This window comes from uncultured Methylovirgula sp. (assembly GCF_947646745.1).
Taxonomy (GTDB): Bacteria; Pseudomonadota; Alphaproteobacteria; order Rhizobiales; family Beijerinckiaceae; genus Methylovirgula.
The window spans coordinates 1-56,906 of the sequence record NZ_CANSHK010000012.1; the positions used below are offsets into that span (position 1 = coordinate 1).

General features: G+C 63.1%; 51 protein-coding genes, 3 tRNA genes, 1 pseudogene and 2 riboswitches (1 of these 57 running past the window's edge). Of the genes and pseudogenes, 41 read left to right on the forward strand and 14 right to left on the reverse strand.

Annotation, left to right across the window (positions count from 1 at the left end; translation table 11 throughout):
• On the forward strand, nt 1-736 hold a 736-nt coding region (locus Q0025_RS05060), incomplete at its 5' end, for an ADP/ATP-dependent (S)-NAD(P)H-hydrate dehydratase (protein WP_297296655.1).
• Here Q0025_RS05060 and Q0025_RS05065 read toward each other — a convergent pair.
• A complete protein-coding gene (locus Q0025_RS05065) occupies nt 733-2,055 on the reverse strand; it encodes a multicopper oxidase family protein (RefSeq protein ID WP_297296657.1) in 1,323 nt (440 codons plus the stop codon). The two genes, Q0025_RS05060 and Q0025_RS05065, sit on opposite strands and share 4 nt — an antisense overlap.
• A 358-nt stretch (nt 2,056-2,413) precedes the next feature.
• Between Q0025_RS05065 and Q0025_RS05070 the strand changes: the two genes are divergently transcribed.
• From Q0025_RS05070 to Q0025_RS05105, 8 genes are all read left to right on the forward strand, one after another.
• A tRNA-Leu gene (locus Q0025_RS05070) sits at nt 2,414-2,498 on the forward strand.
• A 99-nt stretch (nt 2,499-2,597) separates the two neighbouring features.
• Nucleotides 2,598-4,007, forward strand: coding sequence for a trigger factor (gene tig, locus Q0025_RS05075; protein ID WP_297296659.1), 1,410 nt, complete (start codon nt 2,598-2,600; stop codon nt 4,005-4,007).
• 90 nt (nt 4,008-4,097) lie between these two features.
• Nucleotides 4,098-4,745 (forward strand): ATP-dependent Clp protease proteolytic subunit, encoded by a 648-nt coding sequence (locus Q0025_RS05080; RefSeq protein WP_297296661.1) that lies wholly within the window; start codon nt 4,098-4,100, stop codon nt 4,743-4,745.
• A 396-nt stretch (nt 4,746-5,141) separates the two neighbouring features.
• Nucleotides 5,142-6,407, forward strand: coding sequence for an ATP-dependent Clp protease ATP-binding subunit ClpX (gene clpX, locus Q0025_RS05085; RefSeq protein ID WP_297296663.1), 1,266 nt, complete (start codon nt 5,142-5,144; stop codon nt 6,405-6,407).
• A gap of 340 nt (nt 6,408-6,747) precedes the next feature.
• The gene (gene lon / locus Q0025_RS05090; RefSeq protein ID WP_297296664.1) at nt 6,748-9,174 is read left to right on the forward strand and encodes an endopeptidase La; all 2,427 of its coding nucleotides are present in this window, start codon (nt 6,748-6,750) and stop codon (nt 9,172-9,174) included.
• 143 nt (nt 9,175-9,317) lie between these two features.
• Nucleotides 9,318-9,393 (forward strand) — tRNA-Val (locus Q0025_RS05095).
• A 156-nt stretch (nt 9,394-9,549) separates the two neighbouring features.
• Nucleotides 9,550-10,230, forward strand: a complete 681-nt coding sequence (locus Q0025_RS05100; protein ID WP_297296666.1) for a hypothetical protein — start codon at nt 9,550-9,552, stop codon at nt 10,228-10,230.
• An 87-nt stretch (nt 10,231-10,317) separates the two neighbouring features.
• A tRNA-Asp gene (locus Q0025_RS05105) sits at nt 10,318-10,394 on the forward strand.
• 92 nt (nt 10,395-10,486) lie between these two features.
• Here Q0025_RS05105 and Q0025_RS05110 read toward each other — a convergent pair.
• Both Q0025_RS05110 and Q0025_RS05115 read right to left on the reverse strand, forming a co-directional pair.
• Complete coding sequence (locus tag Q0025_RS05110; RefSeq protein WP_297296668.1) at nt 10,487-10,918, reverse strand: hypothetical protein; 432 nt, start codon at nt 10,916-10,918, stop codon at nt 10,487-10,489.
• 132 nt (nt 10,919-11,050) lie between these two features.
• Nucleotides 11,051-11,407, reverse strand: coding sequence for a hypothetical protein (locus Q0025_RS05115; protein WP_297296670.1), 357 nt, complete (start codon nt 11,405-11,407; stop codon nt 11,051-11,053).
• 431 nt (nt 11,408-11,838) lie between these two features.
• On the opposite strand from Q0025_RS05115, the gene Q0025_RS05120 reads away from it, so the two are divergent.
• The 4 genes from Q0025_RS05120 to cbiB all read left to right on the forward strand — a co-directional run bounded on the left by Q0025_RS05120 (nt 11,839) and on the right by cbiB (nt 18,101).
• Nucleotides 11,839-14,745 carry a hypothetical protein gene (locus Q0025_RS05120; RefSeq protein WP_297296672.1) on the forward strand — a complete coding sequence of 969 codons (2,907 nt, stop codon included), beginning with the start codon at nt 11,839-11,841 and terminating at the stop codon, nt 14,743-14,745.
• Between the two features lie 19 nt (nt 14,746-14,764).
• Nucleotides 14,765-15,622 (forward strand): DsbA family protein, encoded by an 858-nt coding sequence (locus Q0025_RS05125; RefSeq protein ID WP_297296674.1) that lies wholly within the window; start codon nt 14,765-14,767, stop codon nt 15,620-15,622.
• 77 nt (nt 15,623-15,699) lie between these two features.
• A riboswitch (cobalamin riboswitch) is annotated at nt 15,700-15,892 on the forward strand.
• 66 nt (nt 15,893-15,958) lie between these two features.
• A complete protein-coding gene (locus tag Q0025_RS05130; RefSeq protein WP_297296676.1) occupies nt 15,959-17,056 on the forward strand; it encodes a HoxN/HupN/NixA family nickel/cobalt transporter in 1,098 nt (365 codons plus the stop codon).
• Between the two features lie 70 nt (nt 17,057-17,126).
• Entirely contained in the window at nt 17,127-18,101 is a 975-nt protein-coding gene (gene cbiB, locus Q0025_RS05135; RefSeq protein WP_297296678.1) for an adenosylcobinamide-phosphate synthase CbiB, read from the forward strand.
• Here cbiB and Q0025_RS05140 read toward each other — a convergent pair.
• On the reverse strand, nt 18,085-19,545 hold the full coding sequence (locus Q0025_RS05140; RefSeq protein ID WP_297296681.1) for a cobyric acid synthase: 1,461 nt from the start codon (nt 19,543-19,545) through the stop codon (nt 18,085-18,087). The genes cbiB and Q0025_RS05140 overlap by 17 nt on opposite strands.
• Nucleotides 19,545-20,168 carry a cob(I)yrinic acid a,c-diamide adenosyltransferase gene (gene cobO / locus Q0025_RS05145; protein WP_297296683.1) on the reverse strand — a complete coding sequence of 208 codons (624 nt, stop codon included), beginning with the start codon at nt 20,166-20,168 and terminating at the stop codon, nt 19,545-19,547. Before cobO ends, Q0025_RS05140 begins: the two co-directional genes overlap by 1 nt.
• Nucleotides 20,169-20,224: 56 nt before the next feature.
• Nucleotides 20,225-20,429: riboswitch (cobalamin riboswitch) on the forward strand.
• Nucleotides 20,430-20,533: 104 nt separating this feature from the next.
• Here cobO and cobW point away from each other — a divergent pair.
• From cobW to cobJ, 6 genes are read left to right on the forward strand one after another with little or no spacing between them, the layout of a single operon-like run.
• Nucleotides 20,534-21,571 (forward strand): cobalamin biosynthesis protein CobW, encoded by a 1,038-nt coding sequence (gene cobW, locus Q0025_RS05150; protein ID WP_297296685.1) that lies wholly within the window; start codon nt 20,534-20,536, stop codon nt 21,569-21,571.
• A 5-nt stretch (nt 21,572-21,576) separates the two neighbouring features.
• Nucleotides 21,577-24,906 (forward strand): cobaltochelatase subunit CobN, encoded by a 3,330-nt coding sequence (gene cobN / locus Q0025_RS05155; protein WP_297296687.1) that lies wholly within the window; start codon nt 21,577-21,579, stop codon nt 24,904-24,906.
• Entirely contained in the window at nt 24,903-26,153 is a 1,251-nt protein-coding gene (gene cobG / locus Q0025_RS05160; protein WP_297296689.1) for a precorrin-3B synthase, read from the forward strand. The genes cobN and cobG overlap by 4 nt, the downstream gene beginning before the upstream one ends.
• On the forward strand, nt 26,150-26,776 hold the full coding sequence (locus tag Q0025_RS05165) for a precorrin-8X methylmutase (RefSeq protein WP_297296691.1): 627 nt from the start codon (nt 26,150-26,152) through the stop codon (nt 26,774-26,776). Before cobG ends, Q0025_RS05165 begins: the two co-directional genes overlap by 4 nt.
• Nucleotides 26,773-27,501, forward strand: coding sequence for a precorrin-2 C(20)-methyltransferase (locus Q0025_RS05170; RefSeq protein WP_297296693.1), 729 nt, complete (start codon nt 26,773-26,775; stop codon nt 27,499-27,501). Before Q0025_RS05165 ends, Q0025_RS05170 begins: the two co-directional genes overlap by 4 nt.
• Nucleotides 27,498-28,262, forward strand: a complete 765-nt coding sequence (gene cobJ / locus Q0025_RS05175) for a precorrin-3B C(17)-methyltransferase (RefSeq protein WP_297296695.1) — start codon at nt 27,498-27,500, stop codon at nt 28,260-28,262. Before Q0025_RS05170 ends, cobJ begins: the two co-directional genes overlap by 4 nt.
• On the opposite strand, the gene Q0025_RS05180 is transcribed toward cobJ, so the two are convergent.
• The gene (locus Q0025_RS05180) at nt 28,244-29,020 is read right to left on the reverse strand and encodes a cobalt-precorrin-6A reductase (protein WP_297296697.1); all 777 of its coding nucleotides are present in this window, start codon (nt 29,018-29,020) and stop codon (nt 28,244-28,246) included. The genes cobJ and Q0025_RS05180 overlap by 19 nt on opposite strands.
• Between Q0025_RS05180 and cbiE the strand changes: the two genes are divergently transcribed.
• From cbiE to Q0025_RS05205, 5 genes are read left to right on the forward strand one after another with little or no spacing between them, the layout of a single operon-like run.
• Complete coding sequence (gene cbiE / locus Q0025_RS05185) at nt 29,019-30,248, forward strand: precorrin-6y C5,15-methyltransferase (decarboxylating) subunit CbiE (RefSeq protein WP_297296699.1); 1,230 nt, start codon at nt 29,019-29,021, stop codon at nt 30,246-30,248. The genes Q0025_RS05180 and cbiE overlap by 2 nt on opposite strands.
• Nucleotides 30,245-30,625, forward strand: a complete 381-nt coding sequence (locus tag Q0025_RS05190; RefSeq protein ID WP_297296762.1) for a cobalamin biosynthesis protein — start codon at nt 30,245-30,247, stop codon at nt 30,623-30,625. Before cbiE ends, Q0025_RS05190 begins: the two co-directional genes overlap by 4 nt.
• Nucleotides 30,622-31,380, forward strand: coding sequence for a precorrin-4 C(11)-methyltransferase (gene cobM / locus Q0025_RS05195; protein WP_297296701.1), 759 nt, complete (start codon nt 30,622-30,624; stop codon nt 31,378-31,380). Before Q0025_RS05190 ends, cobM begins: the two co-directional genes overlap by 4 nt.
• Before the next feature lie 12 nt (nt 31,381-31,392).
• Nucleotides 31,393-32,169 (forward strand): uroporphyrinogen-III C-methyltransferase, encoded by a 777-nt coding sequence (gene cobA / locus Q0025_RS05200; RefSeq protein ID WP_297296703.1) that lies wholly within the window; start codon nt 31,393-31,395, stop codon nt 32,167-32,169.
• A complete protein-coding gene (locus tag Q0025_RS05205) occupies nt 32,166-33,479 on the forward strand; it encodes a cobyrinate a,c-diamide synthase (RefSeq protein ID WP_297296705.1) in 1,314 nt (437 codons plus the stop codon). The genes cobA and Q0025_RS05205 overlap by 4 nt, the downstream gene beginning before the upstream one ends.
• Here Q0025_RS05205 and cobD read toward each other — a convergent pair.
• From cobD to serB, 4 genes are all read right to left on the reverse strand, one after another.
• Entirely contained in the window at nt 33,458-34,534 is a 1,077-nt protein-coding gene (gene cobD / locus Q0025_RS05210; RefSeq protein ID WP_297296707.1) for a threonine-phosphate decarboxylase CobD, read from the reverse strand. The genes Q0025_RS05205 and cobD overlap by 22 nt on opposite strands.
• A complete protein-coding gene (gene cobF / locus Q0025_RS05215; protein ID WP_297296709.1) occupies nt 34,535-35,293 on the reverse strand; it encodes a precorrin-6A synthase (deacetylating) in 759 nt (252 codons plus the stop codon). It abuts the gene before it with no gap.
• Between the two features lie 70 nt (nt 35,294-35,363).
• Nucleotides 35,364-35,789 (reverse strand): hypothetical protein, encoded by a 426-nt coding sequence (locus Q0025_RS05220; protein ID WP_297296711.1) that lies wholly within the window; start codon nt 35,787-35,789, stop codon nt 35,364-35,366.
• 85 nt (nt 35,790-35,874) lie between these two features.
• The gene (serB, locus tag Q0025_RS05225) at nt 35,875-36,762 is read right to left on the reverse strand and encodes a phosphoserine phosphatase SerB (RefSeq protein ID WP_297296713.1); all 888 of its coding nucleotides are present in this window, start codon (nt 36,760-36,762) and stop codon (nt 35,875-35,877) included.
• Nucleotides 36,763-36,920: 158 nt separating this feature from the next.
• On the opposite strand from serB, the gene Q0025_RS05230 reads away from it, so the two are divergent.
• Both Q0025_RS05230 and Q0025_RS05235 read left to right on the forward strand, forming a co-directional pair.
• Entirely contained in the window at nt 36,921-39,035 is a 2,115-nt protein-coding gene (locus Q0025_RS05230) for a hypothetical protein (RefSeq protein WP_297296715.1), read from the forward strand.
• 51 nt (nt 39,036-39,086) lie between these two features.
• Complete coding sequence (locus Q0025_RS05235) at nt 39,087-39,401, forward strand: hypothetical protein (protein WP_297296716.1); 315 nt, start codon at nt 39,087-39,089, stop codon at nt 39,399-39,401.
• Here the strand turns inward: Q0025_RS05235 and Q0025_RS05240 are convergent.
• From Q0025_RS05240 to Q0025_RS05250, 3 genes are all read right to left on the reverse strand, one after another.
• Nucleotides 39,385-40,185: a DNA-binding domain-containing protein gene (locus tag Q0025_RS05240; RefSeq protein ID WP_297296718.1), complete on the reverse strand. Its 801-nt coding sequence runs from the start codon at nt 40,183-40,185 to the stop codon at nt 39,385-39,387. The two genes, Q0025_RS05235 and Q0025_RS05240, sit on opposite strands and share 17 nt — an antisense overlap.
• Complete coding sequence (locus tag Q0025_RS05245; protein ID WP_297296720.1) at nt 40,182-41,021, reverse strand: DUF692 domain-containing protein; 840 nt, start codon at nt 41,019-41,021, stop codon at nt 40,182-40,184. Before Q0025_RS05245 ends, Q0025_RS05240 begins: the two co-directional genes overlap by 4 nt.
• A 62-nt stretch (nt 41,022-41,083) precedes the next feature.
• Nucleotides 41,084-41,341: a hypothetical protein gene (locus Q0025_RS05250; protein WP_297296722.1), complete on the reverse strand. Its 258-nt coding sequence runs from the start codon at nt 41,339-41,341 to the stop codon at nt 41,084-41,086.
• A gap of 549 nt (nt 41,342-41,890) precedes the next feature.
• On the opposite strand from Q0025_RS05250, the gene Q0025_RS05255 reads away from it, so the two are divergent.
• Nucleotides 41,891-43,102 carry an aminotransferase class V-fold PLP-dependent enzyme gene (locus tag Q0025_RS05255; RefSeq protein ID WP_297296724.1) on the forward strand — a complete coding sequence of 404 codons (1,212 nt, stop codon included), beginning with the start codon at nt 41,891-41,893 and terminating at the stop codon, nt 43,100-43,102.
• Between the two features lie 72 nt (nt 43,103-43,174).
• Entirely contained in the window at nt 43,175-44,728 is a 1,554-nt protein-coding gene (locus tag Q0025_RS05260) for a bifunctional aminoglycoside phosphotransferase/ATP-binding protein (RefSeq protein WP_297296726.1), read from the forward strand.
• On the opposite strand, the gene Q0025_RS05265 is transcribed toward Q0025_RS05260, so the two are convergent.
• Nucleotides 44,706-45,701 carry a zinc-dependent alcohol dehydrogenase family protein gene (locus tag Q0025_RS05265; protein ID WP_297296764.1) on the reverse strand — a complete coding sequence of 332 codons (996 nt, stop codon included), beginning with the start codon at nt 45,699-45,701 and terminating at the stop codon, nt 44,706-44,708. The genes Q0025_RS05260 and Q0025_RS05265 overlap by 23 nt on opposite strands.
• A 232-nt stretch (nt 45,702-45,933) precedes the next feature.
• Between Q0025_RS05265 and Q0025_RS05270 the strand changes: the two genes are divergently transcribed.
• The 13 genes and pseudogenes from Q0025_RS05270 to nuoL form a co-directional block, all read left to right on the forward strand.
• The gene (locus tag Q0025_RS05270; protein ID WP_297296728.1) at nt 45,934-46,245 is read left to right on the forward strand and encodes a phasin family protein; all 312 of its coding nucleotides are present in this window, start codon (nt 45,934-45,936) and stop codon (nt 46,243-46,245) included.
• A 366-nt stretch (nt 46,246-46,611) separates the two neighbouring features.
• Nucleotides 46,612-46,977 (forward strand): NADH-quinone oxidoreductase subunit A, encoded by a 366-nt coding sequence (locus Q0025_RS05275; RefSeq protein ID WP_297296730.1) that lies wholly within the window; start codon nt 46,612-46,614, stop codon nt 46,975-46,977.
• On the forward strand, nt 46,968-47,537 hold the full coding sequence (locus tag Q0025_RS05280) for an NADH-quinone oxidoreductase subunit B family protein (protein WP_297296732.1): 570 nt from the start codon (nt 46,968-46,970) through the stop codon (nt 47,535-47,537). Before Q0025_RS05275 ends, Q0025_RS05280 begins: the two co-directional genes overlap by 10 nt.
• Nucleotides 47,538-47,549: 12 nt before the next feature.
• Entirely contained in the window at nt 47,550-48,191 is a 642-nt protein-coding gene (locus Q0025_RS05285) for an NADH-quinone oxidoreductase subunit C (RefSeq protein WP_297296734.1), read from the forward strand.
• Nucleotides 48,188-49,375 carry an NADH-quinone oxidoreductase subunit D gene (locus Q0025_RS05290; RefSeq protein WP_297296736.1) on the forward strand — a complete coding sequence of 396 codons (1,188 nt, stop codon included), beginning with the start codon at nt 48,188-48,190 and terminating at the stop codon, nt 49,373-49,375. Before Q0025_RS05285 ends, Q0025_RS05290 begins: the two co-directional genes overlap by 4 nt.
• Nucleotides 49,372-49,959 (forward strand): annotated as a pseudogene (nuoE, locus tag Q0025_RS05295) (NADH-quinone oxidoreductase subunit NuoE); the annotation flags it as partial. The gene Q0025_RS05290 and the pseudogene nuoE, both read left to right, overlap by 4 nt.
• A 233-nt stretch (nt 49,960-50,192) precedes the next feature.
• Nucleotides 50,193-51,503: an NADH-quinone oxidoreductase subunit NuoF gene (gene nuoF / locus Q0025_RS05300; protein ID WP_297296738.1), complete on the forward strand. Its 1,311-nt coding sequence runs from the start codon at nt 50,193-50,195 to the stop codon at nt 51,501-51,503.
• A gap of 4 nt (nt 51,504-51,507) precedes the next feature.
• Nucleotides 51,508-53,589 (forward strand): NADH-quinone oxidoreductase subunit NuoG, encoded by a 2,082-nt coding sequence (gene nuoG, locus Q0025_RS05305; protein ID WP_297296740.1) that lies wholly within the window; start codon nt 51,508-51,510, stop codon nt 53,587-53,589.
• A gap of 8 nt (nt 53,590-53,597) precedes the next feature.
• On the forward strand, nt 53,598-54,614 hold the full coding sequence (gene nuoH, locus Q0025_RS05310; RefSeq protein ID WP_297296742.1) for an NADH-quinone oxidoreductase subunit NuoH: 1,017 nt from the start codon (nt 53,598-53,600) through the stop codon (nt 54,612-54,614).
• Nucleotides 54,615-54,623: 9 nt separating this feature from the next.
• Nucleotides 54,624-55,112, forward strand: coding sequence for an NADH-quinone oxidoreductase subunit NuoI (nuoI, locus tag Q0025_RS05315; RefSeq protein ID WP_297296744.1), 489 nt, complete (start codon nt 54,624-54,626; stop codon nt 55,110-55,112).
• Between the two features lie 54 nt (nt 55,113-55,166).
• Nucleotides 55,167-55,775, forward strand: coding sequence for an NADH-quinone oxidoreductase subunit J (locus tag Q0025_RS05320; protein ID WP_297296746.1), 609 nt, complete (start codon nt 55,167-55,169; stop codon nt 55,773-55,775).
• Nucleotides 55,776-55,777: 2 nt separating this feature from the next.
• Nucleotides 55,778-56,086: an NADH-quinone oxidoreductase subunit NuoK gene (nuoK, locus tag Q0025_RS05325; protein ID WP_297296748.1), complete on the forward strand. Its 309-nt coding sequence runs from the start codon at nt 55,778-55,780 to the stop codon at nt 56,084-56,086.
• Between the two features lie 7 nt (nt 56,087-56,093).
• Nucleotides 56,094-56,906, forward strand: partial view of an NADH-quinone oxidoreductase subunit L gene (nuoL, locus tag Q0025_RS05330; RefSeq protein WP_297296750.1) — the 5' portion only. 1,245 nt of this gene lie beyond the right edge of the window; the window shows 813 of its 2,058 coding nt (coding positions 1-813); its start codon is at nt 56,094-56,096; the stop codon falls past the right edge of the window.

Below are 56,906 nucleotides of genomic sequence, written 5' to 3' on the forward strand. Positions count from 1 at the left end.
CGTCACGGTCGCGACGCCGACCGATGCGCTGCCGATCCACGCCGCGGCTCTCACGGCGATCATGACGCGTGTCTGCGACAGTGCTGAAAATCTTACCGAGATTCTTGCCGACAAGCGCAAGAATGTCGTCGTGATGGGGCCGGGGCTCGGCGTCGGCGAGGCGACGCGGCAACTGGTATTCACCGCTCTAGCGCAGCCGAGCCATCCGGATGAGCCGCGCGCGATCGTTCTCGATGCCGATGCGCTGACGAGCTTCGCCGGCGAGGCGGTGAAGCTCGCCGATGCGATCAAAGCCTCGGGCAAGGCCGTCGTGCTGACGCCGCACGACGGCGAATTCGCGCAATTGTTCGCTTCGAAAGAGGGTGAACTGCGCGACCATCCGCAGATCGAACTGCTTGCCTCGCCCTCGAAGCTCGATCGCACGCGCGCCGGCGCCGCTTTGATGGGCGCCGTGCTGCTGTTGAAAGGCGCCGACACCGTCGTCGCCGATCCCAACGGCCGCGCCTCGATCAATCACGGCGCGCCGCCCTGGCTTGCAACGGCTGGATCCGGCGATGTGCTGTCGGGGATCATCGGCGGCCTTCTGGCGCAAGCGATGCCGGCCTTCGAAGCGGCGAGCGCGGCGGCCTGGCTGCATGCGGCGGCAGCGCGCGACTTCGGCCCCGGCCTCATTGCCGAGGATATTCCCGAACATCTGCCGCCCGTGCTGCGCCGCCTGCTTGAGGGCGATCTCTAGCTCACCTCAAACCACGCCACCATCTCGCCCATCGGGGCATCGAGCGGCAGGAACTCGATCGCCCATTTGCCGCGATTGTCGGCGACGAAGGCGATATGTTTGGTATGTCCCGGCGGAACGATGACGGCATCGCGCCAGAAGGGATCCCAGCCATCGTCGAGATCGTGCAGAATCCGCAGCGCATGGCCATGCACACGCATCTGCTGCGCGGCCGTGCTTTTGTTGACGAGGCTGATCGTCGCCGGCGCATCGTGCTTGACTGCAAAGAGTGGCTCTTTGGCGAAGTCTTTCGCCGTGGCGCCGTTCAGGCTGAAGGGCGTTTTGCCGCCGCCGGCGACGGTGACTTGTACGTTCTTGGCATCCTGGAGCCGGATCTTCGTCGGCAGCCGCGGATTTTGCGGCAGCGATGCGATCGCCGGCATGCCTGTCCAAGCGGTGCCCTTGGTTTTGAAGATAATGAGCGGGCGATCCGACGCGCCGGGCTCGCGCAAAAGCAATCGCGCCCCGCCGGAAGCCGGCAGGTCGAACATCACATCGAATCGGGCGCCGGGCGCGACCGGCAGCAGATTGCCGCCCGGCGCGAAGGCCTCGCAAGGCTGACCGTCGACCGCCAGCACATGCGGGACCAGATTTTCGAAAACGACGAAAAAGAGACGCGCCGCGGCGGCGTTCAGCAGGCGCAGACGGACCCGGCTGCCGGGATTATGCGTCTCCTCGAGGGCCAGAACTTTGGAATCGATCGTCGCCAGCGACATGCCGGGTTGCGGCGGATCGGGGATTTGGCCCTTGGCGTCGAACTGCCAATCGGCAAGGATCGCGACAATGTCCTGGTCTGCCGGCGGCGGTGCCGCCTCGTCGACGATGAGGGCCCCGTAAAGACCGTGGCGGAGCAGATTGCCGGCATCCGGCGCGACGAAAGAGCGATAGCCGAAAAGCCCCGCATCGGGCGGCGTAAACCGATAATCCAAGCTCTGGCCGGGCAGGACCGGCTTCTGCGTCAGCGGCGCGACACCGTCCAAGGCGTTGGGCAGGCGTAGGCCCCAATTGGCGAGCGTCAGCGGCCGGTCGGTCTGGTTGACCAGCCGAATCGCCAGGTCGTCGCCGATCCTGCAGCGCAGCAACGGCCCCGGCGTCGTGCCGTCAAAACTGAGGATTTGGGTTTCGGCGCCCGGCGCCGGCAAGAGCCGCATCGCCGTCTTGCGCGCCGTGATCGCGCGCGGCGGCGCCAAAGGCAGCGCCGTCTCACCGGCACTCGCCGTTTCATGGGCAATCAGGGTTACAAGGGTCGTGCCGAGGAGCTGGCGGCGGGTGAGGATCATGCGAGGTCGGGCACCGGTGCGGCTTCTTGCTAGAGCGGGACGCGAAAAAGTGTCAGCGGTTTTTCGCAAAAATCCCGCTCTAAACTTTTAGAATCGATCACGTTTATGATTTCGGGTCGGTTCGATCCGAAATCATCGTGATCTAGAGCATCGGACCGAAAAGGGCGACGCGGTTTTTGGTCATTCGGGCGCGATTGGAAGATTTGGCCGCGCCGGCGGTCTCTAAGCGACGATCCGTTCCCCCGGGGGATCGGGCCGCGGGATCGGCCGCCAACACCTCACTTTTTTGCTGCGGCGGTTTTTGGGCATGCTATAGACGCGGCCCGAGCGGTGGGGACGCGGCGCGATTCAAGCGCGCGCGGGCGTGGCGGAACTGGTAGACGCGCCGGATTTAGGTTCCGGTGGTGAAAGCCGTGGGGGTTCGAGTCCCTCCGCCCGCACCAGCCGCACAATTTCTCGCGCCCTGTCCGAAGCTTAACGGCGCCGGCCGGCGGCGTTTTATTTTTAAGGCGGCGGCCGAAACGAAGAAGGTGGATGAGCCGATGCAAGTGACGGAAACACGCTCCGAGGGCCTGAAGCGCGAATATAAGGTCGTGCTGCCGGCGGACGACCTCGCCTCGCGGGTCGAGAGCCAGCTCAACGAAATCAAGGCCAAGGCGCGTATCAAAGGTTTCCGCCCCGGCAAGGTGCCGGTCGCGCATCTGCGCCGCCTTTATGGCCGCTCGATCATGGCCGAGGTGATGCAGGAGGCGGTCAACGACGCCAACCGCAAGATCGTCGAGGACAATGCGCTGCGGCTCGCCGGCGCACCGAAGATCGACCTGCCGAAGGATCAGGACGAACTGGAAAAAGCCTTCGAATCCAAGGCCGATCTTTCTTATGTTGTGGCGCTTGAAGTTTTGCCGAAAGTTGAAGTCGGCAGTTTCGACGACGTCGAGATCGAGCGTCTCGTCGCCGATATTCCCGAATCCGAGATCGACGCTGCGATCAAGACCATTGCCGAGCGAAACCGCCCGTTTACGCCGAAGGACGGCGAAGCCGTCGCCGAGACGGGCGACAAGGTGACGGTCGATTTCGTCGGCAAGGTTGGCGGCGAGGAATTCCAAGGCGGCAGCGCGCAGGATATCGACATCGTCCTTGGCTCCGGCTCCTTCATTCCCGGTTTCGAAGACCAGATCATCGGCATGAAGATCGGCGAGGAACGCACGGTCAATGTCACCTTCCCGGAGGCCTATTCGGAACCGACGCTCGCCGGCAAGCCGGCGGAATTCGCCGTGACGCTCAAAGCTGTCGCGGCGCCGGGCACGCTGGACATCAACGACGAGTTCGCCAAGGGGCTCGGCTTCGACGATTTGGAGAAGCTGCGCCAATCGATGCGGGCCTCGCTCGAACGCGAGGCGAGCCTCGTGTCGCGGCGCAAATGGAAGCGCGAGCTGCTCGACGCGCTCGACAGGAAATATTCGTTCGACCTGCCGGACGAGCTGGTCGAACAGGAGTTCAGCGCCATCTGGAGGCAGGCGGAGGCGGAACTGAAGGCCTCCGGCCGCACGCTCGCCGACGAAGGCACGACTGAGGAACAGGAGCGTGCCACTTATCGCCGGATCGCCGAGCGCCGGGTTCGCCTCGGCTTGGCCTTGGCCGAGATCGGTGACGTTGCCGGGGTTAAAGTGTCGGACGAGGAGGTCGCTCAAGCGCTTTTTGAGCGGGCGCGGCAATATCCCGGCATGGAAAAGCAATTCATCGAGTTCTATCGCAACAATGCCGAGCGGCTCGCTGAAATCCGTGGGCCCCTGTTCGAGGAAAAGGTGATCGACCACGTCCTGAGCCAATCCAAGGTGACCGACCGCCATGTCGGCAAGGATGAGCTTTTGACAGAGGTCGAGGCGGCCGAGAAGGCTGCCGAGGACGAAGCGCAGAAGGGCCTGGGGACAGCCCCGGCGGCTGCCGGTTAGCACCGCCCCTTGCCGTTGCGAAAGCGGCGGAAGCGATTATCTTCACAGCAAGGCCAGGAGCCGTGCTCAAGGCACAGAAAAGGTTGCACGATGCGCGATCGCGATCCCCTCGAGATTTACGACAACTACCTGATTCCTCAGGTCATCGAGAACACGAGCCGCGGCGAGCGCGGTTTCGACATCTATTCGCGCCTGCTGCGTGAGCGGATCATCTTTTTGACCGGCCCGGTCGAGGATCACATGGCCTCGGTCATCGTGGCGCAATTGCTGTTCCTCGAGGCGGAGAACCCGAAAAAAGAAATCTCGATGTATATCAATTCGCCGGGCGGCGTCGTGACCTCGGGGCTCGCCATCTACGATACGATGCAGTTCATCCGGCCGAAGGTTTCGACGCTTTGTATCGGCCAGGCGGCTTCGATGGGCTCGCTGTTGCTCGCCGGCGGCGAGGCGGGCATGCGCTATGCGCTGCCGAACGCCCGGATCATGGTCCATCAGCCCTCGGGCGGCTTCCAAGGCCAAGCATCGGACATCGTCCGCCACGCCGAGGACATCATGAAGGTGAAGCGCCGGCTGAACGAGATTTACGTCAGGCACACCGGCCGCGACTACGATACGATCGAGGCCACGCTGGACCGCGACCATTTCATGTCCGGCGAGGAGGCGAAGTCCTTCGGGATCGTCGACCAGGTGATCGAGAAGCGTCCGGACGAGACGTCAGCCGGCAAGGCGGCGGCTTAAGCGCGCCCTAGACCAAGGTCGGATCGACCGTTTCTGAAGCGGTGCGGGGGGCCGGCGTGGCCCTTTCGCCTGGCGGTTCAAACCTTGGCAACTTGGCCTTTGGCACATAGATTGCTGTTTGGTGACAAACCCGCCCATTTAACTGAATAAACGCAAATTGATGACACTATAAAGTCAGGTTGGCGCGCCTATGTGGCATAAAAGACTCGGTTAGCGCGTCAAATCTGGCCCGGGGCTTGATCCCGGGGCCTCGCCATGATGCACTTGCGTTTACCAAAACGACGCAGAAGGCGAGGGGCTTGGGGTCAAAAGGCAGGTTAGAGGTTCGCATTCGAGCTTTTGCCTGACGCCAGAAAACAGGGTCCGGCTTTGGTCTGGCCCATAAGGAGATAGGCCATGACGAAGGTCGGCGGCAGCGACTCGAAGAACACGCTCTACTGCTCTTTCTGCGGCAAGAGCCAGCACGAAGTCCGCAAGCTGATCGCAGGTCCGACGGTATTCATTTGCGATGAATGCGTCGAGCTGTGCATGGATATCATCCGCGAGGAAAACAAGTCCGCGCTGGTGAAGAGCCGCGACGGCATCCCGACGCCGAAGGAAATCTGCAAGGTCCTCGACGATTACGTCATCGGCCAGGCGCAGGCCAAGCGCGTGCTCTCGGTCGCGGTCCACAATCATTACAAGCGCTTGAACCACGCGACGAAGCACAATGACGTCGAGCTGGCGAAGTCGAACATCCTGCTGATCGGCCCGACCGGTTCCGGCAAGACGCTGCTGGCGCAGACGCTGGCGCGCATCCTCGACGTGCCGTTCACCATGGCCGATGCGACGACGCTCACCGAGGCCGGCTACGTCGGCGAGGACGTCGAGAACATCATCCTGAAGCTGCTGCAGGCCTCCGATTACAATGTCGAGCGGGCGCAGCGCGGCATCGTCTATATCGACGAGATCGACAAGATCTCGCGGAAGTCCGACAATCCGTCGATCACCCGCGACGTGTCCGGCGAAGGCGTCCAGCAGGCGCTTTTGAAGATCATGGAGGGCACCGTCGCGTCGGTGCCGCCGCAGGGCGGCCGCAAGCATCCGCAGCAGGAATTCCTGCAGGTGGACACGACCAACATCCTGTTCATCTGCGGCGGCGCTTTTGCTGGCCTCGAGAAGATCATCTCCGCGCGGGGTACGCAGACCTCGATCGGCTTCGGCGCGACGGTTCAGTCGCCGGATGAGCGCCGCACGGGCGACATCCTGCGCAAGGTCGAGCCGGAGGATCTGCTGAAATTCGGCCTTATCCCCGAATTCGTCGGCCGCCTGCCGGTTTTGGCGACGCTCGAGGATCTGGATGAGGAAGCGCTGAAGCGCATCCTGGTCGAACCGAAGAACGCGCTGGTCAAGCAATACCAGCGGCTGTTCGAGATGGAGAACACCGAGCTCACCTTCCAGGAAGAGGCGCTGAACGTCGTTGCCAAGAAGGCGATCGAACGGAAAACCGGCGCACGCGGTCTGCGCTCGATCATGGAATCGATCCTGCTCGATACCATGTTCGATCTGCCCGGCCTCGATAGCGTCGAGCAGGTGGTCATCGGAGCCGATGTGGTCGAGGGCAAGTCGCGCCCGCTCTATATCCACGCCGAGCGTACCGAGAAGAGTGCCACCAGCGCTTAAGCCTGACAATTGGGGTTGCGCGCGAGGACGATGCCGGGCGGCGTCGTCCTCGCATTGCGTCTTGTCGACGGTTTTTCCGTTGCGTTTGTTTTGCCTCAAGGCCGGAACAGGGCTTGTGCGGCAGGTTACGCGGTGCAGGTCTGATGCACCGTACCGCTTGAAAGCCGGGCAGTCTCACGCCATTTTGGAACCACGAAAGCCCTAAGGGGCGCTTCAGAATTGCGGAGTGTAGAACTGCGGGGTTGACTTGTACCAGCGCTGTAAAGGGCGCAAAATCGGGTTACGCGGGGATATGTCTCGAGTTCTGGCTTTGAACGAAAGTTCGGATAGGATTTAAGCGATGACCAACAAAAAGCGCGAGCCGGTGCCGCCCGGAAAGATCGAAACATATCCGGTCCTGCCGTTGCGTGACATCGTCGTTTTCCCGCATATGATCGTGCCGCTCTTCGTCGGCCGCGAAAAATCCATTCGCGCACTCGAAGAGGTGATGAAGGCTGACAAGCTCATCCTGCTTGCGACGCAGATCAATGCCTCTGACGACGATCCCAATCCCGATGCGATTTTCAAGACCGGGACGCTCGCGTCCGTCCTGCAATTGTTGAAACTGCCCGACGGCACGGTGAAGGTGCTGGTCGAGGGGCAGGTGCGGGCGCGCGTGCATGGCTATACCCGCACGGCCGATTATTACGAGGCCGAGGCCGAGGTGCTGGTCGACGATCCCACCGACAAGGTGGAGGTCGAAGCCTTGGCGCGTTCGGTGATGACAGAGTTCGAGTCCTATGTGAAGCTCAACAAGAAGGTCTCGCCGGAGGTGATCGCTGCGGTCAACCAGATCGACGACTTCTCCAAGCTCGCCGATACGGTCGCGTCGCATCTTGCGGTCAAGATTCTCGACAAGCAGGCGGTGCTGGAGACGAGCTCCGTCGCCAAGCGGCTGGAGAAATGCCTTGGCCTGATGGAAAGCGAAATCTCGATCCTGCAGGTCGAGAAGCGTATCCGCACGCGTGTCAAGCGCCAGATGGAGAAGACGCAGCGCGAATACTATCTCAACGAGCAGATGAAGGCGATCCAGAAGGAGCTCGGCGACGAGGACGGCAAGGACGACCTCTCCGAGATCGAGGAGCGCATCAAAGCGACGCGTCTCTCGAAGGAAGCGCGCGACAAGGCGACCGCCGAGCTGAAGAAGCTGCGGCAGATGTCGCCGATGTCGGCGGAGGCCACGGTCGTTCGCAATTACCTCGACTGGCTCTTGTCCATTCCGTGGAACAAGCGCAGCAAGGTGAAGAAGGACCTGACCGTCGCGGAAGAGATTCTCGACAGCGAGCACTTCGGCCTGGAGAAGGTCAAGGAGCGCATCGTCGAATATCTCGCCGTGCAGAGCCGCGCGAACAAGCTGACAGGTCCGATCCTGTGCCTCGTCGGGCCCCCCGGCGTCGGCAAGACCTCGCTCGGCAAGTCGATCGCCAAGGCGACCGGACGCGAATTCGTCCGCATGTCGCTCGGCGGCGTGCGCGATGAAGCGGAGATCCGCGGGCATCGGCGCACCTATATCGGCTCGATGCCCGGCAAGATCATCCAGTCGATGCGCAAGGCCAAGACGTCCAACCCGCTCTTCCTGCTCGACGAGATCGACAAGATGGGCATGGACTTCCGCGGCGATCCGTCCTCGGCTTTGCTTGAGGTGCTGGATCCTGAGCAGAACGCGACGTTCAACGATCATTACCTCGAGGTCGACTACGACCTGTCGAACGTGATGTTCGTGACGACGGCGAATACGCTCAACATTCCGGCGCCGTTGATGGACCGCATGGAGATCATCCGCATCGCCGGCTATACGGAAGATGAGAAGATCGAGATCGCGCGCCGCCACTTGATCCCGGCGGCACTGAAGAAGCACGGTCTGGCACCGGTCGAGTGCGAGATCGAGCAGAGCGCGCTCGTGTCGATCATCCGCCGCTATACGCGCGAGGCAGGCGTCCGTAACCTCGAACGCGAGATTTCCAATGTCGCGCGCAAGGCGGTCAAGCAGATCGTCACCGGCAAGACGCTGGCGGTGAAGGTCACGGATGAGAACATCGGCGACTTCCTCGGCGTGCCGCGGTACCGGCACGGCGAGGCGGAGACGGAGGATCAGGTCGGCGTCGTCACCGGGCTCGCCTGGACGGAAGTCGGCGGCGAGCTCCTGACGATCGAAGGCGTCATGATGCCCGGCAAGGGCCGCATGACCGTCACCGGCAACCTGCGGGACGTGATGAAGGAATCGATCTCGGCGGCGGCGTCTTATGTCCGCTCGCGGGCGGTGGATTTCGGCATCGAGCCGCCCTTGTTCGACCGGCGCGACATCCACGTGCACGTGCCGGAAGGCGCGACGCCGAAGGATGGCCCCTCCGCCGGCGTGGCGATGGCGACCGCTATCGTCTCGACCTTGACCGGCATTCCCGTGCGGCGCGACGTCGCCATGACCGGCGAGATCACGTTGCGCGGTCGCGTCCTGCCGATCGGCGGCTTGAAGGAGAAGCTGCTGGCGGCGCTGCGCGGCGGCATGAAGAAGGTTCTGATCCCGGAGGAGAACGCCAAGGATCTGGCGGAAATTCCCGATGCGGTGAAGAACAATCTCGAGATCGTGCCGGTCTCGCGCATGGACGAGGTGCTGCGGCACGCGCTGGTGCGTCAGCCGGTGCCGATCGTGTGGGAAGAGGACGTGAAGCGGATCGAGACACCGGCCGTGCCGGGAGACGATGAGGCGTCGGGCCTGATCGCCCACTAAGTTCAGCCGCTTTCCAAAGACCGGGCCCGGAGCTTCTCCGGGCCCTTTTTGTGCCGGCCGGGCGGCTTAGATTTCCGGGCGGATTGTGTTAGACCGGCGCCGCGAGCATGGTCCGTACGGCGGTTCGGAACGTGCTTGGGATCGGGCGGTTAGCTCAGTTGGTAGAGCGTCTGCCTTACACGCAGAATGTCGGCGGTTCGAGCCCGTCACCGCCCACCACATTCAAGAATTAATCCTCTGCCGATGCGCCGATTGCGTCATGCGCGCGAAACGCTATCCTGCCAGAATTGGGCGATATGTTCGGTGCGTCAGGGCGCAGGGGCAGAGGTCATGAAGAAGCAGGCCGGCTGGGAGTTGTTCGCAGATTTTCGCGGAATGAAGGCGTTTCGGGGCCTTTATGCCGGTCTCCTCCTGGGCGTCGGTTTTATGTTGCAGCCGGCCGCGGCGCATGCCGAAGAGATGAGTTTCCAGCTCGTTTCCGTCGGCGATCCCGGCCGATGCGGACGCAATTGCCCGGCGGTGATCGCCGCCGAAGGCGAGATCGCCGATTCGACGCCGGCACAATTTCTCGAGTTCGTGCGGGAGAATGTCGGCCAGGCCAATCTGCACGCGGTCATCTTCCTAAACTCGCCCGGCGGCAAGGTCGCAGCCTCGATGGAGCTGGGGCGGGCGTTTCGCCGAATCGGCGCAGCGGTCATCGTCGCGCAAGTCGATCCCAATAGCCCCGGGGGCGCCCGGTCGTTTATCGGCGGGCGCTGCCTGTCGGCCTGCGTCTATGCGCTGATCGGGGCGAAGAAGCGGGTCATCCCGCCGGAGAGCCTCGTCGGCATCCATCGCATGTTCGCTTACGTCGACGGTGTCGATGCGCGCGGCGACGAGGAACGCTACCGGCTCTACGACAACGGCACAATGCGCGCCGTGCTCTCGCATTATACCGGCATGATGGGCGTGAGCCCGGCGCTGATCACCATGGCCGAACACATTTCCTCCGACCGGATCCACATTCTGACGCGGCGGGAAATCGCGCGATACCGTCTCGGTTCCTCGCGTTTCTGAAGCGCTTTCAACAGGCGGTTCTGCGGGCTTGACTTGCCGGACCGCGTCCCTTATCCGGCATGTCTCCGCTGGATACGCGCGGTCCGCGGGGGAGTAGCTCAGCTGGTTAGAGCGCCGGCCTGTCACGCCGGAGGCCGCGGGTTCGAGCCCCGTCTCTCCCGCCATCAAATCAATGGCTTAGAGTTCGATCCTGCGGCGCGAGCCGCGAATTGCGCGTGGCACTTTTAGCTGCCCTTGGTTCTCTCGCTCCAGGGCCTCATGACCTGTCCGGCTTTGCCGCAATCCGAAGAAGGTCCGGGGCCTCAAAACCGGAAACTTTGACGGATAATCGAAACCCATCGAGCTCCTGCGCGTGATATAGAGTCAGCGAGGAGTTCGGTCCGATGGGCTCGCTCCAGTCTCTGGCAGCATCTGCGCGCACCGTCGTTTTGGCGGTCGTCCTCGCTTTTGCGCCGACGGCTTTACGAGCAGACCCCGGCTGCAGCATCCAAGATCTTGCGAATGCGATCGACAGCGCCTTCAATGCGGTTACGTCGAGCGCCTGCGACGAGACGGCGGCCACCGGTGCCGGGGTAGGCGTGGCGACCGCGCTCACCGGTGCATTGGCGGGTGTTGCGGCGGGCGCGGGGCAAGGATCGGTCGACGATTTTTGCAACGCGATCAGCAGCGCTTTAAATACGGCCGGCAACGTTCAAAACGACGCCGACGCTGCGCAACAGATTATCAACGATTCATCATCGGCTTTGTCTTCGATCGCCTCGTTTATTGGCGAAGCGGCGAGCGTGGGTATCGATCCGCTGAGCATGGCCGAATGTGCCTGTCAGGTCGAACAAGGGCTTGGACAGGCGGTCGCCGATCTCGGGGGCTGCGCCTGCGACGTTGCCGCCGCTCTGCTCGGTAGCTCCTGCAATTGCACGCCGCCGCCGACGCAAACGGCAAGCTGCGCATCGAATACGGCAGGTTGCGCCAGTTTCAGCGACAGCGATCCAGCGTGCCAAGGCGGCGGGCCTGGAAACGGCCCGATCATGATCACGCTCAACGATGGCACATCGCCGCCCGTGGTCCAGGTCAACGGCCCATCGGGGACGACGGTCACGCAATATGGCAGTACGGGTGCCTGCGCTTCGAGCTGGTCCTGTTTCTGCCCAAAGCCAATGCAGCCTGTTTGGGTCTGCAATGCTGCGCTCGACTACAATTGCCAAAACAATGGCGAGCGCATTTTCGCCTGCGTCTGTCCCGCGAACACGACCCCGGCCGGAGCCAGCACCGCCAATCCGTCCGGCAATCTGGTTAACGGCGTCAACGTCTGCATTTGCAACAACACCGGGCGCCCGGCCGAAGCCAATGGACCCGGCGGAAATCCCTGTCCCTCGTTGTTCCCGCCGCCATGTCCTCGCGGGGAGACTTATGGGCCGAGCGGCAAATGCGTCCCGGCTTGCGCGGCGGGCGAGATATTGCTCGCGGGGGGGACGTGCTGCGATCCTTCCCAGGCTTCATCCTGCGGGACTTGCTGTCCGAGCGGTCAAGTGCCCGATGCCGCGACTGGGGCGTGCGTGGCGACACCGCGCCTGCCTCAGCCTGGCCGGCCCCGGCCGCTGCGGTGATGTGATGAAGCCAGCCCCCCACGTCGTGCCCGTTCGCAAAAAGGCTGCTTCGCTTTGGGCGGTGGTTTGGCTCTCCGTCTTCGGAATAACGGGCTCTGCTTTCGCGCAACAGCCGCCACCCATACTGGCGCTGGGCAATGCGGCCGTCACCGGCTTTTCCGGCGCCATCCCGCCGGCGCAGATCGCGCCCGGCGCCGATCCGGCCGAAGAAACTTTCATCGACGAAAATGGCCCCGTGCTGCGCATCGTCGATCTTCAACACATGGGCGGCTTGCCCAACGCACAGCTCGTCAACGCGCCGAAACCGGTGAGCTGGTTTGCCAGTCAGATTGGTCAGGTGTTTGGCGTCGCCACCGACGATGCGGTGCTGCCAAACATTTATGTGGCGGCCAGTTCCGCTTATGGGCTGCCCATCGTCGTACGAGGGTCCGACAACCAGCCGCGGCACAGCAAGACCGGTGCGCCGGGCGCGACATTCATGCCGGGGCTTTGGGGTGCAGCAGCGGCCGGTGGCGGCCCTGGATCGATCTGGAAGATCGACGGCGTCACCGGCGCCGTCAGCCTCTTCGCCAATGTCACGCTCGATGGTCGGGCGAATTCCGGCGCGGCGCTCGGCGGTGTCGCTTACGACTCGCGATCCAAATCCTTGTTCGTCGCTGACCGCGAGACGGGTTTTATTCATCGCTTCAACATGTCCGGGGTCGAGATGGGCCGTTACGATCACGGCGTAACCGGACGTCAAGCCGTTGGCCTGCCGCCGGTTTCCTTCGATCCAACCAGGCGGCTCGATATCGCCCGTCCGCAGTTCGATAGCCGCGACTCTGCAACGTGGAATTACGCGCCGCCGCAACGCCGGATTTTTGGGCTCGCCGTTTTTAAAAACCGTCTCTATTACGCCGTCGCTGACGGTCTTCAAATTTGGTCGGTCAGCCTTGCGCCAGATGGGGCTTTCGGCCGTGACGCATCGATCGAGCTCGCGGTGCCGCCGGCCGCCGCGCAAAGCGAAATTTCAAAGATCACCTTCGACGAACAGGGCCGCATGTTTTTGGGCGAGCGGCCGGCCCCGACTGGCGCGTTTGATTTCGAGGCGCTGACACGGGAGGGAATCGGCCGCGTTCTGCGTTACGCGGCGGTCTCGACGGATCCTGACGGACATCCTGTTTGGCAACAGGAGCCGGACCAATATGCGATCGGCTTTCCGCTCCAACTCACAAATGGCAACGGCGGTGTCGCGATCGGCTACCGCTATGATGCCGACGGCAATATCAATTTCGCGTCGTGCGGCGGCTTTCTCTGGTCGACGGGCGAAGAGCTGCGCGAAACGGCGGACGCGGTGCTGAGAAAGCGTTTGAGCGCTCTGGGTGCGCTCGGTGTCGACGGACTGCAAGGCAATGAGACATGGCGGATCGAGCGGCATCACGAGCTGCCGCTCTATGCCTATTTCATCGATTACGACGACAGGTTCGACGATACGGCGGCGCGCGGCCATCTCGGCGATATTGCGATCGTGCGCGCCTGTACGCCGCGTGCCGAGGAAATCATCCTGCCTCACGGCTATGGGATCTCCGTGCCCATGGGGCCGCCGGGCGGATGCCCTGCCGGTCAAGTATGGGCGATTGATCTTGCCGCCTGCGTGCCCGGCAGTTGCCCTCCCCATCAGGTGTGGAACAGCGGCGCGAATACCTGCTCGCCGGGCGGATGTCCGCCTGGGCAAGTGTGGAATCGTGTTACGCGCAATTGCCAGCCCGGAAATTGTCCGCCGGGCCAAATTCGCGACCGCCATACGCAAGAATGCACGCCCTGCTCAAGGCCCAATGTCCGCGTTGGCGGACAATGCTGCACACCGGCATCTCTCGTCGCCGCAGGCGGCCTCTGCCCGCCAGGCGGCGGCTGTCAGCCGGGAACCATTGCCATTGGCCCAAGCGGGTCCTGTTGCCCGAGCGGCCAAGTGTATAACGATCCGTCCGGTGCACAGGCCTGCTGTGCCGGCCCGCTCGTCAACGGCCGATGCCAGCCGCCGCCACCGCCGCCCATTTGCCCCACGTGCTGCGCGCCCGGCTATACGCAAACGGCAAGCGGCTGCTGCCTTGCTGGGCAAGTCACAAGCAGCGGCGTCTGCTGTCCCGCCGGACAAACGCCGCTTGGCGCCGCCTGCACGATAAAAATTCCCATCAAATTCCCGCCACCGAGCTGTTGTGCCGCGGGTTCCGTTCCCGTCGGGCCGAGCGGGAAATGCTGCCCGGTCGCCAATGTGACGACGGAAGGTCTGTGCTGTCCCGTCCCTGTCGATCCGACGAATCGCGGCTCCTGCCCGGCGCAGATTCAAAGCATCATCAAATGCGCGCAGGGCTATACCAAAATGCCTGACGGCTCGTGTTGCAGGAACGGACTCGTCAGCCGGGACGGGAAGAGCTGTGGCAGGCTCGTGTCACCGCCCCCACCGCCCCCACCACCACCGCCGCCCCGCATCGTGCGGACGCCGGTTCTGCCGTCCCCGGCGCCAAGCTGCGCCGCGCGCGGGAATTACGTCCGCGACTCGCGTCACGCCGGCCGCTGCATGCCTTGCACGCGCGGACGCTTTGCCAATGAAGATCACACCGCTTGCATTCGGCGGCCTCACGGCGGGCACGTGCTCCCGCCGCCGATTGCGGCCTGCGGTGCCAGATTCATTCGCAATCCGCGCAATCCCGGTAGCTGTATTGCCTGCCCGCGCGGCGAAGTCGCCAACCGCAGTCACACGGCTTGTATCCCGCCACGGCGCTACGGGCCGGTCTATGAGCCCGTGCCGCCGGTCTATGGGCCAGGACCTTATTATCCGGGCTTCGGACGGCCGCCACGTTTCTTCGGACCTCCCGGCGGCGGTTTTCACCCGGGCGGGGGATTCCGCGGCGGGGTGATGGTGCCGAGATAAAGCCGATGTGGAGAGACCCATGAAACGCCGAGCATTCGTCGTCGCTCTCGCAATTGCCGTCGTCCTGTTTGCGCCGCTTTCGCCAAGTCTTGTTTCGCCAAGTCTTGTTTCGGAAAGTCTTGCGCAGAACACGCAGGATGATCTCGACGCCGCGATTCACGATTATCTGGTGCGCCATCCGGAAGAACTCGGCGCCATCATTCACGCCTATCTCGTCAAGAACCCCGACGTACTGAAAGAGATGTTCGCCGAACTCATAAAACGGCGAGGCTCGACCGGTTTGAGGTCCAAGCCCGGCGCGCAGGCCGCTGTCGCCGACCACAGCGCCGATATCATTCGCAATTCCGCGCTGCTCTTTCATTCGCCGCGCCAGGTCACGCTCGGCAATCCGCAGGGCGATGTCACGCTGGTCGAGTTTTTCGATTATAATTGCGGTTATTGCAGACGCGCGCTCGTCGATATGATCGCGCTCCTCCATGACGACCCGAAGCTGAGAATCGTCTTGAAGGAGTTTCCGATTCTCGGGCCGGATTCGGGCGAAGCCGCGCGCGTTGCAGTGGCGTTGCGCATGCAGGATTCCGGCGGGCAAAAATATCTCGCCTTCCACGAAGCGCTTTTGGGTATGCCGGGGGTCGCGGGCAAAGAGAGAGCCCTCGCGGCGGCAAAGGATGCCGGCGCCGACATGGTGCGGTTGCAGCGAGATATGGACAGCGATGAGCCGGTCGAGACCGTCGCTGAAAATTTCCAGCTCGCAAAAGCGCTCGGCCTGCGCGGCACACCAGGGTATGTAATCGGCGAGCGCGTCGTGCCCGGTGCCGTCGGCGTCGCAGCGCTCAAGCGCCTGATCCAAGCCCAGCGCGCCGGGCATGGAACTTAGAGTGAGCCCATGCGCCTCAAGCAGCACGCGGCAGGCTGTGCCTTTCGGGCGCACCGGTTGATTTGACGGCAGGCAGACGCTATCGTCGCCGCGATGGTTCCCGTCGGGATCAAAAGGGAACGCGGTGCGGGCTTTCGCCTCAAGCCGCGGCTGCCCCCGCAACTGTAAGCGGCGAATCGCTTTCTTGTAGCCACTGGGCGTGTGTCCCGGGAAGGCGAAGGCGGTATCAAGCCGTGAGCCAGGAGACCTGCCATCGCCGGACGTCAGAGCGAGAGCGTCGAGCGGGGTGTCTCGGCGGGAGAAGAGGCGTTTTCGCGACCTCTTGAGCCATTCGCGATGACAGTGGACGTCAACGCGAAAGAATTCATCATGCTTACATTGCTGAAACGGCTGTTCACCGAGAGCGCGCCGGATCTCAAGGGTCGCCTCGTTTCGATCTATGCGCTTCTCGCCTTCTTGAACGTCGGCGCCTGGATTTGGGCCTTCATCGGCTTTTGGGACAAGCCGGCGCTGCTCGGCATTGCGCTTGTCGTTTACGGGCTTGGCCTGCGTCATGCGGTCGATGCCGATCATATTGCTGCCATCGATAATGTCACCCGCAAGCTGATGCAGATGAATCAGCGGCCGGTATCGGTCGGCTTTTTCTTTGCCATGGGCCATTCGCTCGTCATCGTCGTCGTCGCGGCGCTGGTTGCAGGTGCGGTCAGCCTGCTCGGCAAATTCCAGAGTTTCCAAGCTGCCGGCGGCACCGTCAGCACCGCGATCTCGTCGCTGTTCCTACTCGCCATTGCCGCGATGAACATCGTCATCTTCGTCTCGATCTACAAAAATTACCGGCGCGTGCGTGCCGGCGGCGCTTATGTCGAGGAGGATCTCGATGTTCTGCTCAACAATCGCGGCTTTCTCGCGCGGCTCTTCCGCCCGCTGTTCAAGCTGGTGACAAGAAGCTGGCACATGCTTCCCCTCGGCTTGCTGTTCGGTCTCGGCTTCGATACGGCGACCGAAATTGCGATGTTTGGCGTCTCCGCGGCGCAGGCGGCCAAGGGCGTGCCTTTCGCCGCGATCCTGGTGTTTCCGGTATTGTTCGCCGCCGGCATGTCGCTCGTTGATACGACCGACGGCGTCATGATGCTCGGCGCCTATGACTGGGCTTTCGTCAAGCCGATCCGCAAGCTCTATTACAATTTGACGATCACGCTGGTGTCGGTCGTTGTCGCGCTGCTGATCGGCGGCATCGAGGCGCTTGGGCTCATCGGCGACGAGTTCGGCTTGAAAGGCCAATTCTGGGATGTGATCGGCAAGCTGAACGATAATTTCAACAGTCTCGGCTTTGCCATCATCGGCATCTTCCTTGCCGCTTGGCTCATCTCCTACCTGATCTACAAGGCAAAAAAGCTCGATGATCTCGATCTCAAGCCGAAGCAAGCGGCCTGAGGCGCGGCGATCGAGACGCGGGATGCCTTATGACCAAAACCGCATCCCGCGCCTTTAGGCGAGACCATCGATGAGTCTCGCGAGCCATTTCGGCCTGACCGCGGCGGCGCTCTCCGTCGAGGCGGCCGTCGGCTATCCGGCGCTTTTGCTGCGCGCGGTCGGCCATCCGGTCACCTGGATCGGCGCTTTGATCGGCGCGACCGAAACACGGCTCAATCGTCAAACCTCGTCGCCGACGCGGCAAAAGTTTCTCGGTGCGGCGAGCCTCATTTTTTGGCTCGTCTGTACCGGCGCTTGCGGCGGTTTCGCCGTTTGGCTGTGCAGCCGGTCGATCCTTGGCGCCGTCATTCTCATGCTGGCGTCAAGCTTGCTGGCGCAGCGCGCGCTTTACGATCATGTCAAGGCGGTCGCAGACGCGCTGGAGCGGGATGGGCTCGCCGCGGGGCGCAAGGCGGTCGGGCGGATCGTCGGCCGCGACACGGCCGTGCTCGATGAGGCGGGCGTTGCGCGCGCCGCGATCGAAAGCCTCGCTGAGAATTTTTCCGATGCCGTCGTTGCGCCGGCTTTCTGGCTGGCGATCGGCGGGTTCGTCGGCATCCTGCTTTACAAGACGATCAACACGGCCGACAGCATGGTCGGCCATCGTTCGCCGCGTTTTGCGAATTTCGGCTGGGCATCGGCACGGCTTGATGATCTCGTCAATTTGCCGGCAGCACGGCTCGCCGCGCTGCTCGTCGCGCTCGCAGCGGCCTTCGGCGGCGTCGCCTCGGCCCGCGACGCGTGCCAAGCCGCTTGGCGTGATGCGCCGGAACATTTATCGCCGAATGCGGGCTGGCCGGAGGCCGCCATGGCCGGGGCGCTCGGCCTCAAACTCGGCGGACCGCGGCTCTATGGCAAAAGCGTCGTCGACGGCGCTTTCATGGGCAACGGCCGCGCAGCTGCGACCGCGCAGGATATCCGCCGCGCCCTGAAACTTTTCCGCCGCGTCGCGCTGTTACAGATTATTGCTTATGCAGCCTTGGCGCTGATCATTTGGCGAGGCTGAGCAGCCGGTCGAGATCGAGGCAACGCTCGAGATGCGCGGCCAATTTATCGAGCGTCCGCTCGACCTGGTCTTCATAGGCGAGGCGCGATTCGGCGCCAAATGCTTCAAGCCAAGCGCGGCGCTGATTATCGTCATTGAATAGCCCATGCATATAAGTGCCCGCGACGCGGCCATCAGCCGAACGGGCGCCCTCGTTACGGCCATCGACGAGCCGGTGCATCGGCCGTGCGCAATCAGGTCCTGAGGTGCGCCCGACATGCATTTCATAACCTTTGAACGGCGCATCACTGACGATTGCGTGGCCTTCGATGGCGAGCAAAGTCTTGTCGCCGCCCAGAATCGTTTCGACGTCGAGCAGGCCGAGGCCGGGTGTCTCGCCCGGCTCGCCTTCGATCCCATAAGGATCGGCGATCCGCCGGCCAAGCAATTGAAAGCCGCCGCAAAGGCCGAGCACGCTTTTGCCGCGACGGACATGCGCCTTGATGTCGATGTCCCAGCCTTCGGCGAGGAGCGCCATCATATCGGCGCGCGTCGCTTTCGAGCCGGGGAGGATGATCAAATCCGCATCGGCGGGCAGGGGCGTCCCGTGCCGGATCATCACCAGCGCGACGTCGGGCTCGGCGGCGAGCGGATCGAGATCGTCGAAATTGGCGATATGCGGCAGCACTGGCGTTACGATCTTGAGCGGCCGGCGTTCGCCGCTCGGCAGGAAGCGCTGGCGCGGCACTGTATCTTCGGCGGGCAATAGCGCCGCGTCGGCAAAATAGGGGACAAGGCCGAGCGCCGGCCAGCCGGAATGTTGTTCGATCGCTTTCATCCCGGCTTCGAACAGCGCCGCATCGCCGCGAAATTTGTTGATGATGATGCCGCGGATCAAAGCCGCATCGTCGGGATCGAGCACCAATTTCGTGCCGGCGACTTGCGCGATCACGCCGCCGCGGTCGATATCGCCGATCAGCACCACAGGGCAATCCGCCGCCCGCGCGAATCCCATATTGGCGATGTCATTGGCGCGCAGGTTGATTTCGGCCGGGCTGCCGGCGCCTTCGACGAGAACGAGATCGGCTTGTGCGGCAACGACAGCGAAACTCTCCAGCACGGCCGCGCGTAATTTCGGCTTCCAGCTTTGGTACTCTTGCGCCTTGGCCGTGCCGATCACGCGGCCTTGCGCGACGACCTGGGCGCCGATCTCGCTTTGCGGTTTCAGCAACACTGGATTCATATGCGCGCTCGGCACGACGCCGGCGGCGCGCGCCTGCAAGGCCTGGGCGCGGCCGATCTCGCCACCATCGACTGTGACGGCGGCATTGTTCGACATGTTCTGTGGTTTGAACGGCATGACCGACAGGCCGCGCCTGCGATAGGCGCGGGCGAGGCCGGCGACGATCAGCGATTTGCCGACGTCTGAGCCCGTGCCCTGAAACATCAGGCGCCGCGCCACCATCAGAACTCGATTCCGGCCTGGGCTTTGACGCCGGCATCGAAATGATGCTTGACCTGCGTCATCTCGGTTACGAGATCGGCGGCAGCGATCAAGGCCGGCGGCGCGTTGCGCCCGGTGACGATGACATGCAGGTCCGGCCGGCGCTGCGTCAGCGTTTCGACCACGGACTCGACCGGCAGATAATCGTAGCGCAAGGCGATGTTCAATTCATCGAGCACGACAAGTTTGATGGTGGCGTCGTTCATCAGCGCTTTCGCTTTCGCCCAGGCGGCTTCCGCGGCGGCGATATCGCGGGCGCGATCCTGCGTTTCCCAGGTAAAGCCTTCACCCATCGTATGCCAGGCGACGAGGTCGGCAAAACGCGCCTCAAGCACCTTGCGCTCGCCGCTGGTCCAAGCGCCTTTGATGAATTGTACGACCCCGACGCGCAAGCCATGCCCGAGCGCGCGCAGCAAAAGGCCGAAGGCCGCCGTCGATTTGCCCTTGCCGCGGCCGGTGTGGACGATCAACAGGCCCTTTTCGATCGTCTTCGACGCGACCTCGCGATCCTGCGCGGCCTTGCGTTTGCGCATCTTGTCTTTATGTCGCATGTCGTCTTCAGGCGCGTCTTGCGCGATCATCATGCCTTATCTCCAACGCGCGCGACGAAACGCGTTGTTTTGACAAGCCCGCCGCGCAATGGCAAGATATTGCGGACGGTCCTTCTTCGGAAGGGAAACAGGGAATGCGGTCGGAGCGTCCTGCTCGAAGCCGCAGCTGCCCCCGCAACTGTGAGCGGCGAGCAGCCACCTAAGGCCACTGGATCCTATCACGCGATCTGGGAAGGCGGGTGGCGATGTGTTGAGCCGCGAGCCAGGAGACCTACCGTCGCGCATTGACCGTTTCGCATCGGGCGGGGTGTCCCGGGGCGAATCCCGCAGCCTGCTGCGCTACGCTCCCGATTGGGCGCGCCGGTCCTTCCACCCCGCAGAATGCAGCGGAGCTTGAGATGGCGGCGCCCGATACCCATAAGATTCCGACGACGATCGTCACCGGCTTTCTCGGCGCCGGCAAGACAACGCTGATCCGTCATTTGCTTGAACAAGCGCACGGGCGCCGGCTGGCGCTGATTATCAATGAATTCGGCGATGTCGGCGTCGATGGCGAGATTTTGCGCGGCTGCGGCGTCGAATCCTGTCCCGAAGAAAATATCATCGAGCTCGCCAATGGCTGCATCTGCTGCACGGTGGCGGATGATTTCGTTCCTGCCATCGAGGCTTTGCTCAGTCGGGGCGAGAGGCCTGATCACATCATCATCGAAACCTCGGGATTGGCGCTGCCGAAACCCTTGGTGAAGGCCTTCGATTGGCCGACGATCCGTTCGCGTCTGACCGTCGATGGGGTGGTCGCCGTCGTCGACGGCGCCGCGGTTCTCTCCGGCACGTTCGCCGACGATCCGGAGCTTGTCGCGCAACAACGCGCTGCCGATCCGTCGCTCGATCACGACAATCCGCTCGAAGAAGTCTTCGAGGATCAGCTGCTTTGCGCCGATATGGTTGTGCTCAACAAAAGTGACTTGTTGTCTGCTGACGAGAAGGCACGGGCGCGCGCGCAGATCGGGGCTCTCTTGCCGCGCGCGGTCAAGATCGTCCTGACAAGCGAAGGCCGTGTCGATCCCGAACTGCTGCTCGGCCTGGAAGCGGCGGCCGAGGACGATATCGAAGCGCGCAAGTCGCATCACGATGACGAGCCGGAGCATGACCACGACGAATTCGAAAGTTTCGTCATCCATGTCGGCCCGCTCGCTGATCCGGAGCAGTTTATCGCCAAGCTCAGCGCGATTGCCGAGCAGCACGATGTGCTGCGGATGAAAGGATTTTTTGCGGTTGCCGACAAGCCGATGCGGCTTCTGATACAAGGCGTCGGGCGCCGCTTCCGCCAGCATTTCGACCGGCCGTGGCGCAGGGACGAACCACGTCACGGACAGCTCGTCGTCATCGGCGAGACGGGTCTTGATCGCGCCGCGATCGCCGCGGCTGTCGCCTAATCTCGATGCACCTTCTGCGCACCACAACGCGGACGATCGACGAGGCGGAGAGCGCTGTCGATCTCGGCCAGACGCCCGGGAAAATCGTCTTCCTGTCTTTTTCCGACAGTGACCTTGGGCTCGTGGCAGCCGCCCTTGAAGACCGCGCCGCTGACGACGTGCGCCTCGCTTCGCTGGCCTCGTTGCGCCATCCTTATTCGGTCGATCTTTATATCGAAACGGTCGTGGCGCAGGCGCGCTTCGTGCTCGTGCGGCTTCTCGGCGGGCTGGATTATTGGCGCTATGGCGCGCAGGAATTGGCTGCGGTGGCGCGCCGGCAGAAATTCGATCTCGCGCTCATACCGGGCGATGGCCGCGCCGATCCGCGGCTCGACGAACTCTCGACCCTGCCGGCCGACATGCTGCGCGCGATCGCCGGCGCCTTCGACAATGGCGGTGTCGGAAATCTTGTGCATCTCTTCGCCTGGATCGCGCGGCGTGGTGATGGGGCGACGGAGCCGCCGCCGGCGCCGCAGGGCGTGCCGGCCTTCGGGCTTTTCGCCGCCGCGTGCCGTGCGGGCGCGATCGAGGCGCCCCTCGCAATCATTGTTTTTTATCGCACCTATCTTCTCGCCGGCGATGTCGCACCGATCCTGGCCGTCGCCGACGCTTTGGCCGCACGTGGTCTGCGCGTGCTTGCGGCCTATGTGCCGAGCCTCAAGGACAGCGAGGCGGCGTCCTGGCTCATTGAGCTTCTCGCGCGCGAAAAACCCGATGTGATTCTCAACTCGACGGCTTTTGCGGCGCGCATGGACCAAGCGCAAAGCCCGCTCGAAACGGCTGATGCGCCCATCCTGCAGATGATTCATGCCAGCACGTCGCGCGCTGCCTGGGCCGCGGATATGCGTGGGCTTGGCGCGGCAGATCTCGCGATGAATGTGGTGTTGCCGGAGCTCGACGGGCGCATCATCACGCGGCCGATTTCCTTCAAGGAAGAAACCGAACGCAGCCCGGCGCTGCAATTCACCCGCATCATGCATCGGCCGGACCACGGGCGGATCGATTTCGTCGCCGATTTGGCTTGGGCCTGGGCACGATTGCGGCGGCTGCCGCGCAACGACCGGCGGCTCGCTTGCATCCTGTCCGATTATCCGGCCAAAGCTGGCCGAGCCGCCTATGCCGTCGGTCTCGATACGCCGGCAAGCCTCGCCGGAATTGCCGCGGAGCTCAAAGCGGCGGGCTACGACATCGCGACGCCCGACGATTGCGGCGTGTTCATTCGCGCCCTCGCAGAATCCGCGCCCATGGAAGCTTTTTCGCTCGATGATTATCGCGCGGTCTTTGAGGAATTGCCTGCATCCTTGCGCGACGCGATCGATGCGGCCTGGGGCGCGCCCGAGGCGGATTCGCATGTCGCGCAGAACGCCTTCCGTTTCCGCGCCCTGCGTCTCGGCAAGCTGATCGTGGCGATCCAGCCGGATCGCGGCGCGGTCGCGAACCGCAAGGGCGACTATCACGATGCGCGGCTGCCGCCGTCGCATTTTTATGTCGCCTTTTATCTGTGGCTGCGGCACGCCGAGCGGATCGATGCGATGATCCAGCTCGGCACGCATGGCACGCTCGAATGGCTGCCTGGCAAGGCGACGGCGCTCTCCGATGCTTGCGCGCCCGAAGCGCTGCTCGGTCCGGTGCCGTTGATCTATCCGTTCATCGTCAACAATCCCGGCGAGGCCGCGCAGGCCAAGCGCCGTGCCGGCGCCGTGATCGTCGGCCATTTGACGCCGCCGCTCGGGGCCGCCGGCGTCGGCGGCGATCTCGCTGAATTTGAGGCCTTGTTCGACGAATATGCCTCGGCGCAGCAGATGGACCCGAAGCGCGCTGCGCTCATCGCCGAGACCATTCTCGCCCGGGCGAGCGAGTCGGGGCTTGCGAGCGAGGGGGGCGTCGCCCTCGACATGCCGCAGGAGGAAGCGCTCGCCAAGCTCGACGCGTGGCTTTGCGACATCAAAGATATGCGTATCGCCCACGGCCTGCATACATTTGGCAAACCGCCGGCCGACGGCGCGCAGGTGCTGGCCGGGACGCAGGCCGACGCCGCCGCGCAAGCCCGGCTCGATGCGTCCGCCGCGCGCGAGATGGACGGGCTTGTTGCTGCGCTCGACGGCCGCTTTGTCGAGCCCGGGCCGTCCGGCGCGCCGGCGCGCGGGCGGCTCGATGTCCTGCCGACGGGACGCAATCTCGTCACCATCGATCCGCGCATGGTGCCGACGCGCACGGCGTTCGCGATCGGCCAGCGGGCCGCGGCGGCTTTGATCACGCGTCATCTTCAGGACCATGGCGATTGGCCGCGGCGCCTCGTGCTCGATCTCTGGGGCTCGGCGACCATGCGCACCGGCGGCGAGGAACTGGCGCAAATTTTCGCTTACCTTGGTGCGGTCCCGGTGTGGAACGCGGCTTCGGGCCGCGTGAGCGGCTTCACCATCCTGCCACCCGCAGCGCTCGATCATCCGCGCATCGATGTGACTTTGCGTCTTTCGGGCTTGTTCCGCGATGTGTTTCCAGCACAGATCGCTCTGATCGAGCAATTGATCGAAACGGTCGCGACGCTCGACGAATCTGCTGACGACAATCCGCTCGCCGCCGCGCGCGCGACCGGCGATGCCATGTTGCGTATCTTCGGTCCGCCTTCTGGCGCTTACGGCGTCGCGCTTGGGCGGATGCTGGCGGAAGATGCCGAGACCTCGCAAGACGATCTCGCCGCCGCTTATATTGCCGATAGCGGTCATGTCTTAGGGCGCGTCGAGCAGCAAGCCAAAGATGCCTTCCGCGCGCGCGTTGCCAGCGCCGATGCTTTTGTCCATATGCAGGATCTGCCCGGGCAGGATGTGCTCGATTCGAGCGCCTTCTTCGAGCACGAGGGCGGCTTCGCTGCGGCGGTAAAACAGGTCGGCGGCAAAGCCAGCCTTTATCATCTCGATGCGACGCGGGCGGAGACGCCGGTCGTGCGTGCCCTCGGCGAGGAAGTGGCGCGCGCGATCCGCGGTCGCGCCGCCAATCCCAAATGGATCGCCGGGCAGATGCAGCATGGCTATCGCGGCGCCGCGGAGATCGCCGAGACGATTGACAATCTCTTCGGCTTCGCGGTGACAAGTGGCCTCGTGACGCCGCGCCAATTCGATCTTGTCTTCGATGCGACGCTCGGCAATGACGCGGTGATCGACTTTCTGAGTGAGGCCAATCCCGAGGCGGGGCGCGCCATTGCGCAGCGTTTCGATCAGGCGATACGGCGCGGACTTTGGGCTTGCCGGCGCAATTCGGTTGCCATGCGTCTTGCAAAACTTTTGGAACCGGCATGAGCGGAACGCTTCGCAAAGGCTGGTGCCCCAGTGCGCTCCATCCAATGGCGAGCGGTGACGGGCTCATCGTGCGCCTGAGCTTGGATGACGGCATCGTTACGCCGGCGCTTGCACATCGGCTCGCGCATCTCGCTCGCCAATATGGCAATGGCCTGCTCGATCTTTCGAGCCGCGCCAATGTGCAATTGCGCGGCGTGACGGAAACGACTTTATCGGCCTTGCAGGCCGAATTGCGCGCGCTCGGGTTGCTTGAGACCGACGAAGCGCCGGCCGCCGCACGCAACATTCTCATAAGTCCTTTGGCCGGGATCGATCCCCAGGCCGTAGTCGATATCTGTCCTAGTGTGCACGCGCTGAGACAGCGGCTGCAGCACGACGACGCCTTGCGTCAGCTTCCTGCCAAATTCGGTTTCATTGTCGATGATGGCGGCGCGCTTTCGGTCGCGGGGGAGAAAGCGGACATCAGTTTCCTCGCCCGAGGCAGTACGGGTTCGGCGTATTTTCTGGTCAGCCTGGCTGGTCAACCGGTCGGCCGATGCGCCGCTGATGAGCTCGCCGGCGCAGCGCTGCGCATCTTGCGGGCATTCCTCCAATTGCGACGTGATACGGATCAACGGATGGCGGACCTCGTGCGCCACGTGAGCGTTGAGGCCGTTGCCGAACGAGCAGCGCTGACGAGGACGCCGAACGAGATCGGCGACCTCCCTTTGCCGCAGCCAATCGGTGCCTTTCGCGTCGGCGCCTACCATGTTTTGGGCGTCGGCATTCCGTTCGGACGGCTCGATGCCGCGGCGCTCGAACATCTGGCGGACGTTGCGGAGACAGGCCGCGGCACCTTGCGGCTGACGCCCTGGCGCGCGATCCTGATCACTGCCGCGGAGGCGCCTGATGCGGCGAAGCTTGCCGATTCCGGGCTGATCTTCACTGAAGGCGATCCGTTGCGGGCCGTGGCCGCGTGCCCCGGTGCGCCCGGCTGCGCCAGCGGCTCGACGCCAACGCACGATGACGCGCGCCGCCTTGCGCCGTTCGCACGGCAATTGAAAGAGCAGGGCATCGCCCTGCATGTCTCAGGCTGTGCCAAGGGTTGCGCCCATCCGAGCGCCGCGCCAGTGACATTCGTGGGCCGTGATGGGCGCTACGACCTTGTGCGCGACGGCGCGGCAGGCGATACCGCGATCGCCACCGGTTTCGAAGGCGATCAATTGACTCTCGTCTTGCAACAGCTTGTCGCGAAGGCCGACGCATGAGCTATTCTTATATCCGCGACGGCGCGGAAATTTATCGCCGCTCCTTCGCCATCATCCGCGCGGAGGCGGACCTCGCGCGATTCAGCACGGACGAGGAGCCCGTCGCGGTGCGCGTCGTCCACGCCAGCGGACAGGTCGAAGCCGCGCGGGATCTCGTATTTTCGCCGGATTTTGTAGGCGCGGCACGTCGGGCGCTCGAAGCCGGGGCGCCGATCCTCTGCGATGCCAAGATGATTGCCGGCGGCATCACCCGCGCGCGGCTTCCTGCCGAAAATCCGGTGATCTGCACGCTCGCCGATCCGGCCGTGCCCGGGCTGGCGGCGAAGATCGGCAATACGCGCTCGGCTGCGGCGCTCGATCTTTGGCGCGAGCATATTGCGGGCGCCGTCGTCGCCATCGGCAATGCGCCGACAGCCTTGTTCCATTTGCTCGAACTTTTCGAATCCGGGTGGCCTTTGCCGGCAGCCATTGTCGGCATGCCGGTCGGCTTCGTTGGCGCGGCCGAATCCAAGGAGGCTTTGATCGCGTTCGGGCGCGTGCCTTGTCTCATCGCGCGCGGGCGGCGCGGCGGCAGCGCAATGACCGTTGCCGCCATCAACGCGCTTGCGAGCACGAAAGAATGAGTGCGGGCAGGCTCATCGGCGTCGGACTTGGACCGGGCGATCCCGAGCTTTTGACCGTCAAGGCGGTCAAGGCCATCAAAGCGGCACCCGTCGTCGCCTTTTTTGCGAAGGCCGGACGGCGCGGCAATGCGCGTGAAATCGCCGATTGCTGGATTTCGCACGACCAGGTTGAAGTGCCGCTCTATTATCCGATGACGACCGAGACGCGGTTTGACAATCCCGTCTATGTCGCGACATTGCGCGCCTTCTATGAGGACGCATCCGCGACACTGGCCGCGCATCTCGAAGCCGGGCGCGATGTCGCTTTGCTCGCCGAGGGCGATCCGCTCTTCTACGGTTCCTTCATGCATATCTATATTCGGCTGCGCGAGGCGTTCGAAAGCACGATCATTCCCGGCGTTCCCGGCATGGCCGGCTGCTGGAGCGCGGCGGAGACCCCGATGACCTGGGGCGACGACGTTCTCATCGTCTTGCCGGCGACGCTGCCGGAAGACGAGATCGTGGCACGGCTTAAGCATTGTGACGCGGCCGTCATCATGAAACTCGGCGCCAATCTGCCCAAGGCGCGCGCCGCGGTCATCCGGGCCGGCCGGGCGGCGCGCGCGCTTTATGTCGAACGCGGCACGATGGCAGGCGAGAAAGTGGTGAGGCTCGCCGACAAGGCCGATGACACCGCGCCGTATTTTTCGCTGATCCTGGTTCCCGGCGAAGGGCGCCGGCCATGAGCGCGGGCCGCATTGACATCGTCGGCCTGGGGCCGGGTCCGCACGATCTGATGACCTTCGCGGCGGATGCCGTTGTCCGCGCCGCGAGCGATGTCGTCGGCTATGCGCCGTATATCGATCGCTTGCCCGCCTTGCCGGGGCAGATGCGCCACGCGAGCGACAATCGGGTCGAGCTCGAACGCGCACGCCGGGCGCTCGATCTCGCGCTCGGCGGCGCCCGCGTTGCGGTCGTCTCGGGCGGCGATCCCGGGGTCTTCGCCATGGCGGCTGCGGTCTTCGAAGCGGTTGAGCAGGGCGATCCGCGCTGGCGCACGCTCGACATCGAGGTTCATCCCGGGGTCTCGGCCATGCTGGCGGTTGCAGCGCGTCTTGGCGCGCCCTTGGGGCATGATTTCGCCGTGCTTTCGCTGTCCGATAATTTGAAGCCCTGGGACATGATCGCACGCCGGGTGATGGCCGCGGCAGAGGCTGATTTCGTCATGGCGTTCTATAATCCCGCCTCAAAGACGCGGCCGCATCTGATCCACGATGTTTTCAAACTGCTGCGTAGCGTGAAAGCGCCCGAGACTATCACTGTCTTCGCGCATGCCGTCAGCCGGCAAGACGAAAGAATCGACGTGACGACGCTCGCTGACGCCGACCCTTCCGTCGCCAATATGAGCACGCTGGTGCTCGTCGGTTCGAGCGAAACGCGTCGCGTGGCGCGCGGCAATGGCGGCTGCTGGATCTATTCGCCGCGCAGCTACGGAGCCTTGCGATGACGCAGCGTTTCGAGAAATTCGAGAAGAGCGTCGAGCGTTTCGAACGTGGGGACATCGGCGCTCTGCGGCCGGTTGATCATGAACACTTCGATGCCGAGCGTCCGCGCCGCGTCGAGCTTGGCAAGCGTCGCGGCGCCGCCGCTGTTTTTCGTGACGAGGATTTCAACGCGCGCCCCGCGCATCAGCTTGACTTCGTCTTCGAAAGTGAAAGGCCCGCGCGCCAACAGAAGCTTTTGATGCGGCAAGTTCGGCGGCGGCGCCGGAGGATCGATCGCGCGAATGAGATAATCATGCTGCGGCGCTGCCTCGAAGGCGCCGATTTGCTGACGGCCGATCGTCAGAAACACGCGCCGTGGTTCGGCGCCAAGGGCACGCGCGGCGCTGGCCACGTCCGGGAATTCGCGCCAGCGGTCGCCGGGCTGGGGCGCCCAAGCCGGGCGCGTCAAGACCGCGAGGGGTACACCGGTTTCGCGCGCCGCGGCGACGGCATGCGCCGAGATCTGTTCGGCAAAGGGATGCGTCGCATCGATCAAGACGTCAACCGCGTGACGACGCAGATAATCGATCAGTCCATCGACGCCGCCGAAACCGCCGATGCGGTGGCGGACATTCGGCAGCACCGGCGCCTGGGTCCGCCCCGCAAGCGACAGGATCGGATCGTATTGCGGATCGCTCTCGAGCCGCACCGCCAGTGCATTGGCCTGCGTCGTACCGCCCAGGATAAGAACACGCTGCATGGCCTTAACGGTGCGTTCCATGAATAAGCCGACTATGACGAGGCCGATGCTGTCGCGTTGGCTCACGCTCATCGGCATTGGCGAAGACGGTCTCGCAGGCCTTTCTCCTGCCGCGAGACAGCTTTTGTCGCAAGCAAATTTCATCGCCGGCGGCGCGCGCCATTTGGCGCTGCTCGGGCCGACGAAGGCTGAGACCTTGGCGTGGCCGTCGCCGTTCGAGCGCGGCATCGCGGAGATCGCGGCGCGGCGCGGCACGCCGGTTTGCGTGCTGGCCTCGGGTGACCCGTTTTACTATGGCGTCGGCGCGACATTGGCGGAAAGCATCGATCCGGACGAGATGATCTGCCTGCCGGCACCATCGTCGCTCAGTCTGGCCGCCGCGCGCTTGGGCTGGCCGCTGCAAGACTGTGAGGTCGTCTCGCTGCATGGCCGTGCCTTCGAACGGATCATCCCGCATCTGCGCCCGAAAGCCCGCTTGCTGATCCTGTCCTGGGACGCAACGACGCCGGAAAAACTCGCGCGGTTTCTTGCCGCGCGTGGCCTCGGCGGTTCGCGGTTCATTGTACTGGAGTCGTTGGGTGGACCCCGTGAGCGCGTACGCGAAAGCAAGGCCGAGGCATTCGAGTCGGGTGAAGTTGCAGCGCTCAATCTCGTCGCGGTGGAGGTTGCCGCGGCGCAGGATACACTCTTCATTCCTCTGACGCCCGGCTTGCCGGATGATTGGTTCGAATCCGACGGGCAGTTGACGAAGCGCGAAATCCGTGCCGTCACGCTGTCGTCGCTGGCGCCGTGGCCCGGCGCATTGCTTTGGGATATTGGCGCCGGTGCCGGTTCGATTGGAATCGAATGGATGCTGTCACATCCGCGCAATCGGGCTATTGCTGTCGAGGTGCAGGCGGGGCGCGCCGAGCGTGTTGTCCGCAATGCGGCGGCGCTGGGCGTGCCCGATCTCGACGTACGGACGGGCGATGCGATGACCCTGATGCGGAAACTGCCCGAACCGGATGCGATCTTTGTCGGCGGCGGCGGTGGCGCGGTTATCGATGCGGCTTGGACTTGTCTTTCGGTGGGGCGCCGCTTTGTCGCCAATGCCGTCACGATCGAAACGCAATGGCTGCTCGCCGAGCGGCAGATGCAACATGGCGGCGAACTCGTCTCGCTCAGCATCGCGTATCCGCAAAACGTCGGCAGCTATCGGAGCTGGCGGCCGGCCATGCCGGTGGTGCAATGGGCGGTGACAAAATCATGATCGCCCTCGGTATCGGCTGCCGCCGCGGCGTTGCGAAAGATGAGGTCTTGGATATCGTGCGAGAGGCTTTGGTACGCGTCAATTTGGGCGGCGAAGCGATGGCGCTCTTCAGCGTCGAGGACAAGCATTCCGAGGCAGGGCTTCTTGCTGCGGCAGCAGAACTGCGTTTGCCGCTGACATTTTTGCCGCGGGCGGCGTTGCAGGACGTCGAGGCTTATATTGCAACACCGTCGCCTCATGCCGAAGCTGCATTGGGCCTTGCCTCGGTGTCGGAAGCCGCCGCGCTTGCCGGGGCAGGCGAGGGCGGCGTGCTGATCCTGCCGCGCATCGCCGGCGACGGTGTCACCTGCGCGGCCGCGCTGGGAGACGAACGATGACCATCCACTTCATCGGCGCCGGGCCGGGCGCGCCGGATCTTATCACCGTACGCGGCCGCGATCTCATCGCGCGTTGCAATATATGCCTTTACGCCGGCTCGCTGGTGCCGCGCGAATTGCTTGCTTATTGTCCGCCCGGCGCGCGCATCATCGATACCGCGCCCCTGGCGCTTGAAGCCATCGTCACCGAGTTCAAGCGCGCAGCGGATGCAGGCGAGGATGTCGCGCGGCTTCACTCCGGCGATCTCAGCATTTGGAGCGCGATGAGCGAGCAGTTGAGAGAGCTGGACGCGTTGGGCATTCCCTATACGGTAACGCCGGGGGTGCCGAGCTTTGCCGCCGCTGCAGCGCTCCTGCGACGCGAACTGACTTTGCCGGAAGTCGCGCAATCCCTCGTGCTGACGCGCACCGGCGGCCGCGCCTCCTCCATGCCGCCCAAGGAGACATTGACGAATTTCGCCGCGACGGGCACGACGCTCGCCATCCATCTCTCGATCCATGCGCTCGAACGCGTCGTCGAAGAGCTTTTGCCTTTTTATGGCGCGAGCTGCCCGGTTGCGATCGTCTATCGCGCGAGCTGGCCGGATGAGAAGGTGCTCGAGGCGGAATTGGGGACAATCTGCGCCGCGATCAACGAGGGGCGGCCTGAGCGTACGGCGCTGATCTTTGTCGGCCCCGCGCTTGCGACAAAGGATTTTCGCAACAGCGCGCTTTATGACATCGATTACCGCCGCCGCTTCCGCGGCGCGCAGTGAGACGCAGCGAGAATGACGAATTTCGACGAATTGCTTTTCGAGCCGGGGACGGTCTGGCTTGTCGGCGCCGGTCCCGGCGACCCAGGGCTTTTGACCCTGCATGCCGTGACCGGGCTCAAGCAGGCCGACGTCATCGTCCATGATGCGCTCGTCTCGGATCACGTTCTGTTGCTTGCGTCGCCGAAAGCGCGGCGCGAATTCGCCGGCAAGCGCGGCGGCCGGCCGTCGCATAGCCAGAGCGATATTTCACTGCGTCTCATCGCGCTCGCCAAAGAAGGATTGCGTGTGCTGCGGCTGAAGGGCGGCGACCCGTTCGTCTTCGGCCGCGGCGGCGAGGAGGCGCTGGCCTTGGCCGAGGCCGGCATCCGCTTTCGGATTGTGCCGGGCATAACGGCTGGGATCGGCGGTCTCGCTTATGTCGGCATTCCCGCAACGTCGCGCGAGACCAATCAAGCGCTTGTTCTCGTGGCCGGCCATCCTGCGGCAGACGGGGAGGATCGCGTCAATTGGGAGGCGCTTGGTGCGCTCGGCCAGCCGCTTGCGATCTATATGGGCTTGTCGCGCCTGCGCGAGATCGGCGCGCGCTTGATCGCCGGCGGGCTGGTGCCGGAAACAAGGCTGGCCATCGTGACCGACGCCTCTTTGCCGAGCCAAAACGTCGTCGAGACGACGCTCGCTGCGGCGATGGATCATTATAGGGAAGCGCATGCGTCGGCGCCGACGCTGGTCGTCGTCGGCGCGATCGTCGATCTGCGCCATGCTTTGCTCGCGAGCTTGATCTCGCCGTGAGGCCGCGCGGCCTCATCGTCGCGGCGCCGCGATCCGGCAGCGGCAAGACGACGTTGACGCTTGGCCTGATGCGCGCGCTCTGTCGGCGCGGGCTCACGGTCGCCGGCTTGAAATGCGGCCCCGATTATATCGATCCAGCCTTTCACGCCGCTGCGACCGGACGGCAAAGCTATAATCTCGATTCCTGGGCAATGCCGGCGCCCATGATGCAGACGCTGGCGATGCAGGTGTCAGAAAGCGCCGACCTCGTCATTTGCGAGGGCCTGATGGGCCTGTTCGACGGCGTGCCGTCCGCTGCGGGACGCAGCGGCGCGACCGCGGATATCGCCGGGGCCTTCGGTTGGCCGGTGCTTTTGCTGCTCGATGTGAGCGGCCAATCGCAGACGGCAGGCGCGCTTGCGCTCGGCTGCGCGCAGTTTGATCCGCGCGTCCAGATCGGCGGCGTCGTGCTCAACCGCGTCGGCAGCGACCGGCATCGAAACCTCGCCTCTGCTGCGATCGCCCAGGCCGGATTGCCGGTGCTCGGCGTGCTGCCGCGCTCGACAGACATTGTGTTGCCGGAACGCCATCTCGGCCTCGTCCAGGCGGGCGAGACCGATGGCCTTGAGGCGATGCTGGAAAAACTTGCTGATTTCATTGAAGCGCATGTCGATCTCGATGCGGTTCTCGCAATAGCGTCCGCATCGCCATGCGATCTGCAAGCTGGCAGCGTTCCATTCGCGCCGCCCGGGCAGCGGATTGCGATTGCGCGCGACGCGGCCTTTTCGTTTCTCTATCCGCATATCCTCGCCGCTTGGCGCGCGGCCGGCGCAGAACTTTATTTCTTCGCGCCGCTCGCCGACGAGGCACCTCCGGAATGTTGCGACGTGTGTTGGCTGCCCGGCGGCTATCCCGAGCTTCACGCCGGACGGCTTGCGCAAGCGGAGAATTTTCTCGCCGGTACGCGGCGCTTCGCCGCGACGCGGCCGGTGCATGGCGAATGCGGCGGCTATATGATTCTCGGCCGCGGTTTGATCGACGCCGGCGGCGAAAGGCACGCGATGCTGGGCCTGCTCGATCTCGTCACATCCTTCGCGACGCGTCGGCTGACGCTTGGCTATCGTGAAGCGCGGCTCGTCGGCGCGTGCGTGCTCGGTGCAGCTGGTGCGCGCTATCGCGGCCACGAGTTCCATTATGCGACGATCGCCGAGCCGGGGGAGGACGCGTCTTTTGCCGAAGTCATCGACGCCTATGGTTCACCGGCCAAATTCAGCGGCAGCCGCCGCGGCCGTGTGACCGGAAGCTTCTTTCATGTGATTGCGCCGGCGTGACCTTGCAGCGTTTCGGTGAGCCGCATCCAATCCGCCTCGTCGCCAGGAAGGCCGAAGCGCAGCCAGGTACGACGCTCCGGAAACGGCCTCGTCAGAATGCCGCGGCGGCCCAGCGCCTCAAACCATTGCGTCGCTTGTTGATGTTGCGCCAAGCGGAACAAAGCCGTGCCGCCGATGATGGCGAAACCGGCTGCCGTCAGCAAGGCATCGAGCCGCGCGGCCTGCCGCTCGAGCCGTATCACCGATTGCGTCAGCCATGACGTGTCGGCAAGTGCCGCTGTGGCGATCTCGATCGCGGGGCCGGAAACCGCCCAAGGGCCGAGTGCGGCGCGGAGCTTTTCCGCCACATCGAGGCCGGCAACGGCGAAACCGAGGCGCAGGCCGGCGAGGCCATAAGCCTTGCCGAACGAGCGCAGAACCAGGGCGCCGCGTTCGGGTAGAATTGGAACCAGGCTTGCGGACGGCCGCGTCACATCCATGAAGGCTTCATCGACGATCAGCAAGCCGCCGCGCCGTGCGAGGCGCGCCGCTATGCCCGCGAGACCCTGCGATGGAACAATGCGCCCGTCGGGATTATTCGGATTGACCACGATGGCGACATCGATGCCAGGTTCGATCAATTCGGCAATGTCTTGCGCAACGACGACTTCGGCATTGGCGGCATGCCAGACTGCCGGGTATTCCTGATAGCCAAATCCCAAGAGCGCGACGCGCTTTGCCGGGAAAAGCTTCGGCAACCATTGGATGATCGTCTGCGTGCCCGCGCCGGCGACGATGTGTTCGGCGCTTGTTGCACCATAAGCCTGGGCGGCCGCGGCTTGCAGCTGCGCCAGCGCGGCGGCGTCCGGCAGCCGCGTCAGCGCCTCGGCGGAAATGTCGTGAGCCGGGTAGGGAACGGGGTTGATGCCCGTCGAAAGATCGAGCCAGGGTGTCGGCGCGCCGGGGAATTGCAAGCGCGCGGCGCCAAGATCGCCGCCGTGATGAATGGCGGGGCTGGCAGTTTCGTCTGCCGTCCGCGCGGCCGGCGTCGATAATCTCGCGAAAGTGCCGGTCATTTATGTCTCGGGCTTGCGGATCAGATAGCTGTCCATGATCCAACCGTTGCGCGCCCGCCGCTCGGCGCGGATGGCCGCAATGTCGCTTGCGACCTCAGAGAGCCGGCCCGCGACGAGCACTTCCTCGTCCGTTCCCAGATAGGCCCCCCAATAGATCTGGAGATCACCGGCGAGTTTCGTAAAGGCCTGCTCTCCGTCGAGCAGAACGACGACACTGCCGCCGTCGTTCGAGGCGCCTTCGGTCAGTTTGCGGCCGGTCGTGATATGAACCGATTCGCCGATGCGGTTGAGCGGCACGCGGTGCCGCGCCGCCAAGGCCTGGATCGCGCTGATGCCGGGGATGACCTCATAGTCGAACGCCATTTCTGCTTGCGCATGAATTCGTTCGACGATCCGCAACGTACTATCGTAAAGCGCCGGGTCGCCCCAGACGAGAAAGCCGGCGCATTCGTTTTCGCCCACGTCCTCGCGCAGCAATCGGGTGTAATTCGCTTCGATTGCCGCGTGCCATTCGAGCACGTTGGCCTTGTAGTCGGAAAAATCCTCGCCGCGTCTTGGCACCTGCACTTCGACGAAACGATAGGCCCTGTCCTTGATGAAACGTGCGCAGATCTCGGTGCGCAATTGGCGCAGTGCGGCCTTCTCGGCGCCCTTGTCGGGAATGAAGAAAACGTCGACTTTGTTCAGCGCGCCGATGGCTTGGACCGTCATATAGTCCGGGTTGCCGGCGCCGATGCCGATGATGAAGATTTTTCGCATCCGCCGAACTTAGCCGATCTGGCGCGATGTTCAAACCGCGTCGGGATTTGCCGCGTCGGGATTGGCCGCGTCACGAATCGAGCGCTGCTTCGAGTCCCCGCGGATCGTCGGTGCCGAGGCGGATGACATCGCCCGATTGCAAACGCAGTTCGACGGCATCGAAACCCGAGACATTGTAAAGCCGCCAGCCGGGGCGCATCCGGATGCCGAAGCCGTTCCACCAATGGTTTTGCACGATCGCGGCGGATTGAATCGTGCTGCGCGCGATCCGATAGCGCCACAGGCCGGGTCCGAAATACCAAGACAATTCGCCAGGCTCGACGATGATCGTCAAAGACGAAAAAAGCCAGGCCATGACGATGAGAAGAGCGATGGCCAGAAGCGCCGGCCAAAGAACGCCGCGGCTGCCGAGCGCCACGCCGACAAAGGCAGCTGTGACAAGGCAAATGAGCAGCGTGGCGGTGCCCGATTGCCGGTGACGATAAGACTCGCTCATGATTTCCTCTGGCGATGAATGGCCCAAGGCCAAGCCGTCTCTTTGTCGCGCGCAGTATCACTCGGGTTCAAATGCTTGCGTGCTTCTATGCCACAAAGTCTGCGCGCCGATAACCTTGCGCATAAAGCAAAGCGGTGAGATCGCCATGATCGACGCGCGCCTGCGCTGCGGCGGCAACCGCCGGTTTGGCGTGGAATGCGACGCCCAATCCGGCTTCGGCCAGCATATCGAGATCATTGGCGCCGTCGCCGATCGCAAGGGTTTCGCTCGCCGAAAGGCCGCGTTCGCGGCGATAGCGTTCGAGCACCTCGCATTTCGCGGCACGGCCTAGAATGGGCTCTTCGATCTTGCCGTTCAATCGGCCGTTGGCTATGCCAAGCACATTCGCGAAGTGAGCGTCGAAGCCGATCCGCGGCGCGATGTCCTGGGTGAAGGCGGTGAAGCCGCCGGTGACGAGCACAGTGAAGGCGCCGTGGGCGCGCATGGTGCGCACGAGCGTCTGCGCGCCAGGCGTCAGGCTGATCCGTTCGGCAATGATTTGGCCAATCACACCCGCGTCGAGGCCCTTCAAGAGCGCCACGCGCTCGCGTAACGCCGGCTCGAAAGGGATGTCGCCCCGCATCGCTCGCGCGGTGATCGCGGCGATATGCGCCTTCAGCCCGGCGAAATCGGCGAGTTCGTCGAGGCATTCCTGTTCGATCATGGTCGAATCCATATCGGCAACGAGCAGTCGCTTGCGGCGCAAGGCCATGGGCTGGACGAAAAAGTCGATCGGCCGGCCCCCCAGCGCATCACGCACTTGCGCCAGGATCGCCGGCGTCACCGGCTCTGCGAAGATGACATCGGCGGCGATATTTTCGTCGAGCCATACGGGCTGTCGGACTTCGGGGAGAGATCGCGCCACACGTCGCAAAAGAACGTCATCGAGTGCCGCTAAAGCTGTGGGAGAGACAAGGGTGACGACGCTGAGCATGGCGGCTTTCAATAATTTCGCTTAGGCCGAACGGGGATAGGCCGATATCCGCGCGCCGGCGCAGTCCGGGCGGCAATCGCGCTTCCGCAATGCTCGGTTTTTTGCTTAAACTTCACCATAGCTAGCACGACAGGCCTTATTGCGGCATGGGGGCGGCGATGAAGTCAGGAGTCTGGGTTCGTCTTCTTGGGGCCGGCCTGATTTATCTTGGCCTTGCCAGCCTCGCGATCAGCCTCATCAATTTTATCAGCCATCCCTATTACGGCACGCAGATGGGGCCTGTCCTGGCCAATCTCGCGCTCACAATCGTGGTCAATCTGGCGCTGGCCTGGGCGGGTGCGGCGATTGTCTCCCGCCGCCCGTCGCGCCGCCATATCGTCGCGGCGATCGTCGTTCTGGTGTTGGCCGAAACCCTGTACAGCCTCGGAAGCTGGCACCGGGCCATCTACTTGTTTTTCTATGCGCCTGAAATCGTCGGCATACAGGTCTTTCGCCTGCTCCTGCTTCTGACGGCGCTCGTCTATCTTGTCGTGACGTGGCGGCGACCCGAATTCCAGCCGCAAGTCGCGGTCCCCCCGACGGAACCCGGCGCGACGCCGCATCGCGTTGTCGCCGCGAACATCGCCGACGGCCCCAATTGGCACGCTGATCTTCTCGCCTCGTTGCGGCAGACCGGCATGCAGGAAACGCCCCGCCGGCGTGTCTGGCCGTGGATTCTGGCGCTGTTCGCCGCGACTTTGTTCGCCGCTTTGCTTTCCAATCTCCTCACCGCCGTGATCGGCGATATCGAGCCGCGTGCACAGCAACTGATCTGGCTGATCTTCGGCCTGATCTATCTGCCGTTGATCGGGGCGCCCCTGGCGTTGATCCGCCGGCGGACGAGTCAGGTGCGCCAGCGAAGCGCCGAGATGGCCTTGCAGAAATCCGCTGCCAAACGGCCGATCTTCTACCTGCGCTCCTTCGCGCTCGACGATCAGGTCGGCCGGCCGTCGATCCTCGAACTCCTGTCCAACATCCAACCCGCCAACCCCGAGCAGGCGATGATCCGCGTCGCGCGGCGCTGTGGGCCAGTGCTGGCCATCGGCCGTCCCGGCGAACGCCTGCCGGCGCTGGGCGCGGCACGCTTCTATGTCTCGGACGATCTCTGGCAAGAGAAAGTCGCCGACGTCGCGACCGTGGCGCAACTCGTCGTCTGGGCAAGCGGTACGACCCAGGGCCTCGAATGGGAGATCACCCATCTCGTGCGGTCCCTGCCGCCGGAAAAGCTCATTCTTTGGCCGCACCCGCAACTCCTCGATCTCGATGCCAACGAACGCGAGGCGCAATGGCGCGGCTTTGTCGACGGTCTTGGAACTTTGTTCCCCAAGCCGCTGCCGAAGCCGCTGGGCAAGGTTCAATTCTTCGCCTTCGACAAGGATTTCACGCCGATTCCGTTCTCAGCTTGGCGGCTGACCGCCCAGGGCCGGCTCATGGCCTCGCTGCGCGCGCTGCTGCGCGGCAAGGATATTCCGCCATATGACACGGTCCACACCGCTCGGGCGCGGCTGCTCCGGCGCTTGATATTCGGAACAATCGGCGTCCTCGTCGCGATCCCGGCGCTTGGTTTTGCCTATCTGTTCGCGAATTACGTGCGGCCGCAGCCGCCTGAGCCGCTTGCCTGGAACCTTCTCGGCTCGGATCTTTTTGCCGATGAAGCCTATGTCACGCCATTCTCCGTCGATCAGATCCTTGCCAATTTTCAAAATACGATCGGCCAGCTTGACGGCAAATGGTTCGGGTCGAATTGGGAAGACCAAAAGCCCGGCGAATTTCCGCCATTGAAGCGCGCGGCGCAAAATTATGCGCGCCCCTATGAGTTGGCGCATGCCGATGCGCAAATCGAGCCGGTCTTTTACGGCAGGGGCCCCTATCTCGAGTTCGACGTGCATTCGGCCGCCGATGCGCAGACACTCGCGCAAAAGCTTCAGCCGCTGCGCGATGCGCTCAATGTCACAGCGCGGGATTGGCAGGGCGTTGCCGCGGAAACGAAGGGCTATTTCTATCCCGACCGAATGAGCGCGATCATTGCGGCGCGGCAGCAAATTCTCGATGCCGAAGCTGGCTTCCTGACATTCATGGCCGACCATCCCAATGCCTGGTCGGCAGCACGCGCCGCCGACGGCTCGACCAATTTGAGTTTCACGCAGGATACGCTACCCCTGGCACAGGGCTTTGTCGCGCGGCGCCGCGGTGGCGCCGCGGCTTTGGTTACGGCATTGAAATCTCCATATTGAAATCCCCTTGAGGCTGCTGCCATGCAACCACGGCTTTTCTTGCTCCTCGGCTTGATCGTCTTCGTGTCCCCGGCGCAGGCGTCGTCCTGCGGCAAAGACATCGACAAGGTTCAGCTTCAGGTCGACGCGCGGATCGACGCCATCGCCAAAACCGATCCCGGCGCGCGCGAATCGCGCGCCGCACTTCTGCATCACGAGCCGACGCCGGCCTCCATCGCGGCCGCCGAGCGCGGGTTGAAAGGGGATGCCAGAGTGCGGCGCGCGCTCGCGGCACTGAAACGGGCGCGCAGCGCCGAGGTGCGCGGCGATACCAAAGCCTGCGAAACGGCACTGGCCGATGCGCGCGCGGCTATCGCCAAACGATAGGCTCATCGCAAACTGCGATGATCAATCCGTCGGTGAACCATTGCGCGAGATAAGCCGCGGCGCGTCCGGCGATGGTCTCCGAATCGGCGGCATCGGAAAATTGCAGCAGCGTGCAGATTTCGCCGAAGCTTTTGCCCGCGATGGCTTCGCGGATCGCTAGCGCTTCGCCCGGCTCAAGCGCCCGATAGAGCGTCTGGGCGTCGCGATTGCGCCAGACGAGCAGAATTTCATCCTGCGCCTGATCGGGCGGCGGACAGGGCGTTTCGGCGGCAGCGGCCTCGAACGCTGCGGCAATGCCTTTGGCGAGCCGCAGGACTTCGGCACTCGGGTGAAACGAAAACCGCATTTGCGGCCATTGCTCGGGCGCGAGCGCGGCGAGCGTCGCGACCGTGCAGGCGGCGGCATCCGCGGCATCGAAGGCATCGGCCAGCGCCCGTTCGAGGCGCGCAAAATCGATCAGAATGCGGCTCGCATTCCAGGGCGGGTTGGCCTGCATGAAATCAGGGAGGTCGCGCGCATACCAGCGCGCATTGCGATGTCGCGACGGCGTGGCGCCGATATAGGCCTCTCTCAGCGCATCGAACGTCTCGTCGCCGATGGCGCTATGCAGTACCTTGAAGTCTTCGGCCAAAAAACCTGCGAGCCGCAGGTGATAGGCGTCGGCATAGATGCCGAAGCGGGCCTCGGATGTGAGCTGTTGAGACGTATTGATATCGGCAAGGATCGTCCGGTCTTCACTCAGAATCGCGGTTTGGAATCTCGTCTGCAGGGCGGCGAGAGTCATGCCACGGCCTCGACCGTCGAGACCGCGCCGGCAATGCCGCGGGCACGCTGCAACTCGGCCAGAAGCTCGGCAAAAGGCGGAAACTTGTCGTCACGCTCGATCATCACCGAGACAGGGCCGAAACGTCGCCAGGCCTCGGCAAAAAGCGCCCAGACCTCTTCGCTGACCGGTTCGTCATGCGTATCGATCTTATGCGTGCCATGGTCTTCGTGGCCGGCGAGATGGAATTGCACGACGCGATCGACGTCGATCGAACGCAAGAACGCGTGCGGGTCAAAACCGTGATTATAGCTGGACACGTAGACGTTGTTGACGTCGAGCAGCAGCCAGCAATCGGCACGCTTTGCGAGTTCACGGACGAAGGTCCATTCGTCCATCTCGGATTCGGCGAAGGTCACATAGCTCGAAACGTTTTCGATCGCGATGCGTCGGCCGAGGAAATCCTGGACCGCCGCGATCCGGCTGGCGACATGCGCCAGGGCTTCCTCGGTGTAAGGGATCGGCAGCAGATCGTGGAGATTGACGCCGTGAACGCCGGTCCAGCAAAGATGATCGGAAACGAATTGCGGTTGAAACCGGTCGGCAAGCGCTTTGAGCGCGGTGAGATAATCCATGTCGAGCGGTGCGGTCGAGGCGATCGACATGGAAACGCCGTGCATGACGATCGGATAGTCGGCGCGGATGCGTTCGAGCGCCGCGAGCGGCGGCCCGCCCTGCACCATATAATTTTCGGAGATGACTTCGAACCAATCGACCGGCGGCTGCGACTCGAAAATCTCGCGGTAATAGACAGGCCGCAGACCAAGGCCGAATCCGAGAGACGAGGGCTTTTGCATCATTGGCTCCGCTTTTGCGGGCGCCCGCGGCTCGGGCCGCGAGCGCCCTGAACTTGCGAGTCTTAGCTGAGATGTCCGCCGAGCTTCAGGCAGGCGTGCTTGGATTTCTCAAAGAGGAAGCCCTGGCCCTTGCAAGAATTCTGACCCTTGCAGGAATTGCTGGCCGTTTTGCAATCGCTCTGACCCTTGCAGGCATTGACGCCATAACAATGCACCTTGCCGGCGGCGAAAGCGGGGCTCGGCGCCAAAGTCGTGCCAGTGATCGCGAGCGCCACCGCGGCCGCAGCGATGCTGCCGCCGGAAACAAACGTCATCTTCATAGAATTCTCCCTCAGAGATTGCCCCTGGAAACAGGTGGCCCTGGCGCTGCTGCGCCAAGAGGGTGTTCGGGCGAAAGGGCGGCGCTGTTACAGGCTTCACGCAGCAGTGAAGGAAAGTTTTCGGCATGAGCGGCGGCGCGAAGCTGCGCGTCAAATGAGCACGGGTGGAAAAATCGGCTTCCACAGGGCGCTCGCCGCTCCGGCAAATGCGCCGTTCTCACGCGCTTCCCGAGGATGTTGCGAGGCAAAAGGCTCTGTTGCGGCGCACACTCGAAGCCTTTGCCAAATCCCCAAATTTGTGTTGAGCGCCATGACTTTTGCTCTTATTCATGCGCCATCCGCGACGGCGCTGGCAGGATGCGCAGAATTTTGCGCGCCCGCTCGGCGTTTTCTCGAGTCTTTACTCGATGATCGAATTTTCCAGCCGGGTTGCCGGCCGGGAAAACGGGCGCGAGGGGGTCCGCCGGCGCGGGCCTGCCCAAAAAAGAACCACGAAGCATTTGTCCTTCCTTGGGCAAAGGCGGCATCTGAGATTTGGAGACATAGACGATGAGTAATAAGCCGCGGAGCCCCGGCCGCCATTTCCTGCAAATTCCCGGCCCGACGCCGATCCCGGAGCGCGTCCTGCGCGCCATCGACATGCCGGTCATCGACCATCGCGGGCCGGAGTTTCAAAAGCTCTCCAAGCGGGTGCTCGAAAAGGTCAAGACGGTTTTCCAGACCAAGAACCCGGTCATCATTTTCCCGTCCTCGGGCACCGGCGGCTGGGAAGCTGCCCTCGTCAATACGCTCTCGCCCGGCGACCGGGTCCTGATGTTCGAGACCGGCCAGTTCGCGACGCTCTGGAATGTCATGGCGAAGAGCCTCGGCTTGAAGCCCGAGTTCATCGAATCCGATTGGCGCATCGGCGCCGATCCGGCCCAGATCAAGGAGCGTCTGAAGGCCGATAAGAACCACGAGATCAAGGCGGTTTGCGTCGTCCATAACGAGACGGCCAGCGGCACGACCTCGCCGGTCCAGGAAATTCGTCAGGTGCTCGACGAGCTCAAGCATCCGGCGCTGTTCTTCGTCGATGCGATTTCGTCGCTCGGCTCGATCGACCTGAAGCATGATGAATGGGGCATCGACGTCACCATCGCCGGCTCGCAGAAGGGCCTGATGCTGCCGCCGGGCCTCGGCTTCAACGCGATCAGCCAGAAGGCGCTCGAAGCCTCGAAGAAGTCGGGCTTTGCGAAGTCTTACTGGTCGTGGGCCGACATGCTCAACGCCAATACGAGCGGGTTCTTCCCCTATACGCCGGCGACGAACCTGCTCTACGGCCTCGATGTCGCGCTCGATATGCTCGAAGAAGAGGGCTACGACCGTGTCTTCGCCCGGCACAAGCGTCACGCCGAGGCGACCCGCCGCGCCGTTACGGCCTGGGGCCTCGAAGTGCTCTGCAAGGACCCGAAATATTATTCGCCGGTCGTGACCTCGGTCCTGCTGCCGCCGGGCCATGACGCCGATGCCTTCCGCGCCACGGTGCTCGAGCATTTCGACATGTCGCTCGGCACTGGCCTTGGCCGCGTCGCGGGCAAGGTGTTCCGCATCGGCCATGTCGGCGACACCAACGATCTCACGATCCTCGGCGCCCTGAGCGGTGTCGAAATGGGTCTTGAGCTCGCCGGTATTCCGCACAAGAAGGGCGGCGCCCAGGCGGCGCTCAACTACCTCGCCGAACAGGCGCGCAATCCGTCGCACAAGCTTGTGGCGGCCGAATAATTTGTGTTTTGCGGGCGGCCCTGGGCCGCCCGCAATTTATGCGGCGCTTCATCCATCGCATGAAGAGAGCCCGTGGGCGTTCAGACCGAAAATCAGGACGAGATTTTCGCCTTCCTCGCGAAGCCCGCGACCTATGGCCTTGCTGATTCAGCCAAAAATTCAATAAAGCGCATCGAGACCCATGGCGCCGTGGTGTTTCTGGCCGGCGCCGATGCCTACAAAGTCAAGCGCGCCGTTTTCTTTCCTTTCATGGATTTCTCGACGCTCGAAAGGCGCCGCGTCGCCTGCGAAAACGAAATCCGTGTCAACCAGCCGAACGCGCCCGAGATCTATCTCGAAACGCTGCCGATCCGCCGCACGGACGCAGGGCTTCGGCTTGGCGGTCGCTCGGGCGCGATTGTCGAATGGATCGTTCACAGCCGCCGTTTCGACGAGGATCAGACGCTCGACAAGCTTGCCGCGCGCCATGCGATCGACCTTTCGATTGCGGCGCGGCTTGCCGAAAGTGTGGCCGCAGCGCATGCGCGCGCGCCACGCCGGACTCTCGAAACGGCACGGCGGTTTTATGAATGGATGACCGGCACGCTCGACGGTCTCGCGGCCGCGGCCACCTTCGCGCCGGACGACGTCGCGCCGCTTCGCGCAAATTTTGAGGCGGCCTATTCGGCCGTTGCGCCATTGCTCGAAGCGCGCGAAGCGCAAGGCAAGGTCCGCCTTTGTCACGGCGACCTGCATTTGCGCAATATTGTCCTGCAAAACGGCAGGCCGGTTCTCTTCGATGCCATCGAGTTCGACGATCTGCTGGCGACGATCGACATCCTCTACGACCTCGCTTTCCTCCTCATGGATTTCTGGCAAAGAGGGTTACGCGCGCACGCCAACCTCTTGTTCAACCGGTATCTGTGGCGTGCGCCTGAACTTGAGCAGGAACTTCAAGGATTGGCCGCCTTGCCGCTCTTTCTGGCGCTGCGGGCGGCGATCCGGGCGCGCGTCGTGGCGGCATTGTCGGACCTCGCCGCCGCCGATCACAGCGCCGAGGCACACCAATTCTTCGCCGCCGCCGCGGGCTTTTTGCAGCCGCAAAAGCCGCGGCTTGTGGCAATCGGCGGCCTCTCGGGCACAGGCAAAAGCACGCTGGCCGCGGCGCTCGCCAGTAGCATCGGCCATGCGCCCGGCGCTGTTCATCTGCGCAGCGATATCGAGCGAAAGCGGCTTTGCCTTGCAGATGAATATGAAAGGTTGCCGCAAAATGCTTATCGGCCAGAGCTGACTGCGGAAGTCTATGCGCGGCTCTTGCGTCTGGCCGAGATCGCCTTGCGCGCCGGCCAGAGCGTCATCGTCGATGCCGTTCACGCTCGGCCAGAGGAGCGCGACGCCATGGCGACGCTGGCGGCGCGCTTGCGCGCGCCCTTCACTGGCCTTTGGCTCGAAGCGCCGGTTGAAACCCTCGTCGCCCGGGTCGAGGCGCGTCAAAACGATGCCTCCGATGCCCGCGAAGCGGTCGTTCGAGAGCAGGTGGCGCGGCCGCTTGGGCGGCTCGACTGGCTGCGGCTCGACGCCGGCCAGCCGCTCGTCGCGCTGGTCGGAGCGGCGCAGAATGCGCTCAATCGTCCTGGGGCGGGATAAGTACGGCGGCGCCATGCAGCCTGCCGTGGCGCAGGTCGGCCAAGGCTTCGTTGGCCCGCTCAAGCGGATAGGGCGTCGTCGTGGTTTTGATGTCGGCGCCGGCCGCGATCTTGAGAAAATCGAGGCCGTCCTGGCGGGTCAGATTGGCGACCGAGAAAAGCTTCCGCTCTTCCCAGAGAAGATCGTAGGGAAATTCTGGAATGTTGCTCATATGAATGCCGGCGCAGACGACGATGGCGCCTTTTTTCACCGCGGCAAGGGCGAGGGGCACCAGCGGCCCGACCGGCGCATAGATAATCGCCGCGTCGAGCTTTTCCGGCGGCATTTCATCCGAGCCGCCGGCCCAGACTGCGCCCAGTCTCCGGGCGAAATCCTGCGTCGCGCGATCGCCGGGGCTGGTGAAGGCAAAAATCCTGCGACCAAGTTTCGCGGCGACTTGCGCAATGATATGCGCGGCGGCGCCAAAACCATAAAGCCCGAGCGTTTCGCCGTCACCGGCCATGACAAAGGAGCGCCAGCCGATTAGCCCGGCACAGAGCAAGGGGGCGAGCGCCTGATCTGCGCACTCTTCGCCGAGCGGAAACGTATAATGTGCATCGGCGATCGCGCGCGTGGCAAAGCCGCCGTTGCGCGTATAGCCGGTGAAAATCGGCGCATCGCAGAGGTTTTCGCGGCCGCTGAGACAAAACGGGCAATGGCCGCAGGTATGGCCGAGCCAAGGAATACCGACCCGCTCGCCAAGATGCAGATCGGTGACGTCTGCGCCAAGCGCATCGATGCGTCCAACGATTTCATGTCCGGGCACGATCGGTACCTTCGGATCGGGCAATTCCCCATCGACGACGTGGAGATCGGTGCGGCAAACACCGCAGGCGCTGACGCGGACGCGAATTTGTCCCGGGCCAGGTTGCGGATCGGGCAGATCCTCATAGACAAGCGGGGCGCCAATTTTATGCAGGACCATGGCTTTCATCGCATCACCGAAATTGCCGCCGGAATCTTCGCGGGAATTCTTCGAAAGTGAATTTTTCGTCACATCGCTTGAATATGCTTTTTGGTGGTCGAGTTAAATTCTCAGGCTAGAATAACGCAACAATAAGCCACGCAGCGAGGGCTAAGCTGCTGTGCGACGGCTTTCTTGCCGCGCTCCGTCATTGGCAAATCTGAAGTACAGGCGAGGCATTCGCGCCTCGGTGGAGGACGTCATGGAAACCCAAGCGATCAATTCGGAAGTCCAGAACGCGCAGAACAAATTCATGGCGGCGGCCGCGCCGCTGCAGGAGGTTTGGCGGCAGACTTGGATCGAATGGCCGGTCGCGCTCGCTTCGGAATCCTTGCGCTTCGCCGCGCATCGGCTGCGCGCGCACAGCGATTTCTATGGCAAGCTGCAGAGCTGCGGCTCGGTCCCGGAGCTTATTGAAGCGCATTCCGACTTCATGCGCGGCGCTTTCGATGATTACGGTTCGGAAGCGAGCAAGGTCATTAAAGACGCAACGAAGCATACGCCCGCGGCGTGAGCTTTTGCTGCGCGCCGGCCAGGCTGGCGCGCAGCCTTTCGGGCCCGCTGCCGCAATCGAATCATGGCAGCCGAACGCGGCCTCGATTTTGCGAGGCAAAATGTTTTTTAATTGCAGCATTCGGGTCACATGTTCGTTGCGTGCGCCGCGCCCCGATTGCCGGCTCAGTTACTAAGGCCTTGAAATATTTATTATCCGTCCTATCTCCCGGGCGAAGAAGACGGGCCTTCTCCGCGCCGCTGAAGAGAAGCCTGGATAAGACGAAGTGCGCAAAGCGTCGCACCCTTGCTTCCGCGATTGCACTGCGGTAGGGAACGAAAAACTGGGACCGGGAGGGTGCCAGTAGACCTGCCTAGGCTGATGATAATGCAAAACCTGCTCAGCCAATATTTGCCGTTGGTCATCTTCATGGCTGTTGCGGCGGTCATCAGCGCGGCTCTGGCCGTGGCGCCTTTCCTGTTGGCCTTCAAGGCGCCGGACAGCGAGAAGCTCTCGGCCTATGAATGCGGCTTCAATGCCTTCGACGACGCGCGCATGAAATTCGACGTGCGCTTCTATCTCGTCTCATTGCTTTTCATCATCTTCGACCTCGAAGTTGCCTTTCTCTTTCCCTGGGCCCTGGCTTTCAAGGCGATCGGCACGGCGGGTTTTTGGGCCGTCATGGTCTTTCTCGGCGTTTTGACGATCGGCTTCGTCTATGAGTGGAAGAAGGGAGCCTTGGAATGGGATTGAACGCTGCGCTCGAAACCGTGCCCGGCTCGCTCGTCCATCCGGCGACCGGCAAGCCGGTGCGCTCCGACGATCCGAGTTTTCTGGCGATCAGCAACGAGCTGGCCGACAAGGGCATGCTCGTGACGACGGCGGATGCGCTGATCACCTGGGCGCGCACCGGCTCTTTGATGTGGATGACCTTCGGTCTCGCCTGCTGCGCGGTCGAGATGATGCAAGTCTCGATGCCGCGCTACGACGTGGAACGATTCGGCTTTGCGCCGCGCGCCTCGCCGCGGCAGAGCGATGTGATGATCGTTGCCGGCACGCTGACCAACAAAATGGCGCCGGCGTTGCGCAAGGTCTATGACCAGATGCCGGAGCCGCGCTACGTCATCTCGATGGGCTCCTGCGCCAACGGCGGCGGCTATTACCATTATTCTTATTCGGTGGTGCGTGGCTGCGACCGGGTCGTGCCGGTCGATATCTATGTGCCGGGCTGTCCGCCGTCGGCGGAGGCTCTGCTTTACGGCGTGCTGTTGCTGCAGAAAAAAATCCGCCGCACTGGGACGATTGAGCGTTGAGGATTGATGCGGATGAGCGACGCGCTTCGGGCCCTTGGAACTTCGATCGCTGCCACATTGCCGGGCGCCATCCGCGCCCACGCCGTTGACTATAATGAGCTGACGCTCGAGGTCGAGCCGTCGCGCTTGATCGAGACGGTGCGTTACCTGCGCGATGATCCTTCCTGTCTCTTCGTCTCTTTCATCGATTTGACCGCGGTCGATTATCCGACGCGCGTGCCGCGCTTCGATGTCGTCACGCATCTGCTCTCGCCGAAGCATAACCGGCGCATCCGGGTCAAGGTCGCGACGGAGGAGGATCAGCCGGTGGCCTCGCTCACCGCGCTTTACCCGGCCGCCAATTGGTTTGAACGCGAGACCTATGATTTGTTCGGCGTGCTCTTTTCCGGCCATCCCGACTTGCGCCGCATCCTCACCGACTATGGCTTCGAGGGCCATCCCTTGCGCAAGGATTTCCCGATGACCGGTTATGTCGAAGTCCGCTACGACGATGCCGAAAAACGCGTCGTCTACGAGCCGGTCAATCTGCGGCAGGAATTCCGCAGTTTCGACTTTCTGTCGCCGTGGGAAGGCGCAATCGATTACGTGCTGCCCGGCGACGAAAAAGCAAGCGTGCCGCCGGCGGCGGAGACTCCGCAGGTCAAGCCGCAATGAACGAGCAGAACGTCCGCAATTTCTCGATCAATTTCGGCCCGCAGCATCCGGCCGCGCATGGCGTGTTGCGCCTCGTTCTCGAACTCGATGGCGAAATCGTCGAGCGTGTCGATCCGCATATCGGACTGCTCCACCGCGGTACCGAAAAGCTGATGGAGGCGCGCACCTATCTGCAGAACGTGCCCTATTTCGACCGGCTCGATTACGTCGCCCCGATGAATCAGGAGCACGCCTTCTGCCTCGCCATCGAAAGGCTGCTCGGCGTCGAGGTGCCGCGCCGCGCTCAATTGATTCGCGTGCTCTATTCCGAAATCGGCCGCATCCTTTCGCATCTCCTCAACGTCACGACACAGGCAATGGACGTCGGCGCGCTGACGCCGCCGCTCTGGGGGTTCGAGGAGCGCGAAAAGCTGATGGTCTTTTACGAGCGCGCCTCGGGCGCGCGCATGCACGCCGGCTATTTCCGGCCGGGCGGCGTGCATCAGGACTTGCCGCCGCAATTGATCGAGGACATCGGCGCCTGGTGCGATCCTTTCTTTAAGGTGCTCGACGACCTGCAAGAGCTTTTCATCGAAAACCGCATCTTCAAGCAGCGCAATGTCGACATCGGCGTTGTGAGCCTTGAGGATTGCTGGCGCTGGGGTTTTTCCGGCGTCATGGTTCGCGGCTCCGGCGCGCCGTGGGATTTGCGCAAAGCGCAGCCTTACGAGTGCTACGAGGAGATGGACTTCGATATTCCCGTCGGCCGGCACGGCGACAATTACGATCGCCAGGTCATCCGCATGGAAGAGATGCGGCAGGCGACGAAGATCATGCAGCAATGCGTCGAGAAGCTCATGTCGCCGGGCGGCCAGGGTCCGGTGCATGTCCAAGGCAAGGTCGCGCCGCCGAGCCGCGCCGAGATGAAGCAATCGATGGAAGCACTGATCCATCACTTCAAGCTTTATACCGAGGGCGTGCACGTGCCGGCGGGCGAGGTCTATGCCGCGGTCGAAGCGCCCAAGGGCGAATTCGGCGTCTATCTCGTCTCCGACGGCACCAACAAACCTTACCGCTGCAAAATCCGCGCTCCGGGCTTTGCGCATTTGCAGGCGATGGATTTCCTCTGCCGCAAATCGATGCTGGCCGATATCAGCGCCATTCTCGGCTCGATCGACATCGTCTTTGGCGAGGTCGATCGATGAGCGTGCGCCGCCTTGCCGAAGTGCAGCCCGAGAGCTTCGCCTTCACGCCGGAGAATGAGGCGCGGTGCGCGCAGGAGATCGCCAAATATCCGCCGGGCCGCCAGGCCTCGGCCATCATCGCTTTGCTTTGGATCGCGCAGAAGCAGAACGGCGGCTGGCTGCCGAAACCGGCGATCGAGAGTGTCGCGGCGAAGCTCGGCATGTTGCCGATCCGCGCGCTCGAGGTCGCGACCTTCTACACGATGTTCAATCTCGCGCCGGTCGGCAAATATTTCATCCAGTTCTGCGGCACGACGCCCTGCGTCCTGCGCGGCGCCGATACTATCAAAAAAGTCCTTGAAAGACGCATCGGCCCGCAAAACCATGTGACGGCGGACGGTACCTTTTCCTGGCTCGAGGTCGAGTGTCTGGGGGCCTGCTGCAACGCGCCGATGGTGCAGATCAACGACGATTATTACGAAGACCTAACCGAGGAAAATTTCAACACGCTGCTCGATGATCTTGCCGCCGGACGTCCCGTCAAGACGGGGTCGCAAACCGGCCGTAGAACCTCCGAGCCCGCCGGCGGTCTGACCTCGCTCACGAGTCTTTACGGCCGCGACGGCGTCAGCGGCCCAGAGAGCATGCACGCGGCGCCGAGCGGCGGCGCTGCCGGCGCCGCGCGCGGCGAATGGCGGGTCCAGAACGAGGCGCCGGGTGAGCCAGCGAGCGAACGGATCAAACAAGAGCACAAACATTCCGTCGCGCAGCCGGAGAAGACCGTTGCGGCGCCGCCGCCCGCGGTCGAGCCCGGCTCCGGCGAACATTGAGGTCCGCGATGCTCGAAGATAAGGATCGCATCTTCCTCAATCTCTACGGCTTCGGCGACTGGCGTCTGAAGGGCGCTCAGGCGCGCGGCGGCTGGGACAATACCAAGGCCATCATCGACAAGGGCAAGGACTGGGTCATTAATGAGATGAAGGCCTCGGGCCTGCGCGGGCGCGGTGGCGCCGGCTTCCCGACGGGTCTCAAATGGTCCTTCATGCCGAAGCCCGACCCGGCGCGGCCGTCCTATCTCGTCGTCAATGCCGACGAGTCCGAGCCCGGCACCTGCAAGGATCGCGAGATCCTTCGCAACGATCCGCATCTCTTGATCGAGGGCTGTCTGCTCGCGTCCTTCGCGATGCAGGCGCATGCCTGCTACATCTATATCCGCGGCGAATATCGCCTGGAATTTGCACGCATGCAGGCGGCGATTGACGAGGCTTATGAAGCCCGTCTCGTCGGCCAAGACAATGTTCATGGCTGGCCTTTCGACATTTACGTGCATCACGGCGCCGGCGCCTATATCTGCGGCGAGGAAAGCGCGTTGCTCGAATCGCTCGAAGGCAAGAAGGGCATGCCGCGGATGAAGCCGCCGTTCCCGGCCAATATGGGCCTCTACGGCTGTCCGACGACGGTGAACAATGTCGAATCGATCGCCGCCGCGCCGGCGATCCTGCGCCGCGGCGCCGCCTGGTTCTCGAGCTTCGGCGCTGAGAACAACAAGGGCACGAAGCTTTATTGCATCTCCGGCCACGTCAACACGCCATGCAATGTCGAAGAGGCGATGTCGATCCCGTTCCGCGAATTGATCGAGCGCCATTGCGGCGGCATTCGCGGCGGCTGGGACAATCTGCTGGCGGTCATTCCCGGCGGCTCCTCGGTGCCGCTGGTGCCGGCGCATGAGATCATCGACGCGCCCATGGATTTCGACACGCTGCGCAATCTGAAATCGGGCCTCGGCACGGCGGCGGTGATCGTCATCGATAAATCGACCGATATCGTTCGCGCCATTACCCGCATCAGCTATTTCTACAAGCACGAGAGCTGCGGCCAATGCACCCCGTGCCGCGAGGGCACGGGCTGGATGTGGCGCGTGCTGACCCGCATGAGCGAGGGGCGCGCGCAAAAGCGCGAGATCGATTTGCTGCTCGAAGTGACGACCGAAATCGAAGGCCATACGATCTGCGCGCTGGGCGATGCGGCGGCCTGGCCGGTGCAGGGCTTGATCCGGCATTTCCGTGCCGAGATCGAAAAGAAGATCGACGATTATTCGGCCAATCCGCATTCGGAACCCGTGGCCGGTCTCGGCGTGGCGGCGGAGTAGGGCGATGACGGAACCAGCCAAGCTCAGCAAGCTCATCGTCGACGGCGTCGAAGTCGACGTGCCGCCGGACTATACGCTGCTGCAGGCCTGCGAGGCTGCGGGCGCGGAGATTCCGCGCTTCTGCTTTCACGAGCGGCTGTCGATCGCCGGCAATTGCCGCATGTGCCTCGTCGAGGCGAAGGGCGGTCCGCCGAAGCCGGTTGCCTCCTGCGCCATGGCGGTGCGCGATCTGCGCCCTGGCCCGAAAGGCGAGCCGCCGGTCGTCTTGACCAATTCGCCGATGGTGAAGAAGGCGCGCCATGGTGTGATGGAATTCCTGCTCATCAATCATCCGCTCGATTGCCCGATCTGCGACCAGGGCGGCGAATGCGATCTGCAGGATCAGGCCGTCGCTTTCGGCTTTTCCGGCTCGCGCTATGCCGAGAACAAGCGTGCGGTCGAGGACAAATATATCGGTCCGCTCGTGCGCACCTCGATGAACCGCTGCATTCATTGCACGCGTTGCGTCCGCTTCACCGCGGAAGTCGCCGGCACCGGCGACATGGGCGCGATCGGCCGCGGCGAGGATATGGAGATCACGACCTATCTCGAAACCGCGATGGGTTCGGAACTGCAAGGCAATATCGCCGATCTCTGCCCAGTCGGCGCCTTGCTGCCGAAGCCCTATTCGTTCAAGGCGCGGTCCTGGGAGCTGACGAAAACCGAATCCGTCGATGTGATGGATGCGCTCGGCTCTTCGATCCGGGTTGATACGCGCGGTCGCGAGGTGATGCGCATCCTGCCGCGGATCAATGATGCGGTGAACGAGGAATGGATTTCCGACAAAACGCGCCAGATTGTCGACGGCTTGAAGACGCGGCGGCTTGACCGACCTTATATCCGCGAGAATGGCCGGCTTCGCTCGGCGAGCTGGCAAGAGGCTTTCGCCGCGATCGCCGCGAAGATCAAGACGGCGCCCGCCGCGCGCATCGGCGCGATCGCCGGCGACCTTGCTGCGGCGGAAGAGATGTTCGCGTTGAAGCTGCTGATGCAAAGCCTGGGCGTCGTCTCGCTCGATGGCCGCCAGGATGGCAGCAAGCTCGATCCGAAATTCGGCCGGACAAGCTATATTTTCAATCCGACCGTCGCCGGCATCGAGGACGCCGATGCGATCCTGATCATCGGCTCCAATCCGCGCAAGGAGTCGCCGGTCTTCAATGCGCGCATCCGCAAGCGCTGGCTGAAGGGCAATCTGCTCGTCGGCCTCATCGGCGAAAGGGCCGATCTCACCTACGATTACAATTATCTCGGCGCCGGGCCGGAGAGTCTCGCCCGCTTCGTCGATCATCCGCCGGCGCAAAAAGAGCGGCCGTTGCTGTTTCTCGGCCAGGGCGCTCTGGCGCGGCCGGACGGCCAGGCGATCCTCGCGCTCGCCGCCAAGGCGGCGATTTCGCTCGGCTGCATCAAGGAAGGCTGGACCGGCTTCGGCATTCTGCACACTGCGGCGGCCCGCGTCGGGGCGCTCGATCTCGGCTTCGTGCCGGGCGAAGGCGGTCTTGATGCACTGAGCATGGCGAAGGCCGGCGCGCTCGACGTTCTCTTCAATCTCGGCGCCGATGAAATCGGCATCGCGCCGGGCGCCTTCGTCGTCTATCAAGGCACGCATGGCGACCGTGGCGCGCATCGCGCCGACGTCATTCTGCCGGGGGCGACCTATACCGAGAAGCCGGGTCTTTACGTCAATACGGAAGGCCGCGTGCAGCTCGCCGAACGGGCGAATTTTCCGCCTGGCGATGCGCGCGAGGACTGGGCGATCCTGCGCGCCTTGTCGGCGGTCGTCGACAAGACACTGCCGTTCGATTCGCTCCATGCGTTGCGGCAGAAGCTTTTTGCCGATTATCCGCTCTTCGCCAAGATCGACGAAATCGTCGCAGGCGACCCCGCGGATCTGACGAAGATTGCCGATGGCGGCGTTGCGGCAAGCGACAGGCCCTTCGTGTCGCCGGTCAATGATTTCTTCCTCACCAATCCGATCGCGCGCGCCTCGGCCGTCATGGCCGAATGTTCGGCGCTGGCGCGCGGCAGCCTGAAGCAAGCGGCGGAGTAGGATCGATTATGGACGTTCTGGCGCTGCTGCTGACCCTTCTGAAGAGCGTCGTCCTGCTCGTCGTTCTGCTGATCTTCATTGCTTATATCCTCTACGCTGATCGCAAGATCTGGGCGGCGGTGCAATTGCGGCGCGGGCCGAATGTCGTCGGTCCCTGGGGGCTGTGGCAGAGCTTTGCCGACATGATCAAATTCGTGCTGAAGGAGCCGATTATTCCGGATAGCGCGAACAAGGGCCTGTTCGTTTTGGCGCCGGTCATCACCGGCTTTCTGGCGCTTGCCGCCTGGGCGGTCATCCCGATCAGCCAGGGCTGGGGCGTCGCCAATATCAACGTCGGCATTCTCTATATTTTCGCGATCTCGTCGCTCTCCGTCTATGGCATTATCATGGGCGGCTGGGCGTCGAATTCGAAATATCCGTTTCTGTCAGCGCTGCGCTCGGCGGCGCAGATGGTTTCCTATGAGGTCTCGATCGGCTTCGTGCTGATCACCGTGCTGCTTTGCGTCGGCTCGCTGAACCTTGAAGATATCGTCAAGGCGCAGGACACGCGCTTCGGGCTTTTCGGCTGGTATTGGCTGCCGCTCCTGCCGATGTTCGTGATCTTCTTCGTCTCGGCTTTGGCGGAGACGAACCGGCCGCCGTTCGATCTCGTCGAAGCGGAGTCCGAACTCGTCGCCGGCTTCATGGTCGAATATTCCTCGACGCCCTACATGCTTTTCATGCTCGCCGAATATGTGGCGATCATCACCATGTGTGCGCTGGGATCGATCCTTTTCCTCGGTGGCTGGCTTTCTCCGATTCCGTTCGCGCCGTTCACCTGGATCCCGGGCCCGATCTGGTTCGTGTTGAAGGTTTGCGGCCTCTTCTTCATGTTCGCCATGGTGAAGGCTTTCGTGCCGCGCTACCGCTACGATCAGCTCATGCGGCTCGGCTGGAAAGTGTTCCTGCCGATCTCGCTCTTCATGGTGGTTCTCGTCGCCGCGGTGCTTCAGCTCACGGGCTGGGGCAGCGCGATGGCGCAGTGAGGTGATGCGATGAAAATCGAAGCTGCGGCCAAATCGCTCTTCCTGAAGGAATTCGTCGGCGCGTTCTTTCTGTCGATGCGCTATTTCTTCAAGCCCAAGGCGACGCTGAATTATCCGCATGAAAAGAATCCGCAATCGCCGCGCTATCGCGGCGAGCACGCCTTGCGACGCTATCCGAACGGCGAAGAACGCTGCATCGCCTGCAAGCTTTGCGAGGCGATCTGTCCGGCGCAGGCAATCACGATCGAGGCGGGGCCGCGCCGCAACGATGGAACGCGCCGCACGACCCGTTACGACATCGATATGGTGAAATGCATCTATTGCGGCTTCTGCCAGGAGGCCTGCCCCGTCGATGCGATCGTCGAGGGGCCGAACGCCGAGTTCTCCGTCGAAACGCGCGAGGAACTCTACTTCGATAAAGCCCGGCTGCTTGCCAACGGCGACCGGTGGGAGCGGGAAATTGCCCGCAACATCGCCCTCGATGCGCCGTATCGATAAGAATAAGAGGGGGAAGATGGCGATGATGGACAAGGCAAGCGGGGGATCGACGCGGTGAGTACCGTCACCTTCTTCTTCTATCTCTTTTCCGCCATCATGATCGCCTCGGCCTTTATGGTGATCACCGCGCGCAATCCCGTTCATTCGGTGCTGTTTCTCATCCTCGCTTTCGTCAATGCGGCGGGGCTTTTCCTGCTGCTCGGCGCGGAATTTTTGGCGATGATCCTCGTCATCGTCTATGTCGGCGCGGTCGCCGTCCTCTTCCTCTTCGTCGTGATGATGCTCGACGTCGATTTCGCCGAGTTGAAACAGGGCTTCCAGCGCAATCTGCCGTTCGGCGTCACGGTCGGCGGCATCGTCCTCGTCGAGCTCGCGTTTTGCGTCGCGGCCTGGCATCTCGGCGCCGGCACGCTCGGCCAGACGGCATCGCCGATGCCCCACGGTCTCACCAATACGGCGGCGCTCGGCCGCGTGCTCTATACGCAATATGCTTATCTCTTCGAGGCCTCGGGGCTTGTCCTGTTGACGGCGATGGTGGGCGCGATCGTGCTCACTTTGCACCATAAGCAAGGCGTCAAGCGGCAGATTATTGCCGAGCAGAATGCGCGCACCGCAGCCACCGCGGTCGAATTGAAGAAACAGCCCTCGCGGGCAGGAGTGTAGCGATGCACGTTGCGCTAGGGCATTATCTTGTTGTCGCCGCTATCCTCTTCACGCTCGGCGTCGCCGGCATCATCATCAATCGCAAGAACATCATCATCATTTTGATGTCGGTCGAGCTGATTTTGCTTTCGGTCAATATCAACCTCGTCGCCTTTTCGGCTTTCCTGGGCGATCTCACCGGCCAGGTTTTCGCGCTCTTCGTGCTGACGGTCGCGGCCGCGGAAGCTGCGATCGGCCTTGCCATTCTCGTCACCTATTATCGCAACCGCGGCACGATCGCGGTCGAAGACATCAACCTGATGAAGGGCTGAGCGGCGCATGTATCAGGCGATCGTCTTTCTTCCGCTGGCGGGCTTTCTGATTGCCGGCCTGTTCGGCCGGTTTATCGGGCCGCGACCGTCCGAGCTTTTCACGACGAGCTTGCTTTTTGTTGCCGCGGCGCTCGCCTGGGTCACCTTTGCCGGGTTTCTAACCAACCAAAGCCCGTCGTCGATCGAGCTTCTCACGAGTTGGTTCAACTCCGGCACTTTGCACGTCGACTGGGCTTTGCGCGTCGATACGCTGACTGCCGTCATGCTCGTCGTCGTGACGACGGTCTCGGCGCTCGTGCATCTTTATTCGATGGGCTATATGCACGACGATCCGTCGCGCCCGCGCTTCTTCGCTTATCTGTCGCTGTTCACCTTCGCCATGCTCATGCTGGTGACGGCGGATAATCTGGTGCAGATGTTCTTCGGTTGGGAGGGCGTCGGCCTCGCTTCTTATCTGCTCATCGGATTCTGGTATCAGAAGCCGTCGGCCAACGCCGCGGCGATCAAAGCGTTCGTCGTCAACCGCGTCGGCGATTTCGGCTTCACGCTCGGCATCTTCCTCGTCTTCATCCTGACGAATTCGGTGACCTTCGATCCGATCTTCGCCGCCGCGCCAGGACTCGCGCATAAGACTATTCACGTCTTCGGCGCCGATCTTGATGCGATGACGATCACCTGCCTGCTGCTCTTCATGGGCGCGATGGGCAAATCGGCGCAATTTCTGCTGCACACCTGGCTGCCCGATGCAATGGAAGGCCCGACGCCGGTTTCGGCGCTGATCCATGCCGCGACCATGGTGACCGCCGGCGTCTTCATGGTC

Coding starts and splice junctions, on each gene's coding strand:
- cobA (WP_297296703.1), top strand. CDS start 31,393: ATGACGAATTTCGACGAATTGCTTTTCGAGCCGGGGACGGTCTGGCTT.
- Q0025_RS05265 (WP_297296764.1), bottom strand. CDS start 45,701: ATGAAAGCCATGGTCCTGCATAAAATTGGCGCCCCGCTTGTCTATGAG.
- Q0025_RS05245 (WP_297296720.1), bottom strand. CDS start 41,021: ATGCAAAAGCCCTCGTCTCTCGGATTCGGCCTTGGTCTGCGGCCTGTC.
- Q0025_RS05125 (WP_297296674.1), top strand. CDS start 14,765: ATGAAACGCCGAGCATTCGTCGTCGCTCTCGCAATTGCCGTCGTCCTG.
- nuoG (WP_297296740.1), top strand. CDS start 51,508: ATGACGGAACCAGCCAAGCTCAGCAAGCTCATCGTCGACGGCGTCGAA.
- Q0025_RS05180 (WP_297296697.1), bottom strand. CDS start 29,020: ATGGAACGCACCGTTAAGGCCATGCAGCGTGTTCTTATCCTGGGCGGT.
- lon (WP_297296664.1), top strand. CDS start 6,748: ATGACCAACAAAAAGCGCGAGCCGGTGCCGCCCGGAAAGATCGAAACA.
- Q0025_RS05285 (WP_297296734.1), top strand. CDS start 47,550: ATGAGCGACGCGCTTCGGGCCCTTGGAACTTCGATCGCTGCCACATTG.
- Q0025_RS05280 (WP_297296732.1), top strand. CDS start 46,968: ATGGGATTGAACGCTGCGCTCGAAACCGTGCCCGGCTCGCTCGTCCAT.
- Q0025_RS05270 (WP_297296728.1), top strand. CDS start 45,934: ATGGAAACCCAAGCGATCAATTCGGAAGTCCAGAACGCGCAGAACAAA.
- tig (WP_297296659.1), top strand. CDS start 2,598: ATGCAAGTGACGGAAACACGCTCCGAGGGCCTGAAGCGCGAATATAAG.
- nuoF (WP_297296738.1), top strand. CDS start 50,193: ATGCTCGAAGATAAGGATCGCATCTTCCTCAATCTCTACGGCTTCGGC.
- cbiE (WP_297296699.1), top strand. CDS start 29,019: ATGAATAAGCCGACTATGACGAGGCCGATGCTGTCGCGTTGGCTCACG.
- nuoH (WP_297296742.1), top strand. CDS start 53,598: ATGGACGTTCTGGCGCTGCTGCTGACCCTTCTGAAGAGCGTCGTCCTG.
- Q0025_RS05130 (WP_297296676.1), top strand. CDS start 15,959: ATGACAGTGGACGTCAACGCGAAAGAATTCATCATGCTTACATTGCTG.
- cobO (WP_297296683.1), bottom strand. CDS start 20,168: ATGATGATCGCGCAAGACGCGCCTGAAGACGACATGCGACATAAAGAC.
- Q0025_RS05065 (WP_297296657.1), bottom strand. CDS start 2,055: ATGATCCTCACCCGCCGCCAGCTCCTCGGCACGACCCTTGTAACCCTG.
- serB (WP_297296713.1), bottom strand. CDS start 36,762: ATGCTCAGCGTCGTCACCCTTGTCTCTCCCACAGCTTTAGCGGCACTC.
- Q0025_RS05275 (WP_297296730.1), top strand. CDS start 46,612: ATGCAAAACCTGCTCAGCCAATATTTGCCGTTGGTCATCTTCATGGCT.
- Q0025_RS05080 (WP_297296661.1), top strand. CDS start 4,098: ATGCGCGATCGCGATCCCCTCGAGATTTACGACAACTACCTGATTCCT.
- clpX (WP_297296663.1), top strand. CDS start 5,142: ATGACGAAGGTCGGCGGCAGCGACTCGAAGAACACGCTCTACTGCTCT.
- Q0025_RS05230 (WP_297296715.1), top strand. CDS start 36,921: ATGAAGTCAGGAGTCTGGGTTCGTCTTCTTGGGGCCGGCCTGATTTAT.
- cobG (WP_297296689.1), top strand. CDS start 24,903: ATGAGCGGAACGCTTCGCAAAGGCTGGTGCCCCAGTGCGCTCCATCCA.
- cobJ (WP_297296695.1), top strand. CDS start 27,498: ATGAGCGCGGGCCGCATTGACATCGTCGGCCTGGGGCCGGGTCCGCAC.
- nuoI (WP_297296744.1), top strand. CDS start 54,624: ATGAAAATCGAAGCTGCGGCCAAATCGCTCTTCCTGAAGGAATTCGTC.
- nuoK (WP_297296748.1), top strand. CDS start 55,778: ATGCACGTTGCGCTAGGGCATTATCTTGTTGTCGCCGCTATCCTCTTC.
- Q0025_RS05255 (WP_297296724.1), top strand. CDS start 41,891: ATGAGTAATAAGCCGCGGAGCCCCGGCCGCCATTTCCTGCAAATTCCC.
- Q0025_RS05190 (WP_297296762.1), top strand. CDS start 30,245: ATGATCGCCCTCGGTATCGGCTGCCGCCGCGGCGTTGCGAAAGATGAG.
- cobF (WP_297296709.1), bottom strand. CDS start 35,293: ATGCGAAAAATCTTCATCATCGGCATCGGCGCCGGCAACCCGGACTAT.
- Q0025_RS05165 (WP_297296691.1), top strand. CDS start 26,150: ATGAGCTATTCTTATATCCGCGACGGCGCGGAAATTTATCGCCGCTCC.
- Q0025_RS05240 (WP_297296718.1), bottom strand. CDS start 40,185: ATGACTCTCGCCGCCCTGCAGACGAGATTCCAAACCGCGATTCTGAGT.
- cobN (WP_297296687.1), top strand. CDS start 21,577: ATGCACCTTCTGCGCACCACAACGCGGACGATCGACGAGGCGGAGAGC.
- Q0025_RS05220 (WP_297296711.1), bottom strand. CDS start 35,789: ATGAGCGAGTCTTATCGTCACCGGCAATCGGGCACCGCCACGCTGCTC.
- cobM (WP_297296701.1), top strand. CDS start 30,622: ATGACCATCCACTTCATCGGCGCCGGGCCGGGCGCGCCGGATCTTATC.
- cobW (WP_297296685.1), top strand. CDS start 20,534: ATGGCGGCGCCCGATACCCATAAGATTCCGACGACGATCGTCACCGGC.
- Q0025_RS05250 (WP_297296722.1), bottom strand. CDS start 41,341: ATGAAGATGACGTTTGTTTCCGGCGGCAGCATCGCTGCGGCCGCGGTG.
- cobD (WP_297296707.1), bottom strand. CDS start 34,534: ATGACCGGCACTTTCGCGAGATTATCGACGCCGGCCGCGCGGACGGCA.
- Q0025_RS05140 (WP_297296681.1), bottom strand. CDS start 19,545: ATGGTGGCGCGGCGCCTGATGTTTCAGGGCACGGGCTCAGACGTCGGC.
- Q0025_RS05170 (WP_297296693.1), top strand. CDS start 26,773: ATGAGTGCGGGCAGGCTCATCGGCGTCGGACTTGGACCGGGCGATCCC.
- Q0025_RS05100 (WP_297296666.1), top strand. CDS start 9,550: ATGAAGGCGTTTCGGGGCCTTTATGCCGGTCTCCTCCTGGGCGTCGGT.
- Q0025_RS05290 (WP_297296736.1), top strand. CDS start 48,188: ATGAACGAGCAGAACGTCCGCAATTTCTCGATCAATTTCGGCCCGCAG.
- Q0025_RS05120 (WP_297296672.1), top strand. CDS start 11,839: ATGAAGCCAGCCCCCCACGTCGTGCCCGTTCGCAAAAAGGCTGCTTCG.
- cbiB (WP_297296678.1), top strand. CDS start 17,127: ATGAGTCTCGCGAGCCATTTCGGCCTGACCGCGGCGGCGCTCTCCGTC.